This is a genomic window from Pauljensenia sp. UMB3104 (assembly GCF_030217285.1).
Classification (GTDB): domain Bacteria; phylum Actinomycetota; class Actinomycetes; order Actinomycetales; family Actinomycetaceae; genus Pauljensenia.
In genome coordinates this window covers 1-57671 of record NZ_JASONN010000002.1, presented here as the reverse complement: position 1 = coordinate 57671, position 57671 = coordinate 1, and the positions used below count along the sequence as shown (strand labels likewise).

The 57671-nt window shown below is 66.0% G+C and carries 47 protein-coding genes, 2 tRNA genes and 1 riboswitch (1 of these 50 running past the window's edge); of the genes, 17 read left to right on the top strand and 32 right to left on the bottom strand.

Features of this window, described 5'->3' with window-relative positions:
- From QP415_RS01505 to QP415_RS01480, 6 genes are all read right to left on the bottom strand, one after another.
- Nucleotides 1-725 carry the 5' end (the start) of a prevent-host-death family protein gene (locus tag QP415_RS01505; RefSeq protein WP_285098176.1) on the bottom strand. Its footprint begins 3499 nt before the window's first position, so only the first 725 of its 4224 coding nucleotides appear in the window; the start codon lies at nt 723-725; its stop codon lies beyond the left edge, outside the window.
- A 28-nt stretch (nt 726-753) separates the two neighbouring features.
- Nucleotides 754-1668 (bottom strand): DMT family transporter, encoded by a 915-nt coding sequence (locus QP415_RS01500; RefSeq protein ID WP_016460376.1) that lies wholly within the window; start codon nt 1666-1668, stop codon nt 754-756.
- A 16-nt stretch (nt 1669-1684) separates the two neighbouring features.
- Nucleotides 1685-1757: transfer RNA gene (locus QP415_RS01495), tRNA-Arg, on the bottom strand.
- A gap of 153 nt (nt 1758-1910) precedes the next feature.
- Entirely contained in the window at nt 1911-2843 is a 933-nt protein-coding gene (locus QP415_RS01490; RefSeq protein ID WP_285098174.1) for a universal stress protein, read from the bottom strand.
- 133 nt (nt 2844-2976) lie between these two features.
- Nucleotides 2977-3729: a C40 family peptidase gene (locus QP415_RS01485; protein ID WP_285098172.1), complete on the bottom strand. Its 753-nt coding sequence runs from the start codon at nt 3727-3729 to the stop codon at nt 2977-2979.
- Nucleotides 3730-3731: 2 nt separating this feature from the next.
- Nucleotides 3732-3868: riboswitch (cyclic di-AMP (ydaO/yuaA leader) on the bottom strand.
- A gap of 240 nt (nt 3869-4108) precedes the next feature.
- Nucleotides 4109-4786, bottom strand: a complete 678-nt coding sequence (locus QP415_RS01480; RefSeq protein WP_048676506.1) for a metal-dependent transcriptional regulator — start codon at nt 4784-4786, stop codon at nt 4109-4111.
- A gap of 173 nt (nt 4787-4959) precedes the next feature.
- Here QP415_RS01480 and serC point away from each other — a divergent pair, with 173 nt between their 5' ends.
- On the top strand, nt 4960-6078 hold the full coding sequence (gene serC, locus QP415_RS01475; RefSeq protein WP_285098169.1) for a phosphoserine transaminase: 1119 nt from the start codon (nt 4960-4962) through the stop codon (nt 6076-6078).
- 22 nt (nt 6079-6100) lie between these two features.
- Here serC and QP415_RS01470 read toward each other — a convergent pair whose 3' ends face one another.
- The 4 genes from QP415_RS01470 to QP415_RS01455 all read right to left on the bottom strand — a co-directional run bounded on the left by QP415_RS01470 (nt 6101) and on the right by QP415_RS01455 (nt 10310).
- Nucleotides 6101-7390, bottom strand: a complete 1290-nt coding sequence (locus tag QP415_RS01470) for an MFS transporter (RefSeq protein ID WP_285098167.1) — start codon at nt 7388-7390, stop codon at nt 6101-6103.
- A gap of 152 nt (nt 7391-7542) precedes the next feature.
- Entirely contained in the window at nt 7543-8994 is a 1452-nt protein-coding gene (locus tag QP415_RS01465) for an NCS2 family permease (RefSeq protein ID WP_016460382.1), read from the bottom strand.
- 121 nt (nt 8995-9115) lie between these two features.
- Nucleotides 9116-9940, bottom strand: a complete 825-nt coding sequence (locus tag QP415_RS01460) for a DUF3027 domain-containing protein (RefSeq protein WP_285098163.1) — start codon at nt 9938-9940, stop codon at nt 9116-9118.
- Nucleotides 9933-10310 carry a cold-shock protein gene (locus QP415_RS01455; protein ID WP_016460384.1) on the bottom strand — a complete coding sequence of 126 codons (378 nt, stop codon included), beginning with the start codon at nt 10308-10310 and terminating at the stop codon, nt 9933-9935. Before QP415_RS01455 ends, QP415_RS01460 begins: the two co-directional genes overlap by 8 nt.
- A gap of 205 nt (nt 10311-10515) precedes the next feature.
- Here QP415_RS01455 and QP415_RS01450 point away from each other — a divergent pair, with 205 nt between their 5' ends.
- The 3 genes from QP415_RS01450 to QP415_RS01440 all read left to right on the top strand — a co-directional run bounded on the left by QP415_RS01450 (nt 10516) and on the right by QP415_RS01440 (nt 15716).
- On the top strand, nt 10516-12651 hold the full coding sequence (locus QP415_RS01450) for a TPM domain-containing protein (RefSeq protein WP_285098160.1): 2136 nt from the start codon (nt 10516-10518) through the stop codon (nt 12649-12651).
- A gap of 95 nt (nt 12652-12746) precedes the next feature.
- Entirely contained in the window at nt 12747-14621 is a 1875-nt protein-coding gene (locus tag QP415_RS01445; RefSeq protein WP_285098159.1) for a TPM domain-containing protein, read from the top strand.
- Between the two features lie 372 nt (nt 14622-14993).
- Complete coding sequence (locus QP415_RS01440; RefSeq protein WP_016460387.1) at nt 14994-15716, top strand: PspA/IM30 family protein; 723 nt, start codon at nt 14994-14996, stop codon at nt 15714-15716.
- 102 nt (nt 15717-15818) lie between these two features.
- On the opposite strand, the gene QP415_RS01435 is transcribed toward QP415_RS01440, so the two are convergent.
- The gene (locus tag QP415_RS01435) at nt 15819-16391 is read right to left on the bottom strand and encodes an NYN domain-containing protein (RefSeq protein ID WP_016460388.1); all 573 of its coding nucleotides are present in this window, start codon (nt 16389-16391) and stop codon (nt 15819-15821) included.
- Nucleotides 16392-16470: 79 nt separating this feature from the next.
- Nucleotides 16471-17064, bottom strand: a complete 594-nt coding sequence (locus tag QP415_RS01430) for a TetR/AcrR family transcriptional regulator (protein ID WP_285098156.1) — start codon at nt 17062-17064, stop codon at nt 16471-16473.
- 91 nt (nt 17065-17155) lie between these two features.
- Here QP415_RS01430 and QP415_RS01425 point away from each other — a divergent pair, with 91 nt between their 5' ends.
- The gene (locus QP415_RS01425; RefSeq protein WP_285098154.1) at nt 17156-19438 is read left to right on the top strand and encodes an FAD-dependent oxidoreductase; all 2283 of its coding nucleotides are present in this window, start codon (nt 17156-17158) and stop codon (nt 19436-19438) included.
- A gap of 76 nt (nt 19439-19514) precedes the next feature.
- Here the strand turns inward: QP415_RS01425 and glpK are convergent, their stop codons facing one another.
- Nucleotides 19515-21035: a glycerol kinase GlpK gene (glpK, locus tag QP415_RS01420; protein ID WP_016460391.1), complete on the bottom strand. Its 1521-nt coding sequence runs from the start codon at nt 21033-21035 to the stop codon at nt 19515-19517.
- 152 nt (nt 21036-21187) lie between these two features.
- Nucleotides 21188-21973, bottom strand: coding sequence for an MIP/aquaporin family protein (locus tag QP415_RS01415; RefSeq protein WP_285098152.1), 786 nt, complete (start codon nt 21971-21973; stop codon nt 21188-21190).
- A 314-nt stretch (nt 21974-22287) separates the two neighbouring features.
- Here QP415_RS01415 and QP415_RS01410 point away from each other — a divergent pair, with 314 nt between their 5' ends.
- Nucleotides 22288-23229 (top strand): sugar-binding transcriptional regulator, encoded by a 942-nt coding sequence (locus QP415_RS01410; protein WP_016460393.1) that lies wholly within the window; start codon nt 22288-22290, stop codon nt 23227-23229.
- Between the two features lie 81 nt (nt 23230-23310).
- On the opposite strand, the gene QP415_RS01405 is transcribed toward QP415_RS01410, so the two are convergent.
- Together QP415_RS01405 and QP415_RS01400 are read right to left on the bottom strand one after the other, a co-directional pair.
- Entirely contained in the window at nt 23311-24930 is a 1620-nt protein-coding gene (locus QP415_RS01405; RefSeq protein WP_285098151.1) for a lysine--tRNA ligase, read from the bottom strand.
- Nucleotides 24931-24986: 56 nt separating this feature from the next.
- The gene (locus tag QP415_RS01400) at nt 24987-25874 is read right to left on the bottom strand and encodes a carbohydrate kinase family protein (protein ID WP_285098149.1); all 888 of its coding nucleotides are present in this window, start codon (nt 25872-25874) and stop codon (nt 24987-24989) included.
- Nucleotides 25875-25951: 77 nt separating this feature from the next.
- Here QP415_RS01400 and QP415_RS01395 point away from each other — a divergent pair, with 77 nt between their 5' ends.
- Nucleotides 25952-27325, top strand: coding sequence for a 6-phospho-beta-glucosidase (locus QP415_RS01395; RefSeq protein WP_285098147.1), 1374 nt, complete (start codon nt 25952-25954; stop codon nt 27323-27325).
- A gap of 100 nt (nt 27326-27425) precedes the next feature.
- Here QP415_RS01395 and QP415_RS01390 read toward each other — a convergent pair whose 3' ends face one another.
- From QP415_RS01390 to QP415_RS01350, 9 genes are all read right to left on the bottom strand, one after another.
- Nucleotides 27426-28121: a PIG-L deacetylase family protein gene (locus QP415_RS01390; protein WP_285098146.1), complete on the bottom strand. Its 696-nt coding sequence runs from the start codon at nt 28119-28121 to the stop codon at nt 27426-27428.
- Between the two features lie 68 nt (nt 28122-28189).
- Entirely contained in the window at nt 28190-29512 is a 1323-nt protein-coding gene (locus QP415_RS01385; protein ID WP_285098145.1) for an ABC transporter substrate-binding protein, read from the bottom strand.
- 30 nt (nt 29513-29542) lie between these two features.
- Nucleotides 29543-30388 (bottom strand): carbohydrate ABC transporter permease, encoded by an 846-nt coding sequence (locus QP415_RS01380; protein ID WP_285098143.1) that lies wholly within the window; start codon nt 30386-30388, stop codon nt 29543-29545.
- Nucleotides 30375-31253, bottom strand: a complete 879-nt coding sequence (locus QP415_RS01375) for a carbohydrate ABC transporter permease (protein WP_285098141.1) — start codon at nt 31251-31253, stop codon at nt 30375-30377. Before QP415_RS01375 ends, QP415_RS01380 begins: the two co-directional genes overlap by 14 nt.
- 182 nt (nt 31254-31435) lie before the next feature.
- Nucleotides 31436-31870: an aspartate 1-decarboxylase gene (gene panD, locus QP415_RS01370; protein WP_285098140.1), complete on the bottom strand. Its 435-nt coding sequence runs from the start codon at nt 31868-31870 to the stop codon at nt 31436-31438.
- A complete protein-coding gene (gene panC / locus QP415_RS01365) occupies nt 31867-32823 on the bottom strand; it encodes a pantoate--beta-alanine ligase (RefSeq protein WP_285098138.1) in 957 nt (318 codons plus the stop codon). Before panC ends, panD begins: the two co-directional genes overlap by 4 nt.
- A 132-nt stretch (nt 32824-32955) precedes the next feature.
- Entirely contained in the window at nt 32956-33843 is an 888-nt protein-coding gene (locus tag QP415_RS01360; protein ID WP_285098136.1) for a Rossmann-like and DUF2520 domain-containing protein, read from the bottom strand.
- Nucleotides 33844-33868: 25 nt separating this feature from the next.
- Nucleotides 33869-35428 (bottom strand): PH domain-containing protein, encoded by a 1560-nt coding sequence (locus tag QP415_RS01355; RefSeq protein ID WP_285098134.1) that lies wholly within the window; start codon nt 35426-35428, stop codon nt 33869-33871.
- On the bottom strand, nt 35425-35925 hold the full coding sequence (locus QP415_RS01350) for a PH domain-containing protein (protein WP_016460400.1): 501 nt from the start codon (nt 35923-35925) through the stop codon (nt 35425-35427). Before QP415_RS01350 ends, QP415_RS01355 begins: the two co-directional genes overlap by 4 nt.
- A gap of 146 nt (nt 35926-36071) precedes the next feature.
- Here QP415_RS01350 and QP415_RS01345 point away from each other — a divergent pair, with 146 nt between their 5' ends.
- From QP415_RS01345 to QP415_RS01330, 4 genes are all read left to right on the top strand, one after another.
- The gene (locus QP415_RS01345; protein ID WP_016460401.1) at nt 36072-36776 is read left to right on the top strand and encodes a response regulator transcription factor; all 705 of its coding nucleotides are present in this window, start codon (nt 36072-36074) and stop codon (nt 36774-36776) included.
- 1 nt (nt 36777) lies between these two features.
- Nucleotides 36778-38244 carry a sensor histidine kinase gene (locus tag QP415_RS01340; protein ID WP_285098131.1) on the top strand — a complete coding sequence of 489 codons (1467 nt, stop codon included), beginning with the start codon at nt 36778-36780 and terminating at the stop codon, nt 38242-38244.
- 176 nt (nt 38245-38420) lie between these two features.
- On the top strand, nt 38421-39383 hold the full coding sequence (locus tag QP415_RS01335) for an HD domain-containing protein (protein ID WP_285098130.1): 963 nt from the start codon (nt 38421-38423) through the stop codon (nt 39381-39383).
- Between the two features lie 720 nt (nt 39384-40103).
- Nucleotides 40104-40397: a WXG100 family type VII secretion target gene (locus QP415_RS01330; protein WP_285098128.1), complete on the top strand. Its 294-nt coding sequence runs from the start codon at nt 40104-40106 to the stop codon at nt 40395-40397.
- Between the two features lie 135 nt (nt 40398-40532).
- Here the strand turns inward: QP415_RS01330 and groL are convergent, their stop codons facing one another.
- Nucleotides 40533-42161 (bottom strand): chaperonin GroEL, encoded by a 1629-nt coding sequence (gene groL / locus QP415_RS01325; RefSeq protein WP_016460405.1) that lies wholly within the window; start codon nt 42159-42161, stop codon nt 40533-40535.
- Nucleotides 42162-43317: 1156 nt separating this feature from the next.
- Nucleotides 43318-43857 (bottom strand): LytR C-terminal domain-containing protein, encoded by a 540-nt coding sequence (locus QP415_RS01320; RefSeq protein WP_048675059.1) that lies wholly within the window; start codon nt 43855-43857, stop codon nt 43318-43320.
- Nucleotides 43858-43991: 134 nt separating this feature from the next.
- Here QP415_RS01320 and QP415_RS01315 point away from each other — a divergent pair, with 134 nt between their 5' ends.
- Nucleotides 43992-44702: a uracil-DNA glycosylase gene (locus QP415_RS01315; RefSeq protein WP_285098127.1), complete on the top strand. Its 711-nt coding sequence runs from the start codon at nt 43992-43994 to the stop codon at nt 44700-44702.
- 69 nt (nt 44703-44771) lie between these two features.
- Here QP415_RS01315 and QP415_RS01310 read toward each other — a convergent pair.
- From QP415_RS01310 to QP415_RS01300, 3 genes are all read right to left on the bottom strand, one after another.
- Nucleotides 44772-44847: transfer RNA gene (locus tag QP415_RS01310), tRNA-Thr, on the bottom strand.
- Nucleotides 44848-44984: 137 nt separating this feature from the next.
- Nucleotides 44985-45917 carry a DsbA family protein gene (locus QP415_RS01305; protein ID WP_285098125.1) on the bottom strand — a complete coding sequence of 311 codons (933 nt, stop codon included), beginning with the start codon at nt 45915-45917 and terminating at the stop codon, nt 44985-44987.
- Nucleotides 45918-45976: 59 nt separating this feature from the next.
- Nucleotides 45977-47923, bottom strand: a complete 1947-nt coding sequence (locus QP415_RS01300) for a serine/threonine-protein kinase (protein ID WP_285098124.1) — start codon at nt 47921-47923, stop codon at nt 45977-45979.
- 261 nt (nt 47924-48184) lie between these two features.
- On the opposite strand from QP415_RS01300, the gene QP415_RS01295 reads away from it, so the two are divergent.
- From QP415_RS01295 to QP415_RS01285, 3 genes are all read left to right on the top strand, one after another.
- Entirely contained in the window at nt 48185-49315 is a 1131-nt protein-coding gene (locus QP415_RS01295; RefSeq protein ID WP_016460410.1) for an ABC transporter ATP-binding protein, read from the top strand.
- A gap of 164 nt (nt 49316-49479) precedes the next feature.
- Nucleotides 49480-50742 carry a DUF4032 domain-containing protein gene (locus QP415_RS01290; protein ID WP_048675048.1) on the top strand — a complete coding sequence of 421 codons (1263 nt, stop codon included), beginning with the start codon at nt 49480-49482 and terminating at the stop codon, nt 50740-50742.
- Nucleotides 50743-50782: 40 nt separating this feature from the next.
- Entirely contained in the window at nt 50783-51526 is a 744-nt protein-coding gene (locus QP415_RS01285; protein ID WP_285098121.1) for a glycerophosphoryl diester phosphodiesterase, read from the top strand.
- Between the two features lie 166 nt (nt 51527-51692).
- Here QP415_RS01285 and QP415_RS01280 read toward each other — a convergent pair whose 3' ends face one another.
- Entirely contained in the window at nt 51693-52898 is a 1206-nt protein-coding gene (locus QP415_RS01280) for a hypothetical protein (RefSeq protein WP_016460413.1), read from the bottom strand.
- 93 nt (nt 52899-52991) lie between these two features.
- Nucleotides 52992-53687, bottom strand: coding sequence for a hypothetical protein (locus QP415_RS01275; protein ID WP_016460414.1), 696 nt, complete (start codon nt 53685-53687; stop codon nt 52992-52994).
- A gap of 252 nt (nt 53688-53939) precedes the next feature.
- On the opposite strand from QP415_RS01275, the gene QP415_RS01270 reads away from it, so the two are divergent.
- Both QP415_RS01270 and QP415_RS01265 read left to right on the top strand, forming a co-directional pair.
- On the top strand, nt 53940-55406 hold the full coding sequence (locus tag QP415_RS01270; RefSeq protein WP_285098118.1) for a flotillin family protein: 1467 nt from the start codon (nt 53940-53942) through the stop codon (nt 55404-55406).
- Between the two features lie 707 nt (nt 55407-56113).
- Complete coding sequence (locus QP415_RS01265; protein WP_148332943.1) at nt 56114-56377, top strand: hypothetical protein; 264 nt, start codon at nt 56114-56116, stop codon at nt 56375-56377.
- The last annotated feature ends 1294 nt before the right edge of the window (nt 56378-57671 follow it).

Sequence of the window (57671 nt, the reverse complement as noted above, 5' to 3'; positions counted from 1 at the left end):
GCACGGATCACCTGGGAGTCTTCGAGTGCCGTGACGTCTTCGGCCAGGCTGGCAGCGAGGGCGGTGGCGGGGTGGCAGAAGAGGCCGATGACGAGCTCATCGCGGATATCGAAGCGCGGCAGCGCGGAGCACAGCTCGCGTAGGACGTTCATCGCCTGTGAGGAGGAGAAACCGTGGGTTCCGCTGGCTGTGGCCAGCACGGTCTCGCCGTCTGCGTCGACCCCGTGGGCGCGCAGTGCGTCGGCCAGTTCGGGGGCGAGGATCGCGCCTCGTCCCAGGGCGATGAGGACGTCGTCGTCGCGTCGCACGAGGCGCACCGGGCGCAGCAGGGCGGGGACGGTGGTGGTGTCCATGCCGCTGCCCCACGTGGCGGTGCCGATCCCCAGGTGGATGGGGCCGGTGCCGTGTGCGGACGCACGCTGCTCGGAGCGGGCGATGAGTGCTCGCGCCCAATCGAGGGCGCGACCGAGGGCGATGGGTTCGCGGATGAGCAGGCTCAGTCGGACGGGATGTTCCGTGTACAGCTGGGCGAGGCCTCCGGGGTGTGCGCCGGACAGGGACAGCGTCGGCAGCGATGCACTGTCGGCGGCAATGTCACGGTCGAGGCGCGAACGCCACGCCTCGCGCGCAGTGCCGACGAGGGTGGTCGGGTGCGTCGAGGTGGACGAGGCTGAGGTGGCCTCGGGCTCGGGGGCGGAACGTCGCGAAAAGATACTAGGAACCACGTTTTAACCCTACGGCAGCACCGCCCTCTTATGTGACGCGGCGCGCCCGGAGGAGGTCGACAACGGAAATGGTCACAACGGCGCCGACGATGAGGATCATCCCGACGATGTCGACGCCGGTGTAGGAGGTACCCATGACGAGAGCGGACAGGGCGGCCGCGGCGATGGGTTCGAGGCTTCCGATGAGGGAGGCTTTGACGGGGCCGATGCGGTCGACGCCCCACAGGTAGGCGGTGAAGGCGACGGTGGTGCCGAGGACGACGGTGATGACCATGGCGAGGATGACGTCGGGCGTCCACGTGATCGCGAAGCGCCACACGCGTCCGACGAGGCCAACGCCGAGCCCGGCGATCAACAGGGCGTATCCGACGACGACGTCGGCGCCGTAGGCCGCGATGAGTCGCGCCGGAAGCAGCGTGTAGGTCGCCAGCGTGAGTGCAGCGACGGCGCCCCACGCGAGGGCGGACGGCGTGATAACGAGGGAGTCCAGCGACCCGTGTGTGCACAGCAGGAAGGTGCCGCTCACCGCGAGGACGATGGCGATGGTTTCGCAGGCTCTGGGCCACCGCCGGTGCGTCAGGCACACCCACACGACGATGAGGATGAGTCCCAGGTATTCCAGGATGGTGCCCGTCCCCGCGTTCGAGGCGCGGATGACCCCCATGTAGGTGATTTGGCAGGCCGCCAGGCCGAAAACCGCGTAGATCGCCAGGTCTCGCCAGTTGCGCGGCGCACACACCAGATCGCGATGTTGGGCCGAGACCCCGCGCGAACGGAGGAGAACGCACGCGAGGGTGAGAAGGCCACCGATGGACATGCGCACGAAGCTGATGAGAGTGAGCTCGATACCGTGGCGGCTCATGAGGTACTCGGCAGAGACACCGGAGGCACCCCAGCACAGTGCGGCGACGACGGTGACCGCATACCCCATTGGATGACGCATACCGTTCCCTTATGTGTGCCCCCGAGACGATTCGAACGTCCGACACCCGCTTTAGGAGAGCGGTGCTCTATCCCCTGAGCTACGAGGGCGTGACAAGTTGTCCGCGCCCACTGTAGCAAAGTGCGCGCGGCGTTGCCCCCTCACCGGCTGCGAACGCCGGGTCAGCGGGCCGTCACTCGCCGATAAAACGGACGAGGCCGGGGTACCCACGCTTCGGTCCCCGGCCTCGTGCCGACGTGGAGTTAGCGACGCTCCCACTCGGTGTGCACCGCGGTTGTCCCCTCTCCCAGGTGGGCGGAGGGAACGATCATGACCGGGCAGGTCGAGTGTCCAAGCACCGTCTGGGAGGTCGAGCCGAGGAGCACCCCCGCCAGGCCTCCGCGCCCGCGTGTGCCGACGACGACGAGGTCGACGGCGGTCGAGAACTCGATGAGCAGGGACGCCGCGGAGCCGTCGAGGGCGTGGCGTGCGACGTGCACGTCCTTGCCGTTGAGAGCAGCCGTGATGGCCGCATCCATGCCCTCGCGTACCTGCGCGAGGAGGGCGGAGTGGTCGACGCCGGTGGGCGTCCACGTCATGACGGAGGGGCCGACCGCGATCGGGACGGCGGACACGGCTGTCACGCGTGCATCCCACAGGCTCGCCTCACTGATCGCGCGCTTGAGGGCGCACGACGGCTGCTCGGTGCCGTCCACGCCGACGACGATGCGCTCGACGGGCGTGAAGTTCTTGCCCGAGGTGTGGCGCGGGACGACGACAACGGGACACTTCGAGTGCGCGGGGAGGGCCGAGGAGACGGTACCGAGCAGGCGATCAGCGAATCCACCGCCACCGCGGGAACCGACGACGATCATGTCGACCTCGGCGGAGAAGTCGATGAGCACGCCCGCCGGGTCTCCCGGTTCGGTCGAGCCGGACACATGCGTGGCGCCGCGCTCGCGCGCCACGGCCTTCGCTTCCTCGACGACCTGCTCAGCCCCGGCTTTCAGGGCCTCGTCGTCAAGCACGGCGTAACCGCCATCCAGGGCGGCGGCTGAGTAGGAGGCCAGCGCGTATGTGCACAGGCAATGAATGCGCGCTCCGGTGCGCGCGCCGCGATCAGCGGCCCAGGTGACGGCGGCAAGGCTCTCCGTCGAGCCATCGACACCGACCAGAATGACTTCGGTAGAACTCATGGTGTCCTCCTCGTGGTGGCAGTCACTTATATTGTGCCGCATTTTGACAGCCAGCGAAAGCCCAACCTGCCCAGACGCACTGATCCCCGCAGCCCGTGCGGGCTGCGGGGATCACCAGCTGTCTATCGCAGGCTCAGTAGCGCACGTAGGTGGCGCCAGCGCGAACCGGCGAGATCTGGGAGAGGCGACCGGGCACCGTGGCCTCGACCATCTGGCCACCGCCGATGTAGATGGCGACGTGGCCGGGGTAGGACACGATGTCGCCGGGCTGCGGGTCAGACACGATGGTGCCACCAGCGGCCTGAGCGGACGAGGAGTGCGGCAGGTTGATGCCGGCAGCCGCGTACGCGTACTTGACCAGGCCGGAGCAGTCGAGGCCCGCGAGGGACTCGCCACCGTAGACGTAGGGGATGCCGGTCAGGCCCAGAGCGACGGACACGATGTCCGAACCCGAGGCGTTCACGGCGGCCTGACGAGCGGAGATATCGCCCGAGGTGGCGTCGGCACGCGACTCCGAGCGGGAAGCAGCGGAATCGGACTGTTCGGCGGCCGGGGTGGCGGCAGCCGGTGCCGGTGCGGGAGCCTCGGCGGTAGCGGACGCGGTCGCGTCCTCTTCGGCGGTCCACGCGATGTCCGGAACCTCAACCGTGGTCACATCATCAACGGCGACGGTCGTGGTGTTCAGGTCCGCGCTCTGCGGCTCAGACTGAGGGGTCGCCGGGGCGGCGTTCGCAACGCCGGCGGCGATCGCGGTCAGCGCAACACCGGCTGCCGATGCGAAGGCGATCGGACGAGCTGCGGCGGAGGCGTTGAGGCCCTCGACCATGGTGTCGGTCAGCGGGCGACGTGCCAGGCGGTGACGCGGAGCAGGCTTAGAAGTCTTCACTCATGTTCTCCCTGTTTCCCTGCGAGGTTAGCTGTCGGGTTCGGACGGGAAGTCCGGCTCGGCTGGCGAGCTTCACCCCAAGGCTCCGAGGAGCCGCGGTTGGGTTCCCCGCGTGAGACGAAATTTCCGCTCTATCCGTCGTCTCACTTCGGGTGCCGGATAGGCGGGTGGTCTGATGACCGGTATTCACTATACCCTGACCAGCCGGCCAATGTCACGTTCCGGTAACATCACCGGGATTCATCGTTACCATTCCGTGACATTTACCCCGCGTTTGCTCAGGAAAACGCCTCTGCGGGTAGTCCACCATTCGAGACAGTTCCCGGATATGACAAAAGCCGAGACCCCCGCGGGCCCCGGCCTCGTCAACGAAGAGCGCTCACTCACCCCGCACGAAGAGATGAGCCGCCAACGCCATCGGCATCGTCAGGTAGCCGCGCACGTTCCCGGCCTCGTCGAGGGCCGCGACGCGCACGACGTCGCCGTGCGCCGACAGCTCCACGCGAGCGCCAGGACGCAGGCCCAGCTCATCAAAGGACGCCAGCAGCTCCGCGTCCGCCTGGATCGGCTCGCCAATACGCGCCACCGTGAGGACACCAGCTTCGAGCGAACGCACCGCAAGCTCAGCAGAATAAGCGCCCTCCAGCTGCTCACAGCCGGGCATGGGATTGCCGTAGGGATCCACGCACGTGTTACTGAGCAGCTCCTGCAGACGCGCCTCGACGGCATCGCTCATCACGTGCTCCCAGCGGCACGCCTCGTCGTGCACCTGCGCCCACTCCATACCGATCACGTCGAGGAGGAGACGCTCGGCCAGGCGATGCTTGCGCAGCACCTCGGTCGCATGCGCGCGACCAGCCTCGGTCAGTTCGAGGCGGCGATCCCCCATCACATGCAGCAGCCCGTCACGCTCCATACGCGCAACCGTCTGCGAGACCGTCGGACCGGAGTGCCCCAGGCGGTCGACAATGCGCGCACGCAGGGGGGTGACCCCGTCCTCCTCAAGTTCGAGGATGGTCTTGAGGTACATCTCGGTGGTGTCGATCAGGTCTGCCATGACGCCCTCCTTTATCAGGCATGTAATAAACACAGAATAGGGTCACCTTCCTTTGCGCACATGGAACGACGCGTTGATGCGGAAAAACAGGTGTGTCGACGTGTGCACGCTCACGATAATTCGATTAATGAACGTGATGGAAATACACCGCATGAGGGGACTAGGCTGTCGTCATGGTGGCTTTTCCCGACATCCCCCAGGCCCTCCTCCCCTCCGACGGACGCTTCGGCTGCGGCCCCTCCAAGGTGCGCGCCGCACAAATTGAAGCGCTCTCCTCACCGCTCCTCATGGGGACTTCCCACCGCGCCATGCCCGTGCGCGACGTGGTCGCCTCGCTGAAGGACGGCCTGCGCGCCCTCTGTGCGGTCCCCGACGACTACGAGGTGGTCCTGGGCAACGGCGGCGCCTCGGCGTTCTGGGACATGGCCTGCGCGTGCCTCATCTCCTCGCGCGCAGCGTTCGGTTCCTGGGGCGCATTCGGCGCGAAATTCGCCACGGAAGCCACCCGCGCGCCACACCTGTGCGATCCCCTCATTGACGAGGCCCCCTTCGGCTCACTCGTCACCGTGACCCCGCGCGATGGCATCGATACCTACGCCTATCCCCACAACGAGACCTCCACCGGCGTCACCTCCCCCGTCTACCGCGTCGAGGCCCCCGGGGCACTCACCCTCGTGGATGGCACGTCGATCGCCGGCGCCTCACCCGTTGACCTCACGCAGGTGGACGCCTACTACTTCTCCCTCCAGAAGGCCCTCGGCTCCGACGGTGGCCTGTGGGTCGCCTTCCTCTCCCCCGCTGCCATCGAGCGGGCACGCCGCATCGAGGAGAGCTCCGACGGACGCTGGGTCCCCCAGTTCCTGTCGCTGACCACGGCTGTTCAGAACTCGCGCAAAGACCAGACGCTCAACACCCCCGCACTCGCGACCATCATCATGGCGGAGCGCCAGGTGCGCTGGCTCCTGGAGCGCGGCGGCATGGGTGCTGCGAGCGCCCACTGCGCCCAGGCCTCGTCCCTTATCTACGACTGGGCCCAGGCAAACCTGGCCGCGCGTCCCTTCGTGGAGAACCCGGCGTGGCGCTCCCCCGTGACCGCCACGATCGAGATCGACGAGGCCGTCAGCGCGGCCGAGCTGGCCGCACACCTGCGCACGTTCAGCATCGTCGACATCGGCGCCTACCGCGGCGTCGGCGTCAACCAGCTGCGCATCGGCACGTGGCCGAGCGTCGACATCGACGACGTGGAGGCGCTCCTCGCCTGCATTGACTACTGCCTGGAGCGGCTGCTCTAAGGCAGCGCGCGGCCGACGCCCCTTAGGCCGGGTCGATCGAACGGCTTGGCGCGTCCACTGAGGAATCAGCCTCGATGCCCACCCACGGGAAGGACTGGCGGCGCACGATGCGCCCCTTCCAGTGGATCATCGCCCATACGCCGCACACCAGTGCTATGCCCAGCGATGCGATGCCGCCGACCAGGATCGACCAGCGCGCCCCAAACATCGTCCCCACCCAGCCGACGAGCGGCGAGCCAATCGGCGTCGCACCCAGGAAAACGAGCGAATACAGGGCCATGACGCGGCCGCGCTTATCGGAATCGGTGCGCGTCTGCACGAGGGCGTTCGCACTCGTATTCATCGTCAGCATGCCAAAGCCCGTAGGAATCGACAGGAGGGCAAACCACCAGTACGAGGGCGACAGGCCCAGCAGAATCTCGGCGCTCCCGTAGAAGGCGGCACCCATGAGAATCGTGCGCAGGCGTGGAGCACGGCGCGCTGCTCCCGTGGATCCGAGGATCGAGCCGAACGCCATGAAGGTCGAGAGAATGCCGAAGGAACCCGCCGCCTTGCCGAACACCGTCGTGGCCATGAGGGCGCTCGTCATCTGGAAATTCATGCCAAGCGCGCTCACAACGAAGATCAGCGCGAGAATAATGCGGATATCGGTGCGACTGTGCACGTAGATCACGGACTCACGCAGCTGGCCGCGGGCGCGCGGCACGAGCGTGCGCGGATACAGGCGGTCGCCGCGCATGAGGGCCAGCGCGATGACGGGGGCGGCAAACATTCCGGCGTCAATCAGGAAGACAGGGCCCACCCCCCACCAGTCGATGAAGAAACCCGCCGAGGCCGGACCAATGAGGCGCGCAGTATGGAAAGCGGTCGCGTTGAGGGCGACAGCGTTCGCCATCTTGTCCTGAGGCACGAGCTCGCCCACGAAGGCCTGGCGCGCCGGGGTATCGACGGCGGAGATAGTCCCCGAAATGAAGGCCAGGATGTACTGGTGCCAGAGCTCGCCCGTCCCCGTCAGTACAACGACGCCGATGATGAGGGAGACGAGGCCGACCCCCGTCTGCGTGCACTGCAGGAGGCGGCGCCCGGGGATGCGATCCGCGAGGACCCCCGCCCACGCCGAAAACAGGATGATCGGCAGGAACTGCAGGGCGGTGACCACGCCGACCTGCGAGGCGTCGTGATCGGTGAGGACCGTCAGCACGTACCAATCCTGGGCGACGCGTTGAAGCCACGCGCCGGTCGAGGCAATCAGGGAGGCGACGAACCAATACCGATAGTTCACGTAGCGCATGGACGCGAATGTTGCCGACACGCCGATCCTCCCTCTCTCACTGCTGTTGCCCGCACCGAACGAGGCCATGGCGCCCGGCGGCGCTCATCCTTCCTCGGCGTATCTTCCCAGGATACGACCGCCCCGCCGGAGGAAGGCTCCGGCGGGGCGGGAAGGGTGTGAAGGGTGACGAATCAGGCGACGCCGAGGAGACGCTGGATCGGGCCCATCAGGAAGTAGATGACGAACAGGCCGGCGACCACCCACATGAGCGGGTGGACCTTGCGGGCCTGACCCTTGATGAGCTGGATGATCGCGTAGGTCACGAAGCCCACGCCGATGCCGACGGACACGGAGTAGCCGAACGGCATGAAGGCGATCGTCATGAAGGCGGGAATCGCGACCTCATCGGACTTCCAGTCGATACCCGTCACCTGGGTCATCATGAGGTAGCCGACGAACACGAGGGCCGTGGAGGCGGCCTCGGTCGGGACCAACTCGACGAGGGGCGCCAGGAAGGTCGACAGCAGGAACAGGATGCCGGTGACCACGGAGGCCAGGCCGGTGCGAGCGCCCTCGGCGACACCCGAGGCGGACTCGACGTAGGAGGTGTTCGAGGAGACACCACCGACGCCACCGGCCACGGCAGCCAGCGAGTCGATGATCAGGATCTGACGGGTCCGGGGCGGGTTGCCGTCCTTGTCCAGCAGGTTACCCTCGGCGCCGACGGCCACCATGGTGCCCATCGTGTCGAAGAAGTCAGCCAGCATGAGGGAGAAGACCAGGAGGATGACGGAGACAATACCGAGCTTGCCGAAGCCGCCGAAGAGGTCCACCTTGCCGAGCGTGTCGAAGACGGGAACGGCGATCGGGGAACCCTTGAGTTCCGGAACAGTCTGGCCCCAACCGGTGGGGTTCGTGTCGGAAATACGCTCGAGGTGAGTGAACGCCTGGACGATAACCGCCAGGACCGTGGAGGCGATGATCGAGATCAGCACCGCGCCCTTCACGCCGCGCACATACAGGATGAGCATGAGGAACAGGCCGAACACGAAGACGAGGGCCGGCCAGCCGTCAAGCGAACCCGAGATACCGAACTGGACGGGAGTTGCGCCCGTGCGCACGATGCCCGCATTCACGAGGCCGATGAGGGCGACGAAGAGACCCAGGCCAACGGTGATGGCGGTCTTGAGGGCCGCGGGAACCGCGCGGAAAACGGCCTCACGGAAGCCGGTGAGGACCAGCAGGAAGATGAGGATACCTTCCCAGGCGATGATACCCATGGCCTCGCCGTAGCTGAGGCCGGCACCAAGGACCAGGGTGAAGGCGACGACCGCGTTGAGGCCGAGGCCGGCGGCGAGCGCCAGGGGGTAGTTCGCGACGACACCCATGAGGATCGTCATGATGCCCGCGACGAGCGCGGTGCCAGCAGCGATGCCCTGGGTCGTAATGGAACCGTCCTTGGGAACTGCGTTGCCCAGGATCGCCGGGTTGACGACCAGGATGTACGCCATCGCGAAGAAGGTGACAAATCCACCGCGGATTTCGTGACTGATCGTCGAGCCGCGCTTGGAAATCTGGAAGAACGAATCAAGTGACTGTGCGAAGCCGCCGTGGGATGGGGCGGTCTTTTCTTGTGTGCTCACTGAACAATCGTGCCTGCTCGGGGGCGAGCACGCAAACAAACTCGCCATGTGCCCACTTGTTGAGAAAGCACCCGAGACGTAGTCTCGGGTGCTTTCTCTCAGTTCATCACGGAAGCGGACGTCAGTCAGCCTGTTCGGAAGCCGCCGACGCCCCGGCCTCGTCCGCCTTCAATTCTTCCGATGCGCGCGACATCGGCTCCGCGTCGAGCGCCCCCTCGTTAATGCGCGACGGGCGCACCGGCCACGCCGTACCGTTCTTGGGAACGTCGGTCTCCGAGTGGGAACCACACGTGTGGTCCAAGGACACGACGGCCCCGTCGTCGGTGGCCCACTCGTTCGCGCACACACCGAACATGGTGCGCATGTCGCCGCTCATCTTCATGAGGAAGCCGCACGAGGAGCAGGTGTTACGCGGGCGACGCCCCGACTTCGGCCCGCGCTCGGAATCGTACCAGCGCTTAGCCGCCTGATCGCGCCCCTCCTGCGACAGGACGCGGGGGCGCCCCAGCCCAAGTTCACGCACGATCGGCAGATCCGGGTCATCGCTCGTGTCCTCGAAGCCCTGCTCAAGGCGCTCATCGTCCGCCTTGTACGGCAAAACGTCGTCGCGCGAAATGTCCGAGGGACGCAGGCGTTCCTCCCACGGCACCCACTCGGGGGCGAGAAGGGCACCCTCGCGAGGAGTCATGTCGACCTCGCACACGGTGGCGACGCGTCCGCGCGGCACACGCGCAACGGTCACCGCCCAGCACCAACCCACGTAGCCAGCGTCAGTCGACGCGAAATAGTGGGTGCCCAGGCGTTCCGACACCATCTCGAAGCCAACGTGATCGCCGACGGGACGCGGGTGGGCCACGGCCTCGGCGCCAACGCGCGCAACGTCGACGGCGCCCTCCAGGACGGCGTCCTTCTTCACTGCCCGAACACGGGCCACAGTTTTAGGCATCAAATTCCTCTGCGACGGCGCGCAGCACCTTCGCGATCTTGGTCGCGTTGTCCGGGTACGAGCCGCGACGCAGGGCGGCGCTCGACGAGTCGAGGAGCTTGATCAGATCCTCGACGACGGGCACCATCGCCTGCGGCTTGCGGCGCTTGGCTCGGGCAACGGAAGCTGTCTCCTTCAGGAAACGCACGCTCAGGGCCTGCGGTCCCTTGCGTCCATCGGCGACCGAATACTCCACGCGAGCACCCACTCGGGGGTTGGGATGGTCGGCCGGCAGCGCGGACGAGTGGAGGAAGACATCCGCCCCGTCGTCTCCTGCGATGAAACCGAAACCGCGATCCGCGTCGAAGAACCTCACTTTACCGGTGGGCATAGTCCCCTCCTTCTCTCAATAGTCTGTGAGCCCAATGGGGCTCCCCCTATCATAGGGCGCTCTCCCCGTGCGCGTGGGAGACGAGCCGACGCCTGTAGCGAACAGCACCGCGCGCCCCAGGATGAGCCAACTTTCACGTAGACTGACCCCACGGGAACAATCACGCGACGCTGGTTTCGTCACATGCTCGACAGGACTGTGCGGCGTGATGTATGTTTCTCTGTTCGCCACTTCGCAGGAGGACCCAGTGTCACGAATCCGCCGCTTTAGCCTCGTCGCCGTTCTCACGGCGATGCTGCTCGCACTTGGCCTGCCGACGTTCGCAGCGTCGCCGGTCACGATCAGCGGTACAGTCACCGACCCGTCGGAGTGGCTGGACAGCTCGGACCGCGAGTCCATCGAAGAGGCCGCCAGCGAGGCCGCGGCGTCCGGAGTCACCATTTCCTTCGTCTTCGTTGAGGACCTCTCCGGCTCCAGCGTGAGCCAGTGGTGCTCGCAGACCATCGAGAATTCATCCCTCGGATACTACGACGTCGTCTACGTCCTGGCGTACACGGAACGGGTCAACGGCGCCTGCTCCAACAACTCTCAATCCAGCTCGCTGCTCAACACCGCCGTTGCGGCAAGTAATAAGCAGCTCAAGTCCAATCCACTCACCCCGAGCGACGCCGCCAGTGCGGCGGTTGTATTCGCGAAGACGCTCTCCACGAGCCAGGCATCAAGCACGCCCTCCGCCTCCCCCCGGCCCACCAGGGGATCGTCGTCCTCCTCGTCGGGCAGCCTGAACACCCTCTATATCCTGTCCGCCCTCTTCTTCGGAGGCCTGATCCTCATCGGCATCACGGTCGCCATCTCCTCGCGGCGTAGCAAGAAGAGCGCGGCGCACGCCATGGCCATCGACACGGTCGCGGCCGAGAAGGCCGTCCAGGAGGCCAATCGCCAGCTGCTCGCCGCCGACGAGCAGGTGCGCACCGCGACCGACGAGCTGAACTTCGCGCGAGCCCAGTTCGGGCTGACCTCGACGGACGAGTTTGCCCGCGCGATCGAGAACGCGAAGGCAGCGGTCACGCGCTCTTTTGATCTCCAGGTGCGCATGAACGATGCGACCGCCACGACCGAGCGCCTAGAGCTCGCGAAGAAACTCATGCGCGATCTGGGCGCAAACCTGAATCCCCTCAGCCAGATCCAGGCCGCCTTCGCTACCAAGCGCGCGGAGGAGGCGACGCTACCCGAGCGCATTCGCGAGGCCCGCGAGCGCCTCGCCGAGGAACTCACCGACCTCGAGCGCGCAAAGTCCGAGCTGGCCACGATCGCGGGCATCTACCCCGCACAGATGCTCGCATCCCTCCAGGACAACCCAGAACAGGCCGCAGCCCTGCTGACCTCGGCGCGCTCCGCCCTGGACACCGCCGACGAGGTGGTGGACACGGACCGCGCCCGCGCCGCCAGCGCCCTGGACACCGCCCACCGCGCCCTGACGATGGCCAACCACCAGACGGACGCGATCTTCACCGCAAAGTCCGACCTCGACGCGATCCACGACCGCCTGGCGGCCGCTATCGGGTCGATCTCCGCGGACATCGCGGACGTCGAACGCCTCGACACCGATGCCACGACCTTCGACCCCCTCGTCGCCGACGCACGAGCCGCAATCTCGGAGGCGCAGGCGGCCCTGGCGAGCAACGGGGATCCGCTCGCCGCGCTCGAGCACCTGCGTGCCGCTGAGGCGACCCTCGACGCGGCGCTGGCGCCGCTGCGCACCAACCAGGAGGCGCGCGACAAGGCATTTGCCGCGGCCAAGAGCCAGATCGCTCTCGCCGAGTCTGCCGTCGGCCAGGCGCAGCGCTACGTGCAGGGGCGCCGCGGCGCCATCGACCTGCAGGTGCGCGGCACGCTCAACAACGCGGAGCAGGCGCTGCGCGCCGCGCACGACACCCTCGATAAGAACCCCGAGGAAGCCGCCACCCACGCCGCCAATGCCCGCGCGTTTGCGGACCGTGTGATGGCAACCCCGATCCAGCCGGCCGCGGGTTCTTGGGGAAGCGGCCCGAGCAACAACGGGTCTTACACCGGGTCCTCGCTCGGCGACTTCCTCCTGTGGTCCACGCTCTTCTCCCAGTCCGGCCCGGGCTACCAGGGTCGGCACGACCGCGACTATGATCGCTTCGATCACTTTGACCGTGGCTCCCGTTCCTCCGGTTCCGGATGGTCCTTCGCGTCCAGCTCCGGTTCCGACTGGGGCGGCGGCTTTAGCGGCGCATCGGTATCCAGCGACGACTCCAGTTGGGGCGGAGGCTTTAGCGGCGCATCGGTATCCAGCGACGACTCGAGCTGGGGCTGATCCCGGACAGATCCTCTATCTCTTATCACTGGGAGTTTCTGACTGCGTGACCCGCAGCGAGCGTTTATCAGTTCACCAACGAACAGGAGGGTAACGTGTCACGGATCCGACGCCTCGGCCTCGTCGCCATCATGGCGGTAGCACTGCTCGTCGGCGGCGCGCCCGCGTTCGCAACCGAGCCCCTCACCACAGACGGACACATCACCGATCCGGACTCTTTCCTGAGCGACGAGCAACGCGCGACGATCGAGTCTCCCGCGCAGTCGTTCTACAGCACGTACAACACGATCATCGACGTCGTCGTGGTCCCCAACTTCTCGGGTCAGAAACCGTCCGATTGGTGCAAGGCTACCCTCAAGCAATCACGCACAGGCGAAAAAGGCATCCTCTACGTTGTTTCCTACGAGGACGGCACGGATGCGTTCTGCACGGACGCGAAAATGGCTCGGGAGATGTCGGATTACAGCACCAGGATGATGATGGACAGCGCGCTCAGTGCCGCCCATCGCAAGTACAAAACAACGCCATTGCCCCCCGAAGAGGCAGCGGCAGGTGCCGAGGCCTTCATTCGCGACCTGCGCAGCTCATATGACATCAGCGCGGATCTAGCTGCCAGCCACCGCAAGCGCCAGGAACAAGAGAAAAAGGCGAGGGAAGAAAGAGAGAAGGAAGAAAAGAAGAGGAAACGCGGCGCTAACATCCTCATTTCTGCGGTCGTTGTGATCGCCATTGTCTCCAACGTGTGGGTGTGGGTGCGGAAATTGAACGGAGACGATGAACCCGCTACTGAGACCACGTATCGCACCCCAGAGACCGAGGAATACACCCCGATCGTGGACACCGTGCGGCGCGACGCCCTGAGGGCCGCTACGGAGGCCAGGCGGCGCCTCTCGGAGGCCGAGGAGCAGGTGCGCGCCGCGGAAGAGGACTGGAACTACGCTCGCGCGCAATTCGGTAGCGCTGCGACCGAACAGTTCGGGCACCGCCTCGAGGCGGCAAAGGACGCTATTGCACGCGGCTTCGACACCTACGAACAGATAGAGCGCACCCCAGACGCTCACGCTAAGCGACGCCTCGCCTCGACAATCACGGCGGATCTCGACAAGAACCTTCCGCCACTCCAGGATGCTCGCCAGGAGTTCGCCGCACAGAGCGAGAAGCGGCTATCGCTCCCCGCCCAGGTCGCCGATGCCCGTGAGCGCCTCGTCGAGGAACTCGCTGACCTGGAGCGCGCGAAGGAAGAGCTGACGAGCATCGCGGGTCTCTATCCCGGTTCCATGCTCGCTTCCCTCCAGGACAATCCGGAGCGCGCCGCTGCGTTGCTCGAGTCCGCTCGTGCAGCGTTGGAGACGGCCAAGGCGCATCTCGACACCGATCCCACCCGCACTGCCTCGGCGCTGGATACCGCTCAGCGCGCGCTGTCCATGGCAAACGCGCAGACGGATGCCATCTTCTCCGCCAAGACCGACCTCGATACATTCCGCGAGAAACTCGCCGCTTCCATCGGATCCGTGTCTCAGTCCCTCTCGGATGCGAAGCACCTCGATTCCGCCGCCGCTTCCTTCGGCCCCCTTCTGGACGAGGCGGAGGCCGCCATCGCCTGCGGCCAGCAGGCGCTGGTCAGCGACGAGGACCCCCTCGGCGCGCTTGAAAGCCTCCGCGATGTGGAACTCCGGCTGGAAGCGGTGCTCGCCCCTCTGACGACTCAGGATGGCGCGCAGCGCAGGGCACGCGAGACCGCCGAGCGCGACATCCGCAATGCCGATGCTGCCCTGACCCGGGCTCGCGAGCACTTGAACAGGCACGAAGGGTCGGCCCTGTTCGACGTCAACAAGCTGATGCGCGAAGCCGAGCAAGCAGTGACTGCGGCACGCGAAGCCCTCGACGAAGATCCCCTGCAGGCAAGCGCAGCGGCCTCGCGCGCCACGACGCTCGCTGAGCGCGCGATTGCGGCACCAGGGCGACACTAGAGGAGGCGTTCGACGACCCAATGCTTACCCCCGTCGGTGCAGGCGCAAGTGTCACCCGTACCTGATCGTCGTATACACTCATCACAGACCAACATAATGTGACAGACCGTACACGATTATGTGGACATCACGATCCGCAATCATGTATTTTTATCTGTTCGCCACTCACCAAGGAGGATCGCGTGCCACGGATTCGAGGCCCTCGGGCACGCGCGCACCATGATGCGCGCACCGTGACGACGATGCCCTCCCCGACACGTACCGGTCCACCATCCGGTTCGGACTCGCTGTAGTCCACCCACCTAGACCTGCGAGGCTCTCTCCTCGCGCACAACCCGCGCACATGCGCACCACCCCACAAAGGAGAACATCATGGCCGAAAAGCAGACGATCATGGGCCGCATCGCCCAGCTCGCCAAGGCGAACATCAACGCGCTCCTCGACAAGGCCGAGGATCCGGAGAAGATGATCGATCAGCTGGTTCGCGACTACACCAACTCGATCATCGAGGCCGAGAACGCGATCGCCCAGACCCTGGGCAACCTGCGCCTGGCCGAGAAGGACTACGAGGAGGACGTCAAGGCTGCCGCCGATTGGGGCCAGAAGGCCGCCGCCGCCTCCGCCAAGGGCGACTCCCTGCGCGCCGCCGGCGACGAAGCTGGTGCCAAGAAGTGGGACGACCTGGCCAAGGTCGCCCTCGGCAAGCAGATCCAGTTCGAGAACGAGATCAAGGCCGAGGAGCCCTCGCTCCAGGCCCAGCGCGACGTCGCCGAGCGCCTCAAGCGCGGCCTCGCCCAGATGAAGGACAAGCTCGCCGAGCTCAAGACGCGCCGCGACCAGCTGATCGCCCGCGAGAAGACCGCCAAGGCGCAGGCCCAGGTCACGGACGCCCTCGGCTCCATCAACATCCTGGATCCCACGAGCGAGCTCGGCCGTTTCGAGGACCGTGTGCGCCGCCAGGAGGCCCTCGCCCAGGGCAAGATCGAGCTGGCCGCCTCCTCCCTGGACGCCCAGTTCGCGGAGCTCGAGACCGACTCCTCGCAGCTCGAGATCGAGGCCCGTCTGGCTGCCCTCAAGGGCAAGTCGGAGGAGTGAGAGGAGCGGCCAAGCCGCACCTAGACTAAGGCCGGGCGGCCCCGCAAGGGGCCGCCCGGCTCGTTTGGTATCTCTGCGCTGCGCGTCGCGCGTCTCTCAGGCTTACAGGAAGGCCATCGGATCGAAGTCGTCGATGTCGATGATGTGGAGCCTGGGCAGGCGCACCTGGAAGGCATGCACATCGTATTCGAGGTCGATGATTTCCAGGCCTCGTTCCTCCAGCTCGTGGAGCTGGGAGGAGAGGAATTCCTTGAAGCACATGACCGCGACGCGGCGGCCCTGGTCGAGGAGGGTCTCGATCTGGGGTAGGAAGTCGGCGTCGTGGCTGGCCAGGATGACGTCGCCGGTACCGAGCTGCGCGATCGCGTCCATGGTGCGCTGGAGGCCGACGTCGACGACCTTCATCTCGGCGGGACCCGACAGGGGAATCACCGAGTAGTCCATGGCCGTGAGCGCCTGGACGAAACCCATCGGCAGGAAGCCGGACGAACCGTTGAGGAAGAACAGGCCCTTGGCCTTCTGGCTCCAGCGGCCGTGCGCGCTCTCGAGGACACGATCCCAGCGGGGGCGCTCCTCGGGATTTGGGCGACGGTCAAGGACAGAAAGGCCCAGCGTCGCGTCAATATTCTCGCCATCTACGACGAGGTATGTCGTTTGATTATTAGGATTTTCCATGGAATTAGAGTAACCGACGATTGTCTGGACCGATGCGGCCTTGGGTCCTAGACAATCCTCCCCATCTCGACAAAGCCCGTTATGCTCCCATCACCCCATCGATAAAGAAGGGGGATTCGATGGCTTGGCGAGCGAAGCACTGCGCGTCCTGCCCGCTGCCGAGGGCGGGCGGCCCATCAAGGACGAGAGTGGCAAGGCCGTGAATGTATGCCCACAGGGTCACTTCCGCGTGGGGGTCGTCGGTTCCATAGGCGGTCTGCGCCAACGAACGCAGCTGGGAGCGCGCGGCCAGGCTGGCTTGCCTCAGCCCCGGGTGCGCCTCGGCGTCGTACATGTCTGATCGGAACATGATCCGAAAGACGCCGGGATTTGCCAGCGCGCACGACAGGTAGGCGTGCCCGGCGGCTCGCGTCACGTCCTGCGGTGATGCCCCATCACTACGCTCCCTGGCCTCACGCAGTGCCCGTTCGAGGGAGCGGTAGCCCTCCTCGACAAGCGCCACGAGGATCCCTTCGCGCCCCTGGAAGTGGTGGTAGGGAGCTTGGTGCGTGCAGCCCGCACGACGAGCAACTTCGCGCATGGAGAGCGAAGAGGGCCCACCCTCATTGAGGAGATCACGGCTGATCGCGAGGATTGCCTCGCGCAGCCCCTCGGATGTCGTAGAGCGCGTCATGGACTCAGTGTAGCCGAGACAGCAGTCAGACTTGACAGTGTCTATCGGGCATGTTGTCATAAGTAGACACTGTCTAGTTTTGGGAGTTTCCATGTATGACGCGATCGTTATCGGCTCGGGCATCGGCTCGCTGACGACAGCCGGCCTCCTTGCCGGAGTCGCAGGAGCGCGCGTGCTCGTCCTCGAAAAACACTGCACCCCAGGCGGCCTCACCCACTCATTCCGTCGGATGGGCGCTTCCTGGGACGTCGGGCTGCACTACGTCGGCGACATGCACCCCGGATCCCGCCCACGCCAGCTCTTCGACTACCTCACCGGCGGCGCACTCACATGGAATCGAATGCCGTCAGGCTACGACCGTTTCGTCCTGCCCGGCTACGGCCTGACCGTCACAATCCCATCCAGTATCGAGGAGTACCAGCGCCTCCTGATCTCCCTGTTTCCACGCGAGAAGAGAGCCATTCGACGCTACTGCCGGGACGTGACGCGCGCCTATTCGTGGATGTCGCTGCGCTACATGGCCGAGATGGTCCCACCACTTGCATCCCCTGCCATTCACCTCGCGCTCCGCCTGCGGACAGGATGTGCCCTGGAACGGACAGAGCACTACATGGAGCGCCGCTTCCGCGACCCGGCCCTGCGCGCCCTCCTCACCACGCATTGGGGCGACTACGGGGTCGAGCCCGCTCGCAGCGCGTTCGTCGCCCACGCGATGATCGTGTGCCACTACATGGACGGCGCGTGGTTCCCCCGCGGCGGAAGCGGGCAGATCGCGCGCATGATCGAGGAGCGGATCCGCGCAACCGGAGGTGAGATTCGCCTGTGCCAGGACGTCGACGACATCCTCATCAACAACGGGCGAGCAGTGGGTGTGCGCGTCACTGATCGCAGCGGTCCCACCCCGGTCTGCTACGAGGAGCACTCTCCCATCGTGATCTCCGGCGTCGGCGCGCGCGAAACCTACACCCGGCTCCTGCCAACGACCGGTCCGGTCGGCGCGCTCACTGCACGTGTCCGCGACACGATCGCCCGCCTCGGGCACGGAGGCTCCGCGGTGACCGTCTACCTCACGCTCGACCACTACCCTGCCGGCGTGGACGGGTCGAACGTCTGGGTGAATACGTCCCCAGGACCCGACGACCTGGAGCAGATGACCGAGGGCCTGTGCCAGGGACACCCACAATCAGCCTTCGTCTCATTTCCGGGAATCAAATCCGGAGATCGCCACGCGACGGTAGAGATCGTGTCCTTCGCCCAGCCGGAGGCCTTCGAACGATGGTCGGGGACGAGGCCGGGGATGCGCGGGGAGGACTACGAACACCTGACGTCGGCGATGGCACGCGGACTCATCGACCTCGCGGACACGGCCATACCAGGCCTGAAAGACGCCGTGCGCTCCGTCGAGGTCGGCACCCCACTCACGATCGAACACTTCACGTCACACGAGGGCGGATGCTTCTACGGACTACCTCTCACGCCTGAACGTTTCACCGCGGACCTTGCCTCCCCCTCGACCCCCATCAACGGCCTCTACCTGACCGGACAGGACGCCGGAATGCCCGGAATCGTGGGCTCCGCCCTGGCTGGCATGTCCACGGCTTGCAGGGTCCTGGGGCCCGCAGGATACCCCCGTATCATGCGCGCACTGCGCGATCAGGTCCCCACCCGGGATCACGCCGCACCCTCCCACAACACGACGGCTGAACGCACCGCCGGGGCGAGGCGCCATCGGGCGACAGTACAACGCTCTCGCTGGCTCACTCCCACCACACGCGACATCACACTTGAGCTACCGGAATGCGCGACGTGGGAGGCAGGCCAGTACGCACTCGTTCGGGTCGCCCCATTCGAATGGCGACCTTACTCGCTCGCATCAACCCCTGGGCGCACCGTCAGGCTCCTCGTTGACGTGCGCACGAAGGGCATGGGCGCCTCCTGGGCGAGCACCATCGCACCCGGCGACGACGTCGACCTTGAGCTGCCCTACGGCCACTGGCTCGTCGCGACAGGCCAGGGCACGAGCGATGCCGAGGCACCACGCCAGCGCATTTTCATCGCGACCGGCACGGGCATCGCCCCATTCCTCGCAGCGTTCGAGGCTGGCAGGCGCGACGAGGACATACTCATCGTCGGATGCTCACGGATGGAAGACGACCTGACAGGCAGAGTCGGTACACCGCTTCCCCAGCTCATTCGATGCGTCAGCCGCGAGGCGGCGTCCGGCACGTTTCACGGGCGTATCACCGACTACCTGAACGCGGAGGGCATCGATCCTGAGGCCACGTACTACGTGTGCTGCTCCGCCCGCATAGTCCGCGACATTTCGCGCATCATCCAGGCCGGGGGCGCACGCGTCTCATTCGAGACGTTCTAACGCGCCGCTCCCGCGCGCGACGAGGCCGGGACCGCTTCACGCAGCCCCGGCCTCGTCACTGTCTATGGAGTGACAATCACTTCACGTCGTCGTCGACCCAGTCGAGCGTACGCGTCACGGCCTTCTTCCACAGGCGGTAGGTGCGGTCGCGCTCGGCGGGCTCCATGGAGGGCGTCCAGCGCTTACCTTCCTGCCAGTTGGCCACGACGTCGTCGGTGCCCGACCAGTAGCCCACGGCCATACCGGCAGCGTAGGCGGCACCCAGAGCGGTCGTCTCGATGACCTTCGGGCGAACGACGTCGACACCGCACAGGTCGGCCTGGAACTGCATGACCAGGTCGTCGTGCGTCATGCCGCCGTCAACCTTGAGCTCCTTGAGCGGCACACCAGCGTCGGCGTTCATCGCGTCGAGGACCTCGGCGCTCTGGAACGCGGTCGACTCCTCGACGGCGCGGGCGATGTGGCCCTTGTTGACGTAACGGGTCAGGCCCACAATCGCGCCGCGAGCGTCCGAACGCCAGTAGGGGGCGAACAGGCCGGAGAAGGCAGGAACGAAGTAGACGCCGCCGTTGTCCTCGACCGTGCTGGCCAACTCGCCGATGTCCGAGGACTTGACGATCATGCCGAGGTTGTCGCGCAGCCACTGAACCAGCGAACCGGCGACGGCGATCGAGCCTTCGAGGGCATACACGGCCGGCTGCTCGCCGATCTTGTAGGCCACCGTGGTGAGCAGGCCATTGTCGGAGAAGACGGGCTCCGTGCCGGTGTTCATGAGCATGAAGCAGCCGGTGCCGTAGGTGTTCTTCGCCATGCCCTTCTCGAAGCAGGCCTGGCCGAAGGTGGCCGCCTGCTGGTCGCCGAGGATGCCCGCGATCGGGGTGTCGATGAGCAGGCCGTTCTTGCGGCCGTAGCCGTAGATCTCGGAGGAGGACTTGATCTCGGGGAGCATCGACATCGGGATGCCGAAGATCTCGCAGACGTCCTCACGCCAGGAAAGGGTGCGAATGTCCATGAGCATGGTGCGCGAGGCATTGGTGACGTCGGTGCAGTGCACGCCGCCGTTGACGCCGCCCGTCAGGTTCCACAGGACCCAGGAGTCGGTGTTGCCGAAGTAGAGGTCGCCAGCCTCGGCGCGCTCGCGAGCGCCCTCGACGTTGTCCAGGATCCACTTGATCTTCGAGCCAGAGAAGTAGGGGGACAGGCCCAGGCCGCAGATCTGACGGAAACGATCCGGACCCTCGTCGCCCTCAAGCTCCTTGACGATGTCGGAGGTACGCATGTCCTGCCAGACGATCGCGTTGTACACGGGCTCGCCGGTGTTCTTATCCCACACGACGGTGGTCTCGCGCTGGTTGGTGATGCCCACGGCGGCCAGGTTGTGGCGGTTGATCTCCGCCTTCTGCAGGGCCTCCGCGACGACGGTACGAGTGGTGTCCCAGATCTCGATGGGGTTGTGCTCGACCCAGCCCGGGTTCGGGAAGATCTGCGTGAATTCCTTCTGGCCGACGGAAACGATTTCACCAGCGTGGTTGAAGATAATCGCGCGGGTCGAAGTGGTGCCCTGGTCAATGGCGAGAACGAACTTTTCGGTGGTCATGAGTGTCCTTTCGGTGGCGTTGTCACGTCGTTGTGTATGCCGCGCCTAGCCACCTGCGCGGCTGTTGGGACTTCCCAGTCCCAGAAAATGTCACCCCGGCGGTGGGGTTTCACGCGGGCGAGGCCCCAGTGGCCTCGCCCGCGCACTCACTCTCAGGCGAGAATGAGGTAGTAGAGAACGGTGCCGACGATGGCGCCGATGATCGGGCCGACGACGGGAACCCAGGAGTAGCCCCAGTCGGAGCCACCCTTGCCCTTGATCGGCAGGATCGCGTGAGCAATACGCGGGCCAAGGTCACGGGCCGGGTTGATGGCGTAACCGGTGGGGCCACCGAGCGAGTTACCGATGACAACGATAATCAGCGCGACGCCGAGGGGGCCGACGTGGGTCTCGGTGTAGCCGGAGACGAAGATCCACAGGACCAGGACGGCAGTGCCGATGGCCTCAGTGAGGCAGTTCCAACCGTAGGAGCGGATCTCGGGGCCGGTGGAGAAGACGCCCAGCTTGAGGGCGGGGTCGCAATCCTCGTCGAAGTGCTTCTTGAAGGTCAGCCAGCACAGGACCGCGCCGACGAAGGCGCCGAGGAACTGGGCGACGATGTAGACCGCAACATTGGTGCCGGTGACGGGAATGTCACCCGCCAGGGTGACGTTGGAGTCGAACATGTGGGCGACGACCTTGGCGATCGTCACCGCGGGATTCAGGTGGCCACCGGTGCGGAACGCAACGTAGACGCCGGCGAAGACCGCCAGGCCCCATCCCCAGTTGATGAGCAGCCAGCCGCCGTCCTTGCCCTTGGACTTGGGCAGCAGGTTCGTGGCGACGACGCCACCACCGAGGAGCAGGAGGACGGCAGTGCCGAGGAACTCAGACCAGAAAATCTGGCCCGTGGTAGGGACAGCCGCATCGGCGGCTGCCGGGAGCAGTGTTGTGAGCATGTTTCCCTATCTTTCTCCGGCGCGTCTTCGCACCGGGTCACCGGTGTTGTACCACCGCTAACTGTGTACCGTCGAACAGTACCCACTCGGATATGGTTCGCGGGTCACATCACAGTATGGCACTTGATGCACGTTAGCCCAAACTGAGTGCACATCCGTGCAGACCTACAGGTGTGACCCTGGTCATCTGCCACGCATTGTTCCAGATTGTCCGACACTCGCTCTGATCTCCAAAATCACACATCTGCACGCCTGTGCATGGCACACTAGAAAACGTGACAATACGTGACGAACAGGCTCACGAGGCCGCCTCGATGTACTACCTCCAGGGGCAGACGATGGAAACAATCGCCCGCCACCTGCAGATATCGCGATCCTCGGTCTCGCGACTTCTCGCCCACGCGCGGGAGGTCGGCCTCGTACGCATTTCCGTTTCCGCATCCCCCGGACTCAAAGGCACTCTCGCCGGCCAGATCGCAGACCTGTTCGGTGTGCAGGTCTCCGTCGTCCCCGTCCACGACGTGCACACCGAAGTCAATCGCCTACACAACGTTGCACTCGTCGCCGCCGAACACCTTGTGGATATGCTCTTCCCCGGCGTCACTCTCGGCATCGCCTGGGGCAACACGACCGCGGAGGTCACCCGCGCAATGCCCCACGTATCCTTCCCCGGTTCAACCGTCGTCCAGCTCAACGGCGCAGCGACCGCCACCGAGTCCGGCATGCCCTACGCCGAGGCCATCATCGCCCGCGCTGCGAAGGCCATCGGCGGACGCATCGTCAACTTCCCCGTGCCCGCATTCTTCGACTACGCGGACACCAAAGAAGCGCTCTGGCGCGAACGCTCCGTTCAGTCGGTCCTCAACACGATCGACAGCGCGGATGTCGCCCTCTTCGGCGTCGGATCGATGTCCGCGCGCCTGCCCTCCCACGTCTACTCAGGCGGATTCCTCGACCCCAACGAGATCGCGGCAGCACAAAACGACGGGGTCGTCGGCGACGTATGCACCGTCCTCATCCGCGAGGACGGCTCCACGAACATGCACCTCAACGAGCGCGCGTCCGGCCCGTGCCCATCCACGCTCAAGAAGATCCCGCGCCGACTGTGCGTTGTCTCCGGTGCCTCCAAAGCCCTCCCGCTGCTGGGCGCTCTGCGCGCGGGGGTCGCCACCGACCTCGTCCTCGACGACGGTGCCGCGCACGAGCTCCTCGACCTCGTCCACACACGCATGTCGTCCCGACGCTCCTTCATCTAAACCGGCGAGGGCACGAACGCGCGAAAGGGCCCCGACCTCGTCCATGATGGGAACGAGGCCGGGGCCCTCTCTCGTCCAAGGTCAGCCCAGGCGCTTGACCAGCGGGAACGGAATCGTCTCGCGGATGCCCTGGCCGGTCAGCACCATCAGCAGGCGGTCGATGCCCATGCCCATGCCGCCGCACGGCGGGAAGCCCTGCTCCATGGCGACGAGGAAGTCCTCGTCCATGACCATGGCCTCGGGGTCACCGTTGGCAGCCGCGAGGGCCTGCGCCTCGAAGCGCTCGCGCTGGACGACCGGGTCGGCCAGCTCGGAGTAGGCGGTGCCCGTCTCGAAGCCGCGCACGTACAGGTCCCACTTTTCGGTCAGGCCGGGGCGCGACCGGTGGTAGCGGGTGAGCGGAGAGGTGTCCTCCGGGAAGTCATAGACGAAGGTCGGCGCCCACAGCTTGGAGGCGACGAGCTCCTCGAAGATGTCTTCGACGATCTTGCCGGAGACCGCGTAGTCGTCGACCTCCAGGCCGATGCGCTCGGCGTACTTGACGAGGGTCTCGCGCGGCGTCTCCACCGTGATCTCCTCGCCCAGGGCCTCAGAGGTGGAGCCGTACAGGTCGATGCGATCCCACTCGCCCGACAGGTCGTACTCGGTGCCGTCGGCCAGGCGCACGATTTCCTCACCCTCGGACAGGTCGAAGGCGTCGCGCGCGGCCTGCTGGATGAGGTCGCGGGTCAGCTCGGCCATGCCGTTGTAGTCCGAGTAGGCCTCGTAGGCCTCCAGGGACGTGAACTCGGGGCTGTGGGAGGAGTCCATGCCCTCGTTGCGGAAGTTGCGGTTCATCTCGAAGACGCGGTCCACGCCGCCGACGACCGCACGCTTGAGGTAGATCTCCGTCGCGATGCGCAGGTAGAGCTCGGTGTCGAGCGCATTCATGTGCGTCGTGAAGGGACGAGCCGCCGCGCCGCCGTGGATCATCTGCAGCATCGGGGTCTCGAGCTCGATGTAGTCGCGGCGGAAGAAGTTCTCGCGGATCGAACGGTTGACGGCCGCGCGGATACGGATCATGTCGCGCGCGGCGGGGCGCGTGATCAGGTCAAGCTCGCGGCGGCGGATGCGCTGGTCCTCGGACAGGGTGATCTCTTCGCCGTCCTCGGTGGTCCAGGTCTTGGGCAGGGGGCGGATCGCCTTGGAGGCGATGGCCCACGAGGCGTCGGGGGCGGGCAGCGCCGTGGGCGCGGCGTCGTAGGCGGCCTGGGCCTCGGGCGTGACCTCGGCGGGGGTCGCGAAGATCGACAGCTCGCCGCGGCGCGAGGAGATCACGCGGCCGTGGACGAAGAGGTGATCGCCCAGGTCGACGTCGTTCTTGTAGGCGGCCAGGGACTCGGCGCCGACGGAAGCGGCGGAGAGCATGACCTGAATCTTGTTGCCCTCACCGTCCATGAGGGTCGCGAAGCACAGCTTGCCGCCGTTACGCGCGAGGATGACGCGGCCCGCCAGGCCCACGTAATCCTCGGTTTCTTCTCCGGCCTCGAGGTGCGCGTACTTCTCACGCACCTCCTTGATGGTGGTCGTGATCGGCAGGCGCACGGGGTAGGCGGGGATGCCGGCCTCCATGAGGCGCGCGCGCTTGGCCGCGCGAACCTTGACCTGCTCGGGGGTGTCGTCTGCGGGTGCTTGCGTGGGCGTGGAAGAAGAATCGGTCATGCGCCTATCGTACCGGGATTTGGCCCCGTGACGAGGCAGGGGCCCGGTTGGGCTCCTCACGCACCCGGGAGGTCGGCTGCGTAGGGTGCCGAGGAGGATCCGCCGATCCCCTGCGTGGAGTGTGCGGCGGCCGCACAGGCGAGGGCGAGCGCCTCGGGCCACGGCATGCGGCGAGCTCGGCGCGCCCAGGCCAGCGCCGCCGAGAAGACGTCCCCCGCGCCCGTCGTATCCACCGCGTTCACGTCCGGTGCAGGAACGCGCAGGATCTGGCCGTCGACGCACGCAATCACGCCGTTCTTGCCGCAGGTGACCACGCAGTCGCACCCAAACGACGCGAACCACCGGGCGGCATCCTCCACGCTCTGCGTGCGCGCGTAGGCGAGCGCCTCCTCCTCGTTGGGCGTGCACACGTCCGCCAGGCGCAAGGCCTCCAGGTCCGCCTTGTCCCAGGCCCCGGCCTCGTCCCAGGCCGTATCCGCCAGCACCCATGTCCCGCGCTCGCGCCAGGAGGACACGACCTCGCTGTTCGCACTGATTCCCCGCACGTCCGCGAGCAGGCACCCCGGCGCGTCGCCTCCCAAGCGTGGCAGCGCGGTCGTCCCGCGCGTCGTCATCGCCCGGTCGCCGTCGAAGGACAGGGAGACGGTGACGTTTTGATCGCCCACGCGCTCGCACGAGGAGGTGTCCACGCCCTCGCGCGCGAGCATCTCATCGACGAACACACCCATCTGATCGACGCCCACGCGGCTGTGCAGGCGTACCGGCGTACCCAGGCGAGCCAGCGCAATCGCCTGGTTCGCCGCGCCTCCCGCGCACATGAGCGCTCCCTCCACCCAGGCCTCGCGCCCGGGGATCGGAGGACCGTCGAGGGGGCCCATGACAACGTCAAGGAAGGTCGGACCGTACACCGCGAACTGAGATGCGGCGGGTTCGTTCAGATTCACGCGAGTCTCCTAGACGTGAGGGCGACTACAATATCTCACTGAGCCACCACTATACGTATCCAGAGAGGATGCCCGCCATGCAGCTCACCATCGTCGGAGGAGGGGGCTTCCGGGTCCCCGCGATGATCGATGTCCTGGCCCACTCACGGTCGGGTCAGGGAGCCTACGCATCCCTCGACGTCGACCGTGTCGTCCTCTACGACACCGATGCGCGCAGGCTCGACGCGATGATGGCGGTGTTGGCCTCACTGGACTTCCCTCACTCCCCCGCCGTGCGCGCAACGACGTCCATCGACGAGGCGCTTCCCGGCGCGGATTTCGTCTTCTCCGCGATGCGCGTGGGCGGCACCTGCGGAAGGGTCCTCGACGAGCACTGCGGCCTCGATCATGGGCTACTCGGGCAGGAGACCGTCGGCGTGGGCGGCTATTGCTACGCGTTCCGCTCGCTCGGACCGGCACTCGAGCTGGCACGTGCCGCCAAGCGCCTGTGCCCGGGCGCCTGGCTCATCAACTTCACGAACCCGGCCGGGATCATCACCCAGGCGATGCGTTCCGTGCTCGGCGAGCGCGTCATCGGCATCTGCGACACCCCCATCGGCCTCGTCAACCGCACGCTGAACGCCCTGGGCGTTGCCGAAGAGGAGCGCACCGACGTGTCCTTCGACTACGTGGGCCTCAACCACCTCGGCTGGCTGCGCTCGCTCTCAGTCGACGGCCGTGACATCCTCCCGCGCCTCTTCGCCGACGAGGCGGCCCTGGTATCCATGGAAGAATCCCGCGCCATCGGCACGGACTGGATTCGCGCGCTGGGCGCCCTGCCCAACGAGTACCTCTTCTACTACTACTGCCACCGCGAAGCCATGGCCCGCATCCACCAGGACCAAACCCGCGGCGAGTACCTGCATGATCAGCAGGACGCCTTCTACAACGCCGTCCTCTCCCACCCCGAGCAGGCGGGACGGACGTGGATCGATGCACTCGCCGACCGGGAGGCTACCTACATGGCCGAGGCCCGCGAGGTGGACGATCGCTCCGGCAGGCGCGAGGAGGACATCGCAGGCGGCGGCTACCAGAAGGTCGCGCTCGACCTCATGAACGCGCTCGCCACGGGCACCCCGGCACGCATGATCCTCAACGTCGCAAATGGCGACGGCGGTTTCCTCTCGATTCCGACGCTGCGCGACACGGATGTCGTCGAGGTTCCCTGCGACGTCGACGCCTCCGGCGTGCATCCGATTCCGGTGGCACCACTGGAGGGTGCCGCTCTCGGCCTCGTCCAATCCGTGAAGGCCTGCGAAAACCTCGTCATCGACGCCGCCCGCGAGCGCGACCGCAGCCTCGCGTGGCAGGCGTTGGCTCTGCATCCCCTGGTTGACTCGGTCAACGTCGCGCGCGACGTGCTCGATCAGGCGATCCGCGCGAACCCGCTGGTGGCGGCGGCCTTCGACTGAGGGGCGCCGTCCTCCCCGCGCGTTCATCGACGCGCTGTGCCCCGGCCTCGTGCGCACGAGGCCGGGGCACGGTCGCGAGACAACGCCGGGTGACGCGCTGTCAGCCGCGCGTGTCCCAGCGGAAGAACTCTTCCGCCCCCGCGTAGCCGTGGGGGCGTCCGGCGTCGCTGGTGCCCTGGCGGATCCAGGTTTCCATCCGATCGAGGTCATCGAATTGGGTAACGTGCTCGCGCACCGCGCGCACCTTGGCCTCGATGTCCGCCTGGTCCAGCTCGACGACGTGATTCGTCGAGGGTCCGCCCTGGAACCACACATCCTGCACGACGTGGGGCTCCAGGCCCGCATCGAGTAGCTCGGGGAACGCAAAGGGGTTGCGCGCCGCGGGGTAGACGGCATCCGTGACGGCGGCGCCCACAGCCCGGTGGTCCGGATGGTTCGCGTAGATGGAGGACCAGTTGTATTCGGGCGAGAGGGTGAGGATCAGAGTCGGCTGCACCCGACGGATGAGGGCAACGATGTCGCGCACGAGGTCTCGGGTCGGGGTCACCATGCCGTCGTGGTAGCCGTCGAAGAACACGAGTTCCGCAACGCCCAGGCGCTCGCACGCGCGGCGCTGCTCGTCGCGTCGCAGCTCGCCCATCTGCTGATGCAGATCCTGGTCGGAGCCTCCCGCGTCGCCGTCCGTGACGACGGCGACGACGACCCGCGAGCCCTCGCGCGCAAATCGCGCGAGCGTCCCGCCCGCATCCACGTCCGCATCATCGGGATGGGCGTAAATGCCCAGCACGGTATCCATTCGTGTACTCCTTATTGAGGCGCCGGCGAGAACGTGTCCCGCCGGCGCCTGTCGCAAGTCTGTGACGACTACTGATCAATCGCCGCGTTTGCGGCATCCTGGGCGGCCTGGACGCCCTCATGCACGCCGGTGCGTCCCAGGAATACCTCCTTGAGCACGCCGTTGTACGCGTCCATTGCCGCGCCCAGCTTTGCGCCGAAGGGGGCCATGATCGTACCCGACGGGGTCTTGGCCATCACCGAGGTGTCGATGCCCTTCTCCGACCAGTAGTTGGTCCACGTCGCCTGGGCCTTTTCGTTCGCGGGGAAGCCAGCACCGGTCGAACCCAGGGCGGCGCCACCCTGCTCGCTGGCCAGCCACGCCAAGAGCTTGTGCTGGGCCTCGGGGTTCGCGCTCGTGGTCGAACCGGCGGCGACGACGGAGTTACCGACCGTCACGGCACCGGCAGGGCCCTTCGGCTGGGGAGCAAGGCCCCACTCGAAGGACGCGCCCTCGGACACGTTCGCCAGGTTGTAGGAACCGGACTGGAAGAGCGCGATCTTGCCCTGCAGGAACTGGTCACGGCTGAAGTCGCCGTTGTCGTTCGTGTCGGCGGCCGACGGGGCCACGTGCTCCTTGTTGATCAGGTCGACCAGGTAGCCAACCGCGGCATCACCCTCGGGGCTCGCGAACGTGAAGTGACCACTCGCATCCTGCAAAGTGCCACCCGCGGACCCCAGGTACGGGATGAACATGGCCTGGCCATCCAGCGCGGCGTTGTAGCCGTACTGAACGATGTGCTCCGCGTCGAAGGCCGGGTCAGTAGCGTTACGACCAGACGAATCCAGCGTCAGCTTGCGGGTGATCTCCCGCAGTGAGTCGGTCGAGGCGTTCGGATCCCAGGACAGGTTCTGCAGGTCCTCGACGCTCACTCCGGCCGCGTCCAGGAGGGACTTGTTGTAGTACACCGCGATCGACGGGTCGGTGAGGACCGGGACGCCGTAGAGATGTCCGTCAACCGTGTACTGATCGATGGCGCCCTGAAGCCAGCCGTCGCGCTCGGAGGCGGGGAACTCCTCGTCAATGTTGACGATCTTGCCACCGCGCGCGTACTCCGTGTAGTTGTTCGTGTTGGACCAGAACACGTCCGGTCCGGCGCCCGCGGCGAGCTCAGAACGCAGGCCCGTGAAGTAGTCGGACCACGGGACCACCTCGACGTTGACCGTGATCCCCGTTTCCTGGGTGAACGCGGGCAGCGCAGCCTCGTACGCCTGGGCAGCCTGGTCATCCCACAGACGCAGGGTCAGGGACGCACCCGACTCGCTCGACGTACTGCCACCCTGCGAACAGGCGGCCATCAGCATCGACGCGGCACCAATCAGAGCGGTAGCGGTAATAAAACGCCTTTTCATGAAGGCCTCCTGTTGTGATGGGTTGTGTTGTTACTTGATGCCCGTCAAGGCAATAGATTCAACGATGTGTCGTTGAAAGATGATGAACAGAGCGATCAGGGGCACGAGCGCGATGGTCGTCGCCGCCATGACGTACGTCCAATTCGCGTTGTACTGGCTCTGCAGGGCGGCCGTGGCGACCGTGAGGACTCGGGGACGGGTGGCGGCGATGATCCGCGGCCACAGGAAGGAGTTCCACTGACTCACGACCGTGATGAGAACCAGGGTCGAGATAATCGGCTTCGAGATGGGAACGACGATGGAGAAGAGGATACGCACCTGGCCAGCGCCGTCCATCGTCGCCGCATCAATGATCTCCTGGGGGATCTGACGGAACGACTGACGTAGCAGGAACACCGCGTAGGGCGAGGCGAACACGAAGGGCAAGACGATGCCCCAGAAGGTGTTGTTGAGCCCCATCTTGGCCATCATGAGGTACAGCGGGATAACGAGGACCGACGCCGGGATCATCATGGTGCCCAAGAAGAGCCAGAAGATCACCTCGCGTCCCGGGAACTCGATGCGCGCGAACGCGTAGGCGGCCAGGACGGAGGACACTAGCTGCCCCACGACCATCACCACCACGACGAGAAGGGTCGTGATGATCGCGTCGCCGAAGTTCACTCGGCCCGTCAGGATCGCCTGGAACGAGGCCAGGGAGGGCGGCGACGGCAGCGCGAAAGGTGAGTGCGAGGCGAAGTCCTGCGGAGACTTGAAGGCCGTAACGAAGCTAAAGAGCAGCGGGACCACCATGATGAAAGCAGCCAGCGACAGCCCTACGTAGATCCCCAGGGTCGACCACCAGGGACGACGCGAGTGCGACTTAGACGAGCTCATACGTGGTCCTCTTCCGGAAGTACAGGTTCTGGGCCAGCGTCAAGCCCATGAGGAGCAGCATCATGACGCACGCCATGACGGCAGCGCGACCCACGTTTCCGGTCTCGAACGCCTCCTTGTAGATCAGGTAGGCGAGCACCTCGGTGGAGCCGGACGGACCGCCCTTGGTGAGCGCGTAAATCTGATCGAAAACGTTGAACACCGAGATCACCGAGGTGACCGACACGAAGAAGAACGTCGGGCGCAGGAGGGGCATCTTGATGTGCCAGAACACCTGCGACGAGGAGGCCCCGTCCACGGTCGCGGCCTCGGTGAGCTCACGCGGGATCGCGAGCAATCCGGCGATGAAGAAGAGCGCCGTGTATCCCACGTTCGACCACACGACGACGAAAGCAGCCGCGGGCAGGGCCCACGTGGGCGAGACCAGGATCTCAAGTCGTGTTCCCGCGAGCGCGGAGAGGAGACCACCTGTGGGGGCGAAGATCCACGACCACACGACGCCGAGGGCCAGCGGTGGCGCGATCCAAGGGATGACGATGAGCGTGCGATAGAAAACGGTTCCGCGCACTCCCTTGGTCAACAGGTTCGCCAGAAAGAGTCCAAGGATGATCTGGATGGGAACGACGAGGAGGACGAAGAGAATCGTCGTGCGCAGCGACGACAGGAACGCCGGGTCGCTCAGCACGTTCGTGACGTTCGCCAGACCCACGTATCGCGTGTCCCCGATGAGGTCCCAGCGGTACAGGCTCACCCACATGATGACGCCGATGGGCACGACCATGAAGATGAGGACGCCGATCAGGGCGGGCGACAGGAACGCGTATCCGATGAGTGCGTGACGCGTGCGCGACGGCCGCTTACTCATGCCCCACCTTCCTTTCGTTCGGTTCTTCGAGGATAGGTGTGACGAGCACGGCAGCGCCGGGGGAAGACAAGGTATGGACAATTGTGAACGGCACTCGTCATCAAACGAGCAAAGGTGCACGAAACGAGGCAAAACAAGGGAGCGCCCACTCGAATAAGTGGACGCTCCTGCCGGCCTGTCAATCAGACGCCGGAGCTCTTCAACCCCAGCTCGCGGGCCCGCTCGGAGTCTTCGGGGACACTTCCCGCGTGGTCGCCGGCGCTGACGATCCTGTTGGAGCCGTCGACGAAGACGACAGACGGCTTCACCTGACGCACGAGCGATTCGGGGACCTGGGCGTAGGCCATGATGATGACGAGGTCGCCGACGGTCACCTTGTGGGCGGCCGCCCCGTTGAGCTGGATCGTGCCGCTGCCGCGCTCGCCCGCGATCGTGTAGGTCGAGAGGCGCTCACCGTTGTTGACGTCGACGATATCGACCTTCTGTCCGGGAACGATGTTCGCAGCGTCCAGCAGATCCTCGTCCACCGTGATCGAGCCGACGTAGTGCAGGTCGGCGCCGGTGACGACGGCGCGATGGATCTTGCCGATCGCCATCTCGCGGGTTATTTCCATCATGCGAGGTCTCCCGCACGCTCAGCAACGAGGCCGGCGTGTTCGGTGGAGGCACCGCGCAGCGGCACCTCCATGTTGTCGATGAGGCGCGTCGTGCCCACCTTGGCGGCGATGAGGATGCGTCCCTCGCGCGAGCCGTCGGACAGGATCGTGGGGGCCGCAGCCCCCTCGCCAACGGGCACGGACTCGGTGCCGGCGAGGATCTCGAAAGTCCCCGCATCCACGAGCGCGATGTAGTCCAGGTCAATACCACCCTCGGCGTCGATGACCGAGCGGCACTCGGACACGATGTCCGCAGGCTGCGCCCCGGCCTCGGCGGCCTCGGCACCGCGACGAAGCGCGCGAGACAGTGCACGGGCGCGGATGCGTTCCTCATCGCTCAGGTACTGGTTGCGGCTGGACAGGGCGACGCCGTCCTCCGCGCGCACGATCGGCACGGGGTGGACGCGCACGGGGATGTCCAGCTGGGAGAAAACGGTGCGCAGGACGGCCAGCTGCTGAGCGTCCTTCTGCCCGTACAGCGCCACGTCGGGGCGCACGAGGTTGACGACCTTCGTGCACACGAGGGCGACGCCCGCGAAGTGCGTGGGGCGCGTCTTACCCTCGAGGACGCGCGCGATGGGACCCGGATCAATCGACACGGTCGCGGGCGTGGGGTACACGTCCTGCGGCGCGGGCGCCCACACGAGGTCCGCGCCCACCGTCTCGAGGGCGTCCATGTCTGCATCCAGGGTGCGCGGGTATGCGTCGTAGTCCTCACCGGGCGCGAATTGCGTCGGGTTGACGAAGATCGTGACGATCACGTGATCGGCCAGTTCGCGGGCTTCGCGCACGAGCTGCAGGTGCCCGGAGTGGAGGGCACCCATGGTCATCACAAGAGCCTTCGTGCCGGGCAGGCGCGACAGGGCGTCGGCCAGCTCGGCACGCGTGTGGGTGAGGACAGGGCGATGGGTCATGGTTCTATTCTTGCAACTTCGGCCCGCCGGTGCGCAATCGAGTCGCTTTCCTCACGCCTGAAATTTTCGCGACGAGGCCGGGGTTGCGCCGCTGCTCCATCGCGCGTTTCGGGGTCGGAGGGCGGGCAGTCGTCAGGCGTCCGGATCGAGCAGTGCGGCCTCGACGCTGGTCGCGGCGCGTTCGTCGAGGAGGCGCGCGTCGCGCAGCAGGCGGGTGAGGGCACGGGTCATGTCCGCGTAGGTGTCTCGCTCCCCCGCGAGCGCCTCGCGCGAGCCGAGGCATCGCGCGTGCGCGGCGATCGTTCCCGCGTCGGCGCGGGCGGCGGGTCCGGAGATGCCCGCAACCCCCTCGGTGAGGGCGCGGTCGAGGGCAGCCTCGAGGAGAGGGCGCACGTAGAGGGCGGGGTTCTCGATGCCCGCCTGCGCGAGAATGCGCGTCGTCTGCACGGTGATACCGGCGATGAAGTTGGCGCCGTGAGCGAGGCCGGCGTGGTAGAGGGGGCGGTCCTCCTCGGCGACGACGACGGGTTCGCCACCCATTTCGACGACGAGGGCCTGGGCGATCGGCAGGAAGGGGGCCGCCGCCGTCACCGCGAAGGGAGTACCCACGAGGCGCGCCACGTCGACGCTGGTACCCGTGAACGTCATCGCCGGGTGGATGGCCAGCGGGATCGCCCCAGCGTCCGCGGCGGCGCTCAGCAAACCGACGCCGGATGCACCGGACAGGTGGATGACAATGTGCCCGCTCTGCCAGGCCCCCAGGTCGGCCAGGCCGGACACGAGGGGGCCGATCTGGTCGTCGGGAACGGCCACGATGACCACCTCGGAGCGGCGCACGACCTCCTCGGGCGTGGCAATCGGAACGCCGGGGAGCATCGCGTCCGCGCGCTCACGGGAGGCCTCAGACGAGGCGGAAACGGCGACGATCTGGTGCCCGACCGCGCGCAGGGCGGAGCCGATGACGGGGCCGACGTGGCCCATGCCGATGATGCCGATTCCGAGGCGTCCGGGGGTGCTCATGGCTCCATTGTCGCCGATCGCCGCGCTACTTGTCGTCCTCCGCGCGCTGTGAGGTCGCCTCGACGATCGCGGTGACACGCGAGAGCCAGCGCTCGCTTCCCTCGGCCTCGCGACGAATTTTCGAGGCCCGCGACACCTGCTCCCACAGCTCCAGCGAGCGGCCCGCCTCGACGTGCTCGGCCATGGACGCGACCGGGCCCGGAACCAGCTCGGCACGCACGGAAGCGACGCCGCGCCACCGCTGAACGGGCCCCTGATGCAGCGAGACCGACTGGATGCGCGTCAGCGGGATGATCGAGAAACGCAGGTTGAAAAACCCGTCGCGGATCGCGAACACGGTGTCGGTCAAACCGAAGGCGCGGCGGCCGTACTCGAGCGGATCCAGGATCCTCGCGCTCGGCGGGATCGGAGTCATCCACTGGTCCTCGCGCGTACCGACGCGCAGCGCCTCAAGGAAGCCGTCAGGATCATCGACGCCCAGATCCGGGATCGCCATCGCAATCGCCTGCATGACCTCCGCGCGAGTGCCGACGGGAAGCAGCACATCCGAGGCCACATCGACCTTCATGCCCTTATTCTTCTCATCCTGCGTGTGCGCCGCGTTGCCGGCCTGCGTGATCTCCACGCGATACCAGCCAAACAGTCGCCAGATGAGCGGCTGGGTCACCTCGATGGCATGGATGCGCCCCGGCGGGATCGTCACGTGGCGACGAGCCGTCAGGCCGCGGTCGATGCGCACGCCGTCCGCGGCGATCGCCGCGGTGAAGCCGAACTCCCGATCGAAACGCGCCCAGACGCCCGCCAGGAGACTGAACGCGCCCGCCAAGATGCCCAGGAAGCTCATGATCGACGTGACACCGACAACTCCAATGAGGAATCCGTTCAAACCGATCAGGAAGACGCCGAAGAACAGGGCGACCACGTTGTCGATGCTCGCCAGCATGGACACCAGGAGCGTGACGAAGCCGACCTTGAAAACGGGGCGCTCCGGGGCCTCCAGCGGTGTCTTTGTCGTCGCCGCGCGGGCCGAGGCACCGGCGAGGTCGGCGGGATCCACGACCTCGTCGATCGCACCCGAAGCGAGCGCGAGGAGAAGCGCACGCAGCTCCTCCAACTGGGCGGCAGGCAGCAGGCCCAGTTTGATATTCGAGTCGGCCCCTCCAGCAACCTCGATGTCCAGATATCCGAGGCCAAGGATGCGCCCCACGAGCGAATACGACACGTTGATCGTCTGAATGCGCGTCAGCCGCGCGTGACGCTGCGTGCGCGTGAGGATCCCCGCGCGGTACCAGATCGCCGTGTTGCTCACCGCGTAGCGGGTCTTCCTCCACGACAGGTAGCAGTACGCGCCCGCGAGCGCGAGAACGATGCCCGCCGCAATCAGAAGGCCCAGGAAAATGCCCGTGGTTGCGAGCCACGGCGGCGTCTCGCCGCCCAGCATGCGTCCGATTGCGGACGCGTTGCTCAGGGACACCACGCCAACAACACCGGCAATGCTGCCCACAACCCGAGGAACGTAGGTGAGGGGATGAAGCGGCTTCCAGTCCTCGGGGGCGATGCCGCCCACGGAGAGGTCCGTGCTCATAGGCCCATCAGCTCCGCCGAGCCGCGCTCCGCCAGGACATCACGCAGACGCGCCGCGTCCGCGACCGGCACGCCGCCCAGCGTCGCGTCGGTCTTCGCGCTCGCGGTCGAGAGCTTGATCGTCGAGATGCCGAGCAGGCGCAGGACGGGCCCCTGATAGATGTCGACGTACTGGATGCGGCCGTAGGGCACGAGGGTCATCGAGCGCTTGAGAACGCCGCGGCGGATGACGAAGTCCGTCTCGGCCAGGGCGTAGCGCAGGGCTCGCACCTGAGCGGGCACGAGCCACAGGCACACCAGTGCGATGGCGGCGGGCACGAGCATGAGCCACCACAGCGCCGGAATATCGACGATGAGGACGAGCGCGGAGATCAGGCCACACAGGGCGCCGCAGGCCGCGAGGGCGTTACCGAGGCGCAGGGTCGCGAGTTTGGCGGATACGTGCTGAAATTCGACGCCCTCGGGCGAGAGGACGTCCACTGAGCTGCGGGATGACATGCTTCAATTCTTGCACATCTTTTCCGCGCCTTTTCTCGTCCTTTGCTCCCGCGTGGCCGCCCGAAGTGGCGAAGCAAACAAAAGCAGTGCCCACACTCCCACCTACCTCACAGGAAACATTCAGACACATAGGCGACACTGGTCGCATGAGCACCCCGGGAACTGAAGCAAAACTCCTCGTCGTCGACGACGAACCCAACATCCGCGACCTCCTCGCCTCCTCGCTGCGTTTTGCCGGCTTCGACGTCGTCACCGCCGAGGACGGCAGCGGCGCATTCCACGAAGCCCAGGCCTCGCGCCCCGACCTCATCGTCCTCGACGTCATGCTCCCCGACATGGACGGCTTCACCGTCACCCGGCGCCTGCGCGACGCCGGCATCACGATCCCCGTCCTCTTCCTCACCGCGCGCGACGACATGCGCGACAAGATCCAGGGCCTGACCGTCGGCGGCGACGACTACGTCACCAAGCCCTTCGGCCTCGAAGAGGTCGTCGCCCGCATCCGCGCCATCCTGCGCCGCACCATGGGCTCCGAAGAAGACGACGCACTCCTGCGCGTCGGAGACCTCGTCATCGACGAGGACGCCCACGAAGTCACGCGCGCGGGCGTGCCCATCGACCTGTCCCCCACCGAATTCAAGCTCCTGCGCTACCTCGTCATCAACGCCGGACGCGTCGTCTCCAAGATGCAGATCCTCGACCACGTCTGGGAATACGACTGGGACGGCGAAGTCGCCATCGTCGAGTCCTACATCTCCTACCTGCGACGCAAGCTCGCCGTCGAAGGATCCTCCGGCGAACTGATCCATACCAAGCGCGGAGTCGGCTACATCCTGCGCGCTGAGGACTGACGTGCGCCCCGGCCTCGCTCAACGGATCGAAGCGTGGTGGGATTCCAAACCCCTCTCCTCCCAGCTCGTCACGCTCATCACCTCCCTGCTCGCCGTCGGACTCTCACTGTCCGGAACAGTCATGATCGGCCTGTTGCAGCGCCACCTCACCTCCCAAATCGACGACCAGCTCATCGCAACCGCCCACACGCTGCAGATCTCCGCCTCCACAGCCACCTTCTCCGCCGACGGCCAAGGCGGCATCCCCACCCTCTACTACATCCACATCCGCAACACCGACGGGACCGACCGCTACTTCTACTCAGAAGACACCCTCAAAGTCTCGGGCAAACCCAACCTTCCCGACCTCGTCGACACCTCCTCGGCCCCCATCTCCTCGTTCCGCACCCTGCCCATCACCGTCTCCTCCTCGAAGATGGGCCTCGGGTGGCGTGCCCTCGTCGTCCCCGTGTACGAGCAGGACTCCGGGCAGTTCTCCGGATACATGACCATCGCCCTGCCCCTGTCGGACATGCAGCACACGCTGCGCACGACAGCCTCCTACTTCGCGGTTGCCGGCTCAATCATCGTCCTCATCGGAGGCTGGACCGGGCGCGTCCTCGTGCGCCGCGCCCTCCTCCCCCTGCGCTCCATCGAGTCCACCGCCGGCAAAATCGCCGCCGGAGACCTCACGAAGCGAGTCACCCCCCACCCCGTCACCACGGAAGTCGGCTCCCTCGCCCTCTCACTCAACACCATGCTCACCCAAGTCGAGCAATCCTTCGAGGCGCGCCAAGCCTCGGAACAAAAAATCAAGCGCTTCGTCTCCGACGCCTCCCACGAGCTACGCACGCCCCTGGCCGCCATCTCCGGATACTGCGAGCTCTACGCCATGGGCGGCGTGCCCGCCGAACGCACCGACGAAGTCATGGGCCGCATCGCCTCCGAATCATCGCGCATGGCCACCCTCGTCGAAGACCTCCTCACCCTCGCCCGCCTCGACGAAGGTCGTCCCCTCGACATCACCGACATCGACCTCGTCAAACTCGCCGACAACGCGGTCTTCGACCTTCAAGCACTCGACCCCACGCGCACGGTCGGACTCACCGGCATCAGCGGACGCACACCCCCCATGACCCTCATCATCCCCGGCGACCGCGACCGCATCTCCCAGGTCTTCACTAACCTCATCGGCAACATCGTCCGCTACACGCCCGAAGGCTCCCCCGTCGAAATCGCCCTCGGACGCAGCGGCGACACCGCCATCGTCGAGCTCCGCGACCACGGCCCCGGCATCGACGAAACTGACCGCGGGCGCGTCTTCGAACGCTTCTACCGCGCCGACAGCTCACGCAACCGAAAATCCGGCGGATCCGGCCTCGGCCTCGCCATCGTCTCCGGGATCCTCGCAGCTCACAGGGGCAACGCATCGCTCAGCAAGACGAAAGGCGGTGGACTCACCGTCCGCATCGAGCTCCCCACGACGTGAACGACATAACGAGCAGAACTCGCGCTCTCGACTTTTCCGCTCAATTGTGGCCATTTCCGCCCTGACAGTTCATGCGAAACGATCGGGATTTTCCCCGATTTTTTACCAACGAACGTGACCTTCGCTCAAAAGCGCACTAGCATGGCTCGGGTATTCCTCAGCAAGGAGAGTGGCCCATGGGTGCTCAAGCACCTCAGTGGCTGCTGACGTCTTTCGTTGACGCCATGCAGCAAATCGGCGCAACCGCGACCGACACAGACCTCGAACATGAGGGCACGGACCTCATGCAGCGGTGGAGCGCGCCTAACCGGCAGTTGCACAACCTGCGTCGGCTCATGAACACGCTCACCCATATCGATGAAATCTCGTCGTCCGCGCACGACCCCGACATCCTGCGCGTCGCTGCGTGGTACCACGGCGCCTTCCTCAACAAGGCGCTCGAGATCAAGCTCGGTGGATTCCAGGCGAACTTCGCCTCCACCCGATGCATCGATCACGCGCACAACCGCCTCACCAACCTCGGCGTTCCCGAGGAGGTCGTCGCACGCATCGACGAGCTGATCGCGTTCCTCACGCGCCACCGCGCGCCCCGCACCGACTTCGACGCGCAGGTGCTCGTCGACGCGGACCTGGCGTGTCTGGCCTGCAGCCCGCAGGACTACAAGAAGCTCCGCACATCCCTGCGCGCCGAACTCAGCGAGCTCGACGACCTGCAGTTCACCAAGGCCCGCATGGCGCTCGTCAAGAAGCTCCTGAGCTACGAGACGATCTACCAGTCCCCCCTCGGCTCCGCGTGGGAAGACACCGCCCGCGCAAACCTCGAGGTCGAGCTGACCCGCCTCGAGCGAGAGAAGGCCCAGCTGTGCCAGGCCGCCCAGGCCGAGGACACGGACGACACCGAGGAGGCGGACGACACCGACGAAGTCGTGGAGGACTCCACGACGACGACCGGCACGTTGATCATCAAGCGCCGCTCGATCAAGAAGCGCATCCCCGTCGCTTCCGCGGACGACGAGGCAACGTCCACCGGAGTCCTGCCTCGCAAGATCGAGGAAAACACGGATTCCGACGAGGACGTGGAAACCACCTCCTCCCTCGAATCCGCCGTCGAATCCCTGGACCTTCCGACCGCCGACTGACGAGGCCGCGGCTGGCACCTGCTTGTCAGGCCATCCGACGCGTCGACCAATGGAGCCGTCCTCCCCACTCGGGGGGCGGCTCCATCACTTTGCTCTGCACGTTCAGGCTGCTCGGTGCGCCCATGGGCGGCGGGCCGCTATGCAGTGCCGTAGGGCCTGCCTCGCCGGACCTGCCCCCTGTGCGCGTCGGCGGGCCTACCTCGCCGAACCTGCCCGCTGTGCGTGCCGGTGGGCGGCGGCCCGCCCGCGAGATCGCCACACGCGAGCTGCGCTCGGAGTGGTCGATCTCGAGGCCCGCCCTGGCCCTGCCACCACCCACCGGCACCGCCGCCACCGGCACCGCGACCAGGCCCCCTCACCCAGCCATCACGCACGCCATTGCTTCACCCACCCCCAATTTCGCATGCAATTCCCCCGCGACTATTTCAAACCTTGAATTCATAACGTTGGAATTGCAACGTTTCCAGACTTTGTTGAAACTTCACCCAATCGAATTGCATGCGACTTTTCTGGGGGCAAGCCCCACCATCCGCCGGCACCGCAGCCAAGCCCTCGGCAACTCACCCATCAGCAGCGTAGGTATACATCGGAGCCATCCACAGGCACTTTTCCCATCAGGCAGTTATCCACAGGGTTTCATTTCTGCCTGGATCACGCGCTGTCACGCGCGTAGCGTCGATGTCGACGGACCCACCCGGGGTCCCACAAAGGAGTGACATCATGACCGCATACGCCGTCGACGCCGAACAGATTTCCGCCGCAGCCGCCCAGGCTTGCGCAACCGCATCCACCATCCGTAGCGAAGTCGATACGATGATGGCCCAACTTTTAGCACTGCAGGACTCGTGGACCGGCGGCGCTCAGGTGAACTTCCAGGCATCCATCACCCAGTGGCAAGCCGTCCAAGCGCAGACGCACGACGCCCTTGACAGCATCTCCACGCAACTACAGGCGGCCGCCGCGACCTACTCCGATGCAGAGGCCCACTCCGCCGCGCTCTTCGCTGGAGCCTAACCCGCCCACTCGGAGCAGCAATTCCGGCCAGGGCTCCTACGCCTCGTGCCAATGCCTCGGGCTGGTAGACAGACGCCTGGGGGCGGGACCCTGACGAGTCCCGCCCCCAGGCGGATCAGCTTAACGCCGAGCGGCTCAGTACATGCCGCCCATGCCAGCAGCCGCATCGTCGCCACCCGCGGCCGGAGCCTCGGGCTTGTCGGCAACGACGGCCTCGGTCGTCAGGAACATGCCTGCGATCGACGCGGCGTTCTGCAGCGCGGAACGGGTGACCTTGACCGGGTCGGAGATGCCCGCGGCCATGAGGTCGGTGTACTCGCCGGTCGCAGCGTTCAGGCCGTGGCCGGGCTCCATGTGAGCAACGCGGTCGGCGACCACGCCACCCTCGACGCCCGCGTTCTCAGCGATCTGCTTGAGCGGAGCGGAGATGGCCAGGCGCACGATGTTCACGCCGGTCGCCTCGTCGCCGGTGAGAGCATCGAGCTTGGGCAGCGCCACGGTGGCAGCCTGGATCAGGGCGACGCCGCCGCCGGCGACCAGGCCCTCTTCGGAAGCCGCGCGAGCGTTACGAACGGCGTCCTCGATGCGGTGCTTGCGCTCCTTGAGCTCAACCTCGGTGGCCGCGCCGGACTTGATGACGGCGACGCCGCCAGCCAGCTTGGCGAGGCGCTCCTGCAGCTTCTCGCGGTCGTAGTCGGAGTCGGTGTTCTCGATCTCCTGGCGGATCTGGCGCACGCGGGCATCCAGCATGTCCTTGTCGCCAGCACCCTCGACGATGGTGGTCTCATCCTTGGAGACGACGATCTTGCGGGCGCGGCCCAGCAGCTCGAGGTCAGCGTTCTCGAGGGAGAGGCCGACGGTCTCAGAGATGACCTGGCCGCCCGTCAGGATGGCCATGTCCTGCAGCATCGCCTTGCGGCGCTCACCGAAGCCGGGGGCCTTGACGGCCACGGACTTGAAGGTGCCGCGGATCTTGTTGACGACCAGCGTGGCGAGGGCTTCACCCTCGACATCCTCGGCGATGATCGCGAGGGGCTTGCCGGTCTGCATGACCTTCTCCAGGACGGGGACGATGTCCTTGACGTTGGAGATCTTGGAGTCCATGAGGAGGACGTAGGCGTCCTCGAGGACGGCTTCCTGGCGCTCCTGGTCGGTCACGAAGTAGGCCGACAGGTAGCCCTTGTCGAAACGCATACCCTCGGTGGTCTCCAGGGTGGTGTCGAAGGAGTTGGTCTCCTCGACGGTCACGACGCCCTCGGCGCCGACCTTCTCGAAGGCCTCGGCAATGAGCTTGCCGATGGCGGGATCGTTGGCGGAGATGGAGGCCGTGGCAGCGATCTGCTCGGTGGTCTCGACGGGCTTGGCGTCGGCGTGCAGCTGGGCGACGATGGCCTCGACGGCCTGGTCGATGCCGCGCTTGAGGGCGATCGGGTTAGAGCCGGCGGCAACGTTACGCAGGCCCTCGTGGACCAGCGCCTGTGCCAGAACGGTCGCGGTGGTCGTGCCGTCACCCGCGACGTCGTCGGTCTTCTTGGCAACTTCCTTCACCAGCTCGGCGCCGATGCGCTCGAACGGATCGTCCAGGTCGATTTCCTTGGCGACGGAAACGCCATCCTTGGTGATCGTGGGGGCGCCCCACTTCTTGTCGAGCACGACGTTGCGGCCCTTGGGGCCAAGCGTCACCTTGACGGTGTCGGCCAGCAGGTTGAGGCCGCTCTCCATGCCACGACGGGCATCTTCATCAAACTTGATGATCTTGCTCATTGAAAATGTGTCCTTCCGCGATGCGGATCGGGTTCGATGCCCGCGACGGACGGCCGCTTGTGTGAGACGACCTCATCGAACCGATGCTCTTATCACTCTCCATGTCGGAGTGCTAACTAAGATTTTGGCACTCACCACCCCAGAGTGCAAGGCGAGGTCACTGAGCTTGAGTCGGATGCGCTCAGGGCGTAACACACAAGGCAGAGGGTAAGCACGCATGGCACTCCCCATCGGGGCATGATCGAGGCGTCAGACTGAGGCAACACGTGGCCCTCTCTACATCCGTTCACGAGGTCTCACACAGACCGCGCGCGATGATATGGACGAGGTGACAACACGCCGCCGGCCCCCCATCGAATACGAGGAAGCTCGTCGAAGCCGATGCACGGAGCATGGATCTACTACCCGAGAGTTCCACGTCTCATGCGCGACGACCGTCGATGAATGTCCTCCAGTTGCCTGAGGAACCGGAATTCATCCCGCACGACCTCGCTGGACCATACCCGGTACAAAACTCTCCCAGCACACACCCCCGACGGACCCACCCGGTACAAAACTCTCCCAGCACACCCGGCTCGGCGACCCACCCGGTACAAAACTCTCCCAGCACGCCCCAAAACGCTGTTTTTGGCCCATTTTGCGCCAGCAGGGAGAGTTTTGTCCCGCTTCCCCCACCAACACGACGAGCGGGGCGAAAAAAGTCACGCACCAACACCCCACCTCACCCCAATCTCGCCCCAGTAATAAACCCCCCAAATTTCGCATGCAATTCGGTTGCCTGAACTTTCAACAAAGCCCAGAAATGTTGCAATTCCAACGATATGAATTCAAAGTTTGAAATACCCAAAAGGGAATTGCATGCGAAATTACCGTGCCGACAGGGCTGGTCGCGGTGCCAGGCCGCGGTGCTAGTGGGCGGCGGCGGAGCCAGGCCGCGGTGCCGGAGGGTCCGGAGGGCCAGGGCGGGCCTCGAGATCGACCACTCCGAGCCGCAGGCTCGCGTGTGGCGTTCTCGCGGGCGGCCGGGCCCGACGGCGCCCGGAACACCAGCGGCGCCACCAACACCGCCGGAACACCGGCGGCGCAACACACCACCGAGGCATAGCAAAGCCGCCCGACCCCACAGGGGCCGGGCGGCTCACCCAGTATCAGAGGATCATCGAAGAATCACGACAATATCGGGATTACCGAGACCGCTTTCCTGGCGCACGTTCGAGATACCGAGCTTCGAGGCGATGTCCTTGGCGGTGCCTTCCATCCGGGGATCCTCGTAGAAGACGGTAGACGTCTGAGTGGTCCAGCCGTCGGCGTTCGCGGCGCTGGTCCCCGCGTATCCGGCCTGGTTCAGGATCTGGGCCTGCTGGCTGGCGTACCCCTGAGTGCCGGTGCCGTTGAGGACCTGAATGACGGCGCCGTGGTCAGGCTCTGAGGTAGCCGCCGGGGAAGACGAGCTCGGGGAGGGCGTAGGCTCGGCAGAAGGGGTGGCATCGACTGTGGGCGCGGCGCTGGGGCTCGCGGACGCACTGGGCGTCGTCGCGGCAACGGTCGGCGTGGTCGTGGCCGGCGTCGTGGTCTGTTGGCGCGACAGGGCGGTCGCCGCTGCCCATCCGAGGGCCGGAACGATCACGAGGATGGCCAGGAAAGGCCACACGTTCTTCCACTTGGACGGCTTGGGGCGGTGCATGCCGACGGGCATATCTTCGCCGGCGCGGTCAAATTCATCCCTGGGGTACTGAGAACTCACGCGTTCAGACTATCGGATAAGAGGGAGTGGGGCGCAAGTGGCGCGCGGGGAATGTGGCGTGGCTTGTGCGGCATTAGGCTGATGCTATGAGTGAACACAATCCCCGTCCGCTGACTGAATTGATTGATCCGGGTTGGGCTCGGGCACTCGCCCCGGTGGAGGGGCGCGTCCACGAGTTGGGCGCGATGCTGGCGACCGAGGTCGAGGAGGGGCGCGGCTACCTGCCTGCCGGCACGGATGTGCTGCGCGCGTTTACATACCCGTTCGACAAGGTGAAGGTTCTGATTGTCGGGCAGGACCCGTATCCGACGCCGGGCCATGCGATGGGTTTGTCGTTTTCGGTGCGCCCGGGGGTGGCGCTCCCCAAGTCGCTGATCAACATTTTCCGCGAGCTGAGCGAGGATATGGGCGTGCCTGCTCCGACGTCGGGGGATCTAACCCCGTGGTGCGAGCAGGGCGTGTGTCTGCTGAACCGCGTGTTGACGGTGCGTCCGGGTGCGCCGGCGTCGCATCGAGGCCGGGGCTGGGAAGAGGTCACGCAGTGCGCGATTGATGCGCTGGTGTCCCGCACGAGGCCGGATGGCTCGCGTGCGCCTCTCGTGGCGATCCTGTGGGGTAAGGACGCGCAGTCGCTCACGCCACGCCTCGGCGAGACACCGATTATCGCGTCGGCGCACCCGTCGCCACTGTCGGCGTATCGCGGATTTTTCGGCTCGCGGCCGTTTTCGCGGGCGAATGAGCTGCTGGAAGCACAGGGGACGTCCGGCGTGGATTGGTCGCTGGGCGCTTCTCATTGACGAGGCCGGGGCACCTCGCCTGATCGGGCGAGGTGGGGTGCGGCTGCGGTGCCGCGGTGAGGGACTCCGTGGAGCCGGCTATCGGACTCGAACCGATGACCTGCTGTTTACAAGACAGCTGCTCTACCAACTGAGCTAAGCCGGCGGCGGACACTAGTGTGCCACAGGTGGGGGCTCCGGCGCGCGCGGGCGACGGTGAGTGGCCGGTCGCACGGATGCGACGCAGCGATGACTGTGGGGGTGGGGCCGCGCAGCGGTCCCACCCCCACAGTGCCGACAGGCTCAGTTGGAGCTGTTGGTCGTTTCGGAGCTCTGGGTGTTGTCGGCCCCGCTCTGGGAGGGTTCGGTGGCCTCGGGGGCCGTGGTTGAATCGGTGCCCTGGGTGGCGGAATCGGTGATGCCGTATTCCTGGGCGATGGTCTGGCGCAGCGCGGGCAGCTGGGTGCCGAGCGGGATCACCGTGGAGTGATCCTTGACGAGTTCGGGGGTGCCGAGGCTTCCGTTGCGGCCGCTGTATCCGGCGTTCTGCCAGGCGGTGGTCGAGGCCTTGAGGTAGTCGTCGACCGCGTTCACGGGGAAGGTGTCGATGACGTCGGAGGGGACGCCCACCTCGGCTGCGATGACCTTGACCTGCTTCCAGGAGGCGTCGAGGTTCTGGACGACGGTGCCGTTGGAGGCCTGGAACTGGCTGCGGAAGTAGGCGAGCAGGGCGTGGTGGAAGTCCACCCACTTGTCGGGTGCCTTTTGCGCGACGACCAGGGAGGCGCTGGCAGCGGGCTTCAGGTAGTCCATGTTGACGGTGATGACGGGCTGCAGCTCGATGTTGTAGTGGCCTTCGGCCGCCCACGTGGTGAGGTCCGCACCCATGTACGCGTCGAGGTCGGCGCACGCGTGGCAGGAGTAGTCGAAGTATTCGGTGAGGGTGGGCAGGTTCGGGTCGGCTTCGGCGACCACGCCGTTCGCGTTGACGATGATCGGGCGTCCGTCGGCGTAGGGGCCGAGGACCTGGGACGCGTCGACGTTGTGTGCAGCGTTGACCTGCGCCTGCTGCTTCCAGATGACGCCGCCGACGGCGGCGGCGATGGCGAGGACGATCGCGGCGACGGCGGAGATGACGATGATGCGGGTGCGGCGGTCGGCGCGCTCCTGTGCTTGGCGCATCTGCGCGGCTTTGGCGCGCACGGGGTCGACGGCCGGCTTCTTCTTCTGAGCCATGAACTCACCCTCCAAAGTAGTTGAATGTTGCAATAGTATCGGGCGCGGTCCTCCCGCGCTTAGTGCGCCAGCCCACCCGTGACGATCAGCCACGCACCTGCAAGGAACCCTCCACAGCCTACCGCGAGGAGCGCGCGCCCCCATGCAGGACGCACGATCGTGCGCAGCGATGTCGCCATCCCGACGCGCAGATCCGCGGCAAACGGCATCAGCCACGCCGCCAGGAGAGTGACGCTCGCGAGCGCCCATACGATAATCGTCCCACGCGGATCGCCCAACCAGTAATCGTCACGATCAAGGCTCGCGGCGGTGGCAATGTCGGCCGGCCAGGACCAGAGGATGCGCCCCTCGCGGGAGTAGGACACGAAAGCCCAGATCGCGTAGGGAACGAGCCCTCCCACGACAAGGCCGAGGGCGATGGTGAGGACCGAGCGCACGAGCAGGATCGGGGACATAGCGATGACAGCCGCACCGTCCGAGGCCTTGGGGCCGCGCAGGATGCGGCGCCTCTCGAGCCACCGATTCATGGCGCCGACCAGGCCGAAGGCGGTCAGGGCGATGCCGACGATGAGGGTGCCGCTCATGCCGAGCAGGAAGGGCAGCGCAGCCAGGAGTGCGAGGAGTGCGGCGCTGGAGATCCAGGCGCTCTTCTTCGCCGGGGACGAGGCCGACTCGCCCTGCGCGCCGACCGCGGTCTGGCCGGGGTTCCACTGCTGTCCCGCCCCCATCGGCGAGGACGCGAAGGCCGCTTGAGGCGGGAGCTGCTGCCCGTATCCGGGCGCCACGCCGGGACCTGCACCGTTGCCGCCCCATGATTCCCCGTAGCCGCCCTGGACCCCCTGGTAGTGAGGCTGCGGATAGGGAGCCATCACCTCGGTAGGATCCGCGTCGTCGACGACCTGCCACGTGTCAGTCGCATCATCGTGCCAGGCGACCTCATCGACATCATCTTCCCAGTCACCGTATCCCTCGGCGACGGATGCGGTGTCCACGACGTCGGTGTGGTCATTTGCCGCGGTGAACTCCGAGGCATCGCGGCGCGGATGCTGGGGATAGGAGACGGCGCGCGCACCCGAGGCATCAGGGCGCTGCCCCGCATCCTCCCACTCAGGAGGCGCGGCGATTTCCTGCGGGTCGGAGCTGACCATCTGCGTGCGCATGCCAGTGTCGAGGAGCTGAGCCCAGTTCACGGTCACGTAGTCGAGCTCTCCGGGCGCCCATCCGACGGCGCTCATGAGGTCGGCGACGATCAGGGAGGGTGATGGACGTTCATCCGGATCGGGGCAGAGCCCGCCCGCGAGCGCGTCGGCGACCATGGGATGCAATCCGGCGAGGTCAGGGTCCCCCTCGAGGACACGCAGCATGGTGGCGGAGACGTCCCCCTTGCCGAACGGCGGGCGGCCGGTCGCGCAGGACAGCAACGTCGCACACCAGGCCCACCAGTCCGATTCTTTCGTGGCGCCGTGTCCCTGGAGCAGTTCGGGCGCAGTGTATCCGGCAGTCCCGGACACGAGGCCCGTGCTGGTCAGGTGCTGATCCGACGTCGCCATCGCAATGCCGAAATCGATGAGAACGGGGCCGCGCGGCGAACAGATGATGTTGGAGGGCTTGATATCGCGGTGAATGATGTTCGCGTGGTGGACCGCCGCAATCGTGGAGGCCAGGTGATACGACAGAGCTGCGACACCGCGCAGCGGGACCGGTCCGGAGACGAGGATTTCCGCGAGCGTGGGCCCCTCGACGTATTCCGAGACCACAAAGGGCTGCGTCGCCTCCGTCTCCGCGTCAACGATGTGCGCGACGAAGGGCGAGCGCACGGAGTTCACGGTGCGCGTCTCACGTTCGAGGCGCGCACGCGACGCCTCCGAAGCCGCCATCGCGGGGTGCATGGCTTTGAGGGCGACACGCGTGCCACCCCCGTCTTCGGCAAGCCAGACCGTTCCCGCGCCGCCCGTTCCGAGTCGGCGGATCAGCCTGTAGCCGCCCAGTTCCTCGCCTTCTTCCACGCCCTCAGACTACCTGGCCCCTCCCCCATCTGCGGCCATCCGCGCGGGGCGGCCCCGGCCTCGTCCCTGCGATCAGCGAGGAAAAACGCACCGAGAATCCACGATCTGAGCCGAACTGTACACCCGCGCGCGAGCGTGCTAACTTCCCTATTAGTCGCGCGCGCGGAATGATCCGTGTTCGCGGCTCCGTGGGCGAAGACGCTCCACGGTCACCCACTACGGATCGTCCGGCACGTACCTGCCGGTGGGAAGGAAAACTCCATGGCAACCGTCACTTTTGACAAGGCGACCCGCATCTACCCGGGTTCCGACAAGCCCGCCGTCGACCAGCTCGACCTCGAAATCAAGGACGGCGAGTTCCTCGTCCTCGTCGGCCCTTCCGGCTGCGGTAAGTCCACCTCGCTGCGCATGCTCGCGGGCCTGGAGGACGTCAACTCCGGTCGCATCCTCATCGGCGACAAGGACGTCACGGACGTTCCGCCGAAGAACCGCGACATCGCGATGGTCTTCCAGAACTACGCCCTCTACCCCCACATGTCGGTGCGCGAGAACATGGGCTTCGCCCTGAAGATCGCCGGCACCCCCAAGGAAGAGATCAACAAGCGCGTCGAAGAGGCCGCTAAGATCCTCGACCTGGAGCCCTACCTGGACCGCAAGCCCAAGGCCCTGTCCGGTGGCCAGCGTCAGCGCGTCGCCATGGGCCGCGCGATCGTCCGTAAGCCCCAGGTGTTCCTCATGGACGAGCCCCTGTCGAACCTGGACGCGAAGCTGCGTGTCCAGACCCGTACGCAGATCGCCTCCCTGCAGCGTGAGCTCGGCGTCACCACCGTGTACGTCACCCACGACCAGACCGAGGCTCTGACGATGGGTGATCGCATCGCGGTCCTCGCCGGCGGCCTCCTCCAGCAGTGCGGCACCCCGCAGGAGATGTACGAGCGTCCCGCCAACGAGTTCGTCGCAGGCTTCATCGGCTCCCCCGCCATGAACCTGGGCACCTTCACGGTCGACGGCGAGTGGGCCAAGCTCGGCCCCGCACGCGTGGCCGTCTCCGAGGCCGCCCGCGCCGCGATGACCGCTGAGGACGGCGGAAAGATCAAGATCGGCTTCCGTCCCGAGGGCCTGGAAGTCGTCTCCGGCGACACCGAGGGCACCATCCCCGTCGAGGTTGACTTCGTCGAGGAGCTCGGCTCGGACGCCTACGTGTACGGCCACCTGGCCGGCGCCGCCGAGGGCGAGGCCCTGGGCTCGGGCGCCGAGGGCACCGGCAAGCAGCTGATCGTGCGCGTCCCCCCGCGCACCGCTCCCGCGCGCGGCGGCGTCCTGCACGTGCGCATCCGCGAGGGCCAGCAGCACAACTTCTCCGCTGCGACGGGCGCTCGCCTGCCCGAGTGACGCCTAGCGCTCGCGCACAGCGATAATCGGCCCCGGCCTCGTCCTCTCGTACCTCCTGGACGAGGCCGGGGTTTCACTGTGCCCGCATGTGTTCTTGGCCGCGACTAGGTGCAATACCGAGTCGGGGCTATACGCACGGCGTTCGAGATGCGACAATGGGGACCATGGCTCTGGACATTACGGCGGCCGCAGTCGACCCCGCCCTTTTGGACCTCCCGTGGGATGTTCCCCTCGAGGAGTGGCCGTCCAGCCTACTCGCGGCGCTACCTCGCGGCATTTCCCGCCACATTGTGCGCTTCGTGAACCTGTCTGGCCGCGTGCTCGCGGTCAAGGAGATCGGGCCGACGGTGGCGCACCACGAGTACGATCAACTGCGAGACCTCTCACGCCTGGACGCCCCGTCCGTTCAGCCGGTCGCCGTCATCACCGGACGCAAGAGCCCCGAGGGCGAGGAACTCAACGCGGTCCTCATCACCGAGCACCTGCAGTTCTCGCTCCCCTACCGCGCGCTCTTCTCCCTGTCGATGCGCGAAGACACGGCGACGCGCCTCATCGATGCGCTCGCTCTGCTGCTCGTGCGTCTGCACCTCCTGGGCTTCTACTGGGGCGACGTCTCCCTGTCGAACACGCTGTTCCGCCGCGACGCGGGCGAGTTTGCCGCCTACCTGGTCGACGCCGAAACCGGCGAGCTACACCCGGAGCTGACCCCCGGCCAGCGCGAGTACGATGTCGACCTGGCCCGCACGAACATCATCGGCGAGCTCATGGACCTCCAGGCGGGCGGATTCTTCCCCGAGGACTCCGACCCCATCGACGTCGGCGACCGTATCCGCACCCAGTACGACCTGCTGTGGAACGAGGTGACCGCCGAGGAGTCGATCCCCAACGACCAGCGCCAATACCTCGTCAACGAGCGCATCCGCCGACTCAACGACCTCGGCTTCGATGTCGCCGAGCTACACATGTCCACCGATGCCTCCGGCGAGCGCCTCGTCATTCAACCCAAGGTGGTCGATGCCGGCCACCACAACCGCAAGTTCATGCGTCTGACCGGCATGGACGTCGGCGAGCACCAGGCGGCGCGACTCCTGGCCGACCTCGACACGTGGCGTGCCACCAACGGCCTTGAGGGCATCCCTCTCGAGGAGGCCGCCCACGAGTGGATCACCGACGTGTTCACCCCCGTCGTGCGCGCCATTCCGCGCGAACTGGCCGGCAAGCTGGAGCCCGCCCAGCTGTACCACGAGTACCTGGAGCACCGCTGGTACATGGCCCAGCAGGCGGGCCACGATGTCACGCGTGACGAGGCTCTGGCCTCGTACATCGAGACGATCCTGCCCTCCAAGCGCGACGAAGCCGTCCTCATCGAGCCCGGTCCGGGGCGCTCGTCCATATTCAGCGCGGAGTCGAACCCCGACCTATGGTGAAGGGGTACTACTTTTCGCCTCGCTCACGCTAGGAGGATCCATGTCCGAATTCCCCCGCATCATCGCTCACAGGGGCGCGTCCTCGCTCGCGCCGGAAAACACGATCGCCGCGTTCTCCAAGGCCATGGAGGTCGGCGCCCGCTGGTTCGAGTTCGACGTGGACATCACGGGTGACGGCTCCCTCATCGTCATCCACGACGACACCCTCGACCGCACGACGACGGGGTCCGGCTCGTACTACCAGCTCGGGTTCTCCGACATCCGCCGCCTCGACGCCGGCCGCTGGTTCTCGGACACCTACCGTTTCGAGCGCATCCCCGAGGCCGCGGACGTCCTGGCCTTCGCCTACGCGCAGCAGATGGGCGCGAACCTGGAGATCAAGCCCTGCGCGGGCGGGGATCGCCTGCGTGAGCGCCTCATCGAGGCCCTGGGTGTCACGCTCGCCGACCAGAAGGTGCCGTCCCGCCTCATCGTTTCGTCGTTCGACCACGACCTGCTCGCCGCCTTCCACGAGGCCTGCCCGACCGTGGCGCTCGGCTGGCTCATTGAGCGCGCTTCCGACGAGTGGCGCGAGGGTGCAGCCGCCCTCGGCGCGACCGCCATTCACCCGGGTGTCGAGGGCCTGACGGCCTCCGACGTGCGCGCGATGCGCGACGCCGGCTTCGACGTCAACGTGTGGACGGTGAACGACGTCGAGCAGGCCCGCGAGCTGGCCTCCTGGGGCGTCACCGGCATCTTCACCGATCGCCCGCAGGACTTCCCCGCCGAGGCACTGAAGGCCTGAGGGGAGTCGGCGCGGTTTTTGGCCGCGCTACCAACGACCCGGAGTGCGGACGGATGCGCACGCGGCCTGCGTCCGCGCTGGCACTCTCACGAGACGAAGGGGGCCGGGAACGCTCACGCGTCCCCGGCCCCCTTTCACGTCTGTTTCTGGCGGCTCTTTACTCCTCTTACTCCTCGCCCGCGCGGCGCGCGAAGCGCTTGGAGACATGCTTAGCCAGGGACAGCTCCGCGATCGAATCGACCACCATGAGGCCGCCGACGATACCGGCGAAGCGCATCCACCCGGAACGCGGGGCGGAGGCACGCACGGCGGCAACCAGCATGCCGGTGCCGACGATGGCCTCGGCGGCGACGGCGGCGTGGATGATCCACGGGCGCTCGACGGCCACGGACTCGTAGGAGTTCCACAGGGGCTTCACGACCGACTGCGGCTGCCCCATCATGATGTCGACGCTGCGGCCGATCGCGTTGGAGATACCGCGTGCCAGGTGGACGGACACGCCCTCGACGTCCTCAATGTCGGTGGTGCCCAGCAGGAAGCCCGCGACGGAGCCCGGCAGGCCAAGGGCGCGCACGACCTTCCACACGGATTCCTCGCCGGTCGTGGCCACGGAAGCCCATAGCGCTTCGGCGTCGGAGCCGGGGACGGCCTCGGCGATCTCCGCCAGATCAAGGCGGTCGCCGACCAGGTCAATGACCTCACCGGGCAGCTCGGCGGTGCGGTCGTGTCCACCGGGCACGATCGCGGCGTCCATGCCCCAGTTGTGGGACACGATGTGCTCAAGGTGATCGTCAGTGACCAGGAAGACCTGGAATTCACCATCCGTCACGGAGAGAGTCACGAGCGGCAGGTCGCCGAAGTTCCAGCCCTCCTTCTCGGCGGGCAGCTCGGCGAGGAGGGCGCGGTGTCCCTCAGCAAGCTCGAGGTCGCCCAGGTCCACGCCCTCCAGGGCGGCCAGGAGCGGCACGGACGACGCGGGGGTGCGGCCGATCTCGACGATACGGGTGGGAGTCGGCTCCACGGCCGCGCCGCTCTCCTCCTCGGAGGGCCACACCTTGCCGAGCGGCGAATCGCCCTCGGGCAGGTGGTCGGCGCTCGCATTGCCGATGCGCACCTCGGCATCAAAGAGGATGGCGAGCTCGTCAGCCAGTTCAGCGGGCGTCGGGCCGGGGACAACCTCGGTCGAGTCGGCGGGCACGGTAGCAACGCGCTCCTTATCGACAGCAACGTTGAGACCCAGCAGCTGCGGTGAGGAGGGGAACCACTCGAGCTGCGCGAGGATCGAACGTTCCTTCAGCTCTCCGGCAACCACGCTGGGGTCCAGATCGTGGCCGATAATCATGCCTTCAATGCGAGTCCAGTCCTGGGCCATGTCACTACCTTCCTGTCCGTGGTGACGTCGTCTCACCACTCTATGGTTCCATTGTGTCGCGTGGGTCGCTATTTCGCTCGCCCGCGCGGTCAGTTACGAGATTTTGTGTTGCTGCGCCCCGCCCCACTCGACCACCGTGAAGCCGGTGCGCGCCGGGGGCGGCGCGAAAGCCTGCGGTTGAACAACGGTGTTCGCATCGGCCTCGCGAATCGTCATGAACACCCTGATGAACGTGTCCGGCGTGACGCTCGCCCCGGCCTCGTCCGTGAAGCTGTAGGAGACGCGCTGGGTGTAGACGCTCGCATCGAAGGAGACGAACGTGTAGTCGTAGGCGCGGATCCGCGGCGCCCAATAGGTGATGAAGTCGGCGGCCTCCCGGTCATGAAGCCCGAGCTGGGCGAGCTTATCCTCCAGGAAGGGCACCGCATCCTCACGCGCAACAATGAACCCCGTGTCGGGTGCCGGGAGGTCCATCGCACCATCCCAGAACAGCGAGGGATAGGTGCGCCCCGCCTGATCCGTCAGCGTCCCATCGGGCGAGGCCGTCACATTCCACGAGGCCTGGGTCCCCCGCTCGGTTGCGCGCTCCGAGTCCGGGGTCGGGTAGACGGTATCGAGGCTACCGTCCAGATCAAGCATCACCGTCAGACGCTGCTCGTCCTGCGGGTAGAGGTAAAGAACGGGCTTTTCGGGGAGAACATGGTGGCCGTCATTGAGAAGCATGTAGAAGAAACCCGTCATGACGACCACGTACAGGACGGCGACGACGGTCATGAACACTTTTTTCATGGCGTCTCCGACTTTCTGCGATCGTTCCCCGTCATTGGGTGGTCCTCGCTGCGTTTCACTGCGCAGTTGCCTCATCATACGGCGCGCAAACAGCCGGTTTCAAGAGGCATTGCGCTCTGAACGGCCGAGACGAGGGAGGCACGAGGCGTCACCCATCGACAGGTTTGAGTCCTTCGTCATACGCTGCTATCCTGACCCGTTACGCGGCTCTACGGACAAGCGGGCCGCATCCCTCACCTGAAAGCAGCTATCATGCCTCTCCTCAGCATCGCAGCGATCGCCGTCGCCGCCACTGTCTTTTTCCTCCTGTTCCTGTGGGCGAGCTTCGTCTCCGCGTCGCCGGGCGAAATTAAGGTGATCTCCGGCCCCCGAGGCCAGCGCGTCCTCCACGGCAAGACGGGCTGGAAAGTCCCCCTGCTGGAGCGCGTGGACACGATGACCGCCTCGATGATTTCCGTCGACGCTCAGACCACGGACTTCGTCCCCACGAACGACTACATCAACGTGCGCGTCGACGCGGCCGTCAAGGTCCGTATCGCGACCGAAGACCAGACGCTGTTCCGCGCGGCGACTCGTAACTTCCTCTACAAGACGACCGCCGAAATCTCCGAGGAGGTGCGCGACACCCTCGAGGGCCACCTGCGCGCCATCATCGGCCAGATGCGACTGACCGACATCATCACCGACCGCGCCGCCTTCTCCGAGCGCGTCCAGGAGAACGCGAAGCAGGACCTGGAGGAGATGGGCCTCGAGATCGTCGCGTTCAACATCCAGAACGTCACCGACCAGAACGGCGTCATCGACAACCTCGGTATCGACAACACCGAGCAGATCCGCAAGACCGCGGCCATCGCGAAGGCGAACGCCCAGAAGGAGGTCGCGCAGGCGACCGCCGTCGCCCAGAAGGAAGCCAACGACGCGCAGGTCGCCTCCCAGCTGGAGATCGCCCAGAAGCAGACGGACCTCGCCAAGCGCCAGGCCGCCCTGAAGGTCGAGGCTGACACCGAGAAGGCGAAGGCGGACGCCGCCTACGAGATCCAGTCGCAGATTCAGCGCCGCGACATCGAGCGCGAGACCGCGCAGGCCGACATCGTCAAGCAGGAGCAGCAGGCCGTCATCAAGGAGAAGGAAGTCGTCGTCACCAAGCAGGCCCTGCAGGCCGAGGTGAACGCGAAGGCCGACGCCGACCGCTACGCCGCGGAGAAGAAGGCCGACGCGGCCCTGTACGCGCGTCAGCGCCAGGCCGAGGCCGAGGCCTTCGAGCGCACGAAGAAGGCCGAGGCCGACAAGCAGGCCATGCTCGCCGAGGCGCAGGGTATCGAGGCGCGAGGCCGCGCCGAGGCTTCCGCGATCGGCGCGAAGCTGACGGCTGAGGCCGAGGGCCTCGAAAAGAAGGCCGAGGCCATGACCAAGATGAACCAGGCGGCCGTGCTGGAAATGTACTTCCGTGCGCTGCCCGAGGTCGCCCGCGCCGTGGCCGAGCCACTGTCCAAGGTCGACACGATCACGATGTACGGCGAGGGCAACAACGCCCAGATGGTCGGCGACATTACGAAGTCGATCAGCCAGATCAACGCGGGCCTGGGCGATTCGCTGGGCCTGGACCTGCAGCAGCTGTTCTCGGCTCTCGTGGGCGCCAAGCTCGTGTCCCCCACGATCTCCGACGCGGTCGAGGAGGGCGTGCGCGACGCAGCCTCCCCGAAGCCTGCGCAGGAGTGAGCGAGGCTCATTCTCACGGCGCGTCACCACGCGTGATGCGCCCGCGTGACGCGACGGTGTCCGAGGTGCGCCCATGCGCGAGGTGCGACAGCGTGTGAGGTCGGCAGCTCGTGATACGGGGCGGGATCCTACGGGGTCCCGCCCCGCTGCTATGCCTTCCTGGTTGTCGACGTCCAGCCGTCGGCGCCCCACCGTCGACGCCTCGCCCCGCTATCGGCACCCCACCCCGCTATCGGCGCCCCGCTCCATCATCGGCGCCTCACCACTATTACAACGACGTCCCGCCTCCCCAACAAAAGTCGCACGTAATTTAATCCGGTTACTTTTTGAGATAGCTAGAAAACGTTGCAATTCCAATGACGCTACTTCATATGTTTAAGTAGTTGCGGGGGAATTACGTGCGACATTGGTGGGAAACCATCATGTGTCGCGACCTGGCTTCCCGGCGTTACAAGCACGACTAGAATCCAGCCGAACCTAGCGAGAACCTAGAGCAAAATAGCCGTCAAAACCCTCCACACGACCTAGCCACCTACTTATACTTAAGTATGGAACGCGTAGCGAAAAGCTCCCTCCTCGTGAGGGTTGGGGCCGCTCTGAGTAGCCTCGTTCTTCTCGGTGTGTCAGGACTGGCCTACCTGTTGGTCGCCGACGTTTATGACACGTATCCGCAACTCGCCTATCGCGCTGTCTTTACAGTCATCGGTGTGCTCATACCCCTCCCGCTCGCTTTCTTCTTCGGGTTTGTCGCACTTCGCATCCGCACTCTGTCGCTACAGCAGCTGATGACATGCGCAGCACGATGCATGTGGAGCTTCTTCGGTCTCTTCCTGCTGACCTGGTTGCTTGAGGGACTCCTCATCGGAGAGGCACCCGGCCCCTTTATGTACGTATGCGTCGGCACGCTCATTCTGTCGGCAACAATCGCGCGCCTCCTCATGCTCGGCGCACGCGCCGCGAATCCCGCATAGGACCAGGCCCGGCAACACACAAACGACACGCCCCGACCGATAGGAGGCCGCCGCGGGGCCTGCGGGGCATCGAGACGACGCGCCACCACACACAGCATCGCAGGCGCCGCCGGTGTGGAGGGCGCCGGAGGGTCCGGAGGGCCAGGCCGGGCTTCGAGATCGACCACTCCGAGCCGCCAGGCTCGCGTGAGGCGATCTCACGGGCGGGCCGCCGCCGACCGGCACACACAGCGGCCAGGCCCAACAAAACAGGCCACGTGGCGGCCGGAAATCTGTCAGGGCAACAAGCAACGCCAGACAATGAATCCGCCAAAGTGCAGACCCATTCAGCCAAAACCGTCGTTTTTGGGTGCTTGTCACCCAATGGGTCCGCACTTTGGCCGCAACAACGCTCCAGACCGAGGCCCCGACGCCACCTAGCGGGGGAATTGCACTACACGAGCGTCTTTTCGGCCTGTCGGACCTGCTGATCTGGCCACCAATCGGGGGGAATTGCACTACACGAGGCTCCGACACGCCGGCGACGCGCCGCCAGCAGGGTTCGTGTAGTGCAAAACCCCCACGGCCAACTGATTTAAGATCATCGCAACGCCCATAACGCTATACGAGGCCAGATCCAAGTCCCACAAAGCACAGGGACCCCGCTAGCGAGCACCTGCTCACATGGGCCTTCCACACGCGGATAGGTTGTGACGATGCGGATAGGTTATAGACACGCGGATAGGTTAATAAGCTATCCGCATGCTCATAACCTATCCATATCGCAATAACCTATCCACATACGCAGCCGGTTTGGTCGATAGGCAGAGCGGACAAGGTCCGGAAAGCCTGGCCGTGGTACCGACGGACTAAGGCAGGGCCAGCATTAATCAAAAGTCGCATGCAATTCGATTGGGCGAATTTTCAACAAAGTCTGGAAACGTTGCAATTCCAACGATCTGAATTCAAGGTTTGAAATAGTCGCGGGGGAATTGCATGCGAAATTGGGTGTCGGTACAGAAATGAGGGGTGTGAGGGCTGGACGCGAGTGCTGCGGGATGGTGGTGGGCCAGGCCGCGGTGCCGGTGGGCGGCGGCGGGGCCTGGCCGACAACGCACAGACAGTGAGCACCGCCCGATTGGAGGCCGCCGCGGGGCCTGCGGGGCCAGGCCGCGGTGCCGGTGGGCGGAGGCGGGGCCTGGCCGACAACGCACAGACAATGAGCACCGCCCGATTGGAGTAGTGTCCCGCATAGTGGTGTAACCGTGTGGTGGTCGGCCCGTTTGATATGGGTGCGGTCACCGTGTGATCCTTC

Coding starts and splice junctions, on each gene's coding strand:
- QP415_RS01500 (WP_016460376.1), bottom strand. CDS start 1,668: ATGCGTCATCCAATGGGGTATGCGGTCACCGTCGTCGCCGCACTGTGC.
- QP415_RS01490 (WP_285098174.1), bottom strand. CDS start 2,843: ATGAGTTCTACCGAAGTCATTCTGGTCGGTGTCGATGGCTCGACGGAG.
- QP415_RS01480 (WP_048676506.1), bottom strand. CDS start 4,786: ATGGCAGACCTGATCGACACCACCGAGATGTACCTCAAGACCATCCTC.
- serC (WP_285098169.1), top strand. CDS start 4,960: ATGGTGGCTTTTCCCGACATCCCCCAGGCCCTCCTCCCCTCCGACGGA.
- QP415_RS01460 (WP_285098163.1), bottom strand. CDS start 9,940: ATGCCTAAAACTGTGGCCCGTGTTCGGGCAGTGAAGAAGGACGCCGTC.
- QP415_RS01455 (WP_016460384.1), bottom strand. CDS start 10,310: ATGCCCACCGGTAAAGTGAGGTTCTTCGACGCGGATCGCGGTTTCGGT.
- QP415_RS01440 (WP_016460387.1), top strand. CDS start 14,994: ATGGCCGAAAAGCAGACGATCATGGGCCGCATCGCCCAGCTCGCCAAG.
- QP415_RS01435 (WP_016460388.1), bottom strand. CDS start 16,391: ATGGAAAATCCTAATAATCAAACGACATACCTCGTCGTAGATGGCGAG.
- QP415_RS01430 (WP_285098156.1), bottom strand. CDS start 17,064: ATGACGCGCTCTACGACATCCGAGGGGCTGCGCGAGGCAATCCTCGCG.
- QP415_RS01425 (WP_285098154.1), top strand. CDS start 17,156: ATGTATGACGCGATCGTTATCGGCTCGGGCATCGGCTCGCTGACGACA.
- glpK (WP_016460391.1), bottom strand. CDS start 21,035: ATGACCACCGAAAAGTTCGTTCTCGCCATTGACCAGGGCACCACTTCG.
- QP415_RS01415 (WP_285098152.1), bottom strand. CDS start 21,973: ATGCTCACAACACTGCTCCCGGCAGCCGCCGATGCGGCTGTCCCTACC.
- QP415_RS01410 (WP_016460393.1), top strand. CDS start 22,288: ATGTACTACCTCCAGGGGCAGACGATGGAAACAATCGCCCGCCACCTG.
- QP415_RS01405 (WP_285098151.1), bottom strand. CDS start 24,930: ATGACCGATTCTTCTTCCACGCCCACGCAAGCACCCGCAGACGACACC.
- QP415_RS01395 (WP_285098147.1), top strand. CDS start 25,952: ATGCAGCTCACCATCGTCGGAGGAGGGGGCTTCCGGGTCCCCGCGATG.
- QP415_RS01390 (WP_285098146.1), bottom strand. CDS start 28,121: ATGGATACCGTGCTGGGCATTTACGCCCATCCCGATGATGCGGACGTG.
- QP415_RS01385 (WP_285098145.1), bottom strand. CDS start 29,512: ATGAAAAGGCGTTTTATTACCGCTACCGCTCTGATTGGTGCCGCGTCG.
- QP415_RS01380 (WP_285098143.1), bottom strand. CDS start 30,388: ATGAGCTCGTCTAAGTCGCACTCGCGTCGTCCCTGGTGGTCGACCCTG.
- QP415_RS01375 (WP_285098141.1), bottom strand. CDS start 31,253: ATGAGTAAGCGGCCGTCGCGCACGCGTCACGCACTCATCGGATACGCG.
- panD (WP_285098140.1), bottom strand. CDS start 31,870: ATGATGGAAATAACCCGCGAGATGGCGATCGGCAAGATCCATCGCGCC.
- panC (WP_285098138.1), bottom strand. CDS start 32,823: ATGACCCATCGCCCTGTCCTCACCCACACGCGTGCCGAGCTGGCCGAC.
- QP415_RS01360 (WP_285098136.1), bottom strand. CDS start 33,843: ATGAGCACCCCCGGACGCCTCGGAATCGGCATCATCGGCATGGGCCAC.
- QP415_RS01355 (WP_285098134.1), bottom strand. CDS start 35,428: ATGAGCACGGACCTCTCCGTGGGCGGCATCGCCCCCGAGGACTGGAAG.
- QP415_RS01350 (WP_016460400.1), bottom strand. CDS start 35,925: ATGTCATCCCGCAGCTCAGTGGACGTCCTCTCGCCCGAGGGCGTCGAA.
- QP415_RS01345 (WP_016460401.1), top strand. CDS start 36,072: ATGAGCACCCCGGGAACTGAAGCAAAACTCCTCGTCGTCGACGACGAA.
- QP415_RS01335 (WP_285098130.1), top strand. CDS start 38,421: ATGGGTGCTCAAGCACCTCAGTGGCTGCTGACGTCTTTCGTTGACGCC.
- QP415_RS01330 (WP_285098128.1), top strand. CDS start 40,104: ATGACCGCATACGCCGTCGACGCCGAACAGATTTCCGCCGCAGCCGCC.
- groL (WP_016460405.1), bottom strand. CDS start 42,161: ATGAGCAAGATCATCAAGTTTGATGAAGATGCCCGTCGTGGCATGGAG.
- QP415_RS01320 (WP_048675059.1), bottom strand. CDS start 43,857: ATGCCCGTCGGCATGCACCGCCCCAAGCCGTCCAAGTGGAAGAACGTG.
- QP415_RS01315 (WP_285098127.1), top strand. CDS start 43,992: ATGAGTGAACACAATCCCCGTCCGCTGACTGAATTGATTGATCCGGGT.
- QP415_RS01305 (WP_285098125.1), bottom strand. CDS start 45,917: ATGGCTCAGAAGAAGAAGCCGGCCGTCGACCCCGTGCGCGCCAAAGCC.
- QP415_RS01295 (WP_016460410.1), top strand. CDS start 48,185: ATGGCAACCGTCACTTTTGACAAGGCGACCCGCATCTACCCGGGTTCC.
- QP415_RS01290 (WP_048675048.1), top strand. CDS start 49,480: ATGGCTCTGGACATTACGGCGGCCGCAGTCGACCCCGCCCTTTTGGAC.
- QP415_RS01285 (WP_285098121.1), top strand. CDS start 50,783: ATGTCCGAATTCCCCCGCATCATCGCTCACAGGGGCGCGTCCTCGCTC.
- QP415_RS01280 (WP_016460413.1), bottom strand. CDS start 52,898: ATGGCCCAGGACTGGACTCGCATTGAAGGCATGATTATCGGCCACGAT.
- QP415_RS01275 (WP_016460414.1), bottom strand. CDS start 53,687: ATGAAAAAAGTGTTCATGACCGTCGTCGCCGTCCTGTACGTGGTCGTC.
- QP415_RS01270 (WP_285098118.1), top strand. CDS start 53,940: ATGCCTCTCCTCAGCATCGCAGCGATCGCCGTCGCCGCCACTGTCTTT.